At 51.7% G+C, this 57,671-nt stretch carries 51 protein-coding genes (2 of these 51 running past the window's edge); 24 read left to right on the forward strand and 27 right to left on the reverse strand.

Going from position 1 to position 57,671, the window contains the following annotated elements; genetic code table 11:
- On the reverse strand, nucleotides 1–650 hold the 5' end (the start) of the coding sequence (locus GU926_RS10350; RefSeq protein WP_160691544.1) for a hypothetical protein. Its footprint begins 955 nt before the window's first position; the window shows 650 of its 1,605 coding nt (coding positions 1–650); its start codon is at nucleotides 648–650; its stop codon lies off the left edge, out of view.
- 194 nt (nucleotides 651–844) lie between these two features.
- Between GU926_RS10350 and GU926_RS10355 the strand changes: the two genes are divergently transcribed.
- The 3 genes from GU926_RS10355 (at nucleotide 845) to GU926_RS10365 (ending at nucleotide 2,153) form a co-directional block, all read left to right on the forward strand.
- The gene (locus GU926_RS10355) at nucleotides 845–1,117 is read left to right on the forward strand and encodes a hypothetical protein (protein ID WP_160691546.1); all 273 of its coding nucleotides are present in this window, start codon (nucleotides 845–847) and stop codon (nucleotides 1,115–1,117) included.
- Between the two features lie 113 nt (nucleotides 1,118–1,230).
- On the forward strand, nucleotides 1,231–1,497 hold the full coding sequence (locus GU926_RS10360) for a hypothetical protein (RefSeq protein ID WP_160691548.1): 267 nt from the start codon (nucleotides 1,231–1,233) through the stop codon (nucleotides 1,495–1,497).
- A 170-nt stretch (nucleotides 1,498–1,667) separates the two neighbouring features.
- Nucleotides 1,668–2,153, forward strand: a complete 486-nt coding sequence (locus tag GU926_RS10365) for a very short patch repair endonuclease (protein WP_160691550.1) — start codon at nucleotides 1,668–1,670, stop codon at nucleotides 2,151–2,153.
- A 69-nt stretch (nucleotides 2,154–2,222) separates the two neighbouring features.
- Here GU926_RS10365 and GU926_RS10370 read toward each other — a convergent pair whose 3' ends face one another.
- On the reverse strand, nucleotides 2,223–2,774 hold the full coding sequence (locus tag GU926_RS10370) for a hypothetical protein (protein ID WP_160691552.1): 552 nt from the start codon (nucleotides 2,772–2,774) through the stop codon (nucleotides 2,223–2,225).
- A gap of 269 nt (nucleotides 2,775–3,043) precedes the next feature.
- On the opposite strand from GU926_RS10370, the gene GU926_RS10375 reads away from it, so the two are divergent.
- Entirely contained in the window at nucleotides 3,044–6,610 is a 3,567-nt protein-coding gene (locus GU926_RS10375) for a BamA/TamA family outer membrane protein (RefSeq protein ID WP_160691554.1), read from the forward strand.
- Between the two features lie 93 nt (nucleotides 6,611–6,703).
- On the opposite strand, the gene GU926_RS10380 is transcribed toward GU926_RS10375, so the two are convergent.
- Entirely contained in the window at nucleotides 6,704–6,964 is a 261-nt protein-coding gene (locus GU926_RS10380; protein ID WP_066506404.1) for a hypothetical protein, read from the reverse strand.
- A gap of 254 nt (nucleotides 6,965–7,218) precedes the next feature.
- On the opposite strand from GU926_RS10380, the gene GU926_RS10385 reads away from it, so the two are divergent.
- Together GU926_RS10385 and GU926_RS10390 are read left to right on the forward strand one after the other, a co-directional pair.
- The gene (locus GU926_RS10385; RefSeq protein ID WP_160691556.1) at nucleotides 7,219–7,479 is read left to right on the forward strand and encodes a hypothetical protein; all 261 of its coding nucleotides are present in this window, start codon (nucleotides 7,219–7,221) and stop codon (nucleotides 7,477–7,479) included.
- A 23-nt stretch (nucleotides 7,480–7,502) separates the two neighbouring features.
- The gene (locus GU926_RS10390) at nucleotides 7,503–8,603 is read left to right on the forward strand and encodes an MBL fold metallo-hydrolase (RefSeq protein ID WP_232058292.1); all 1,101 of its coding nucleotides are present in this window, start codon (nucleotides 7,503–7,505) and stop codon (nucleotides 8,601–8,603) included.
- A gap of 95 nt (nucleotides 8,604–8,698) precedes the next feature.
- On the opposite strand, the gene GU926_RS10395 is transcribed toward GU926_RS10390, so the two are convergent.
- The 3 genes from GU926_RS10395 to GU926_RS10405 form a co-directional block, all read right to left on the reverse strand.
- The gene (locus tag GU926_RS10395) at nucleotides 8,699–9,439 is read right to left on the reverse strand and encodes a PRC-barrel domain-containing protein (protein WP_160691558.1); all 741 of its coding nucleotides are present in this window, start codon (nucleotides 9,437–9,439) and stop codon (nucleotides 8,699–8,701) included.
- Nucleotides 9,440–9,465: 26 nt separating this feature from the next.
- On the reverse strand, nucleotides 9,466–9,654 hold the full coding sequence (locus GU926_RS10400; RefSeq protein WP_160691560.1) for a hypothetical protein: 189 nt from the start codon (nucleotides 9,652–9,654) through the stop codon (nucleotides 9,466–9,468).
- Nucleotides 9,655–9,872: 218 nt separating this feature from the next.
- Nucleotides 9,873–10,877, reverse strand: coding sequence for a hypothetical protein (locus tag GU926_RS10405; protein WP_160691562.1), 1,005 nt, complete (start codon nucleotides 10,875–10,877; stop codon nucleotides 9,873–9,875).
- A 147-nt stretch (nucleotides 10,878–11,024) separates the two neighbouring features.
- Here GU926_RS10405 and GU926_RS10410 point away from each other — a divergent pair, with 147 nt between their 5' ends.
- The 6 genes from GU926_RS10410 to GU926_RS10435 all read left to right on the forward strand — a co-directional run bounded on the left by GU926_RS10410 (nucleotide 11,025) and on the right by GU926_RS10435 (nucleotide 15,105).
- Nucleotides 11,025–11,741, forward strand: a complete 717-nt coding sequence (locus GU926_RS10410) for an SIMPL domain-containing protein (RefSeq protein WP_160691564.1) — start codon at nucleotides 11,025–11,027, stop codon at nucleotides 11,739–11,741.
- 317 nt (nucleotides 11,742–12,058) lie between these two features.
- Nucleotides 12,059–13,207 (forward strand): ribonuclease D, encoded by a 1,149-nt coding sequence (locus tag GU926_RS10415; protein WP_160691566.1) that lies wholly within the window; start codon nucleotides 12,059–12,061, stop codon nucleotides 13,205–13,207.
- Nucleotides 13,208–13,222: 15 nt separating this feature from the next.
- Nucleotides 13,223–13,414, forward strand: coding sequence for a hypothetical protein (locus tag GU926_RS10420; RefSeq protein WP_160691568.1), 192 nt, complete (start codon nucleotides 13,223–13,225; stop codon nucleotides 13,412–13,414).
- A gap of 19 nt (nucleotides 13,415–13,433) precedes the next feature.
- On the forward strand, nucleotides 13,434–13,820 hold the full coding sequence (locus GU926_RS10425) for a DUF6960 family protein (protein WP_160691570.1): 387 nt from the start codon (nucleotides 13,434–13,436) through the stop codon (nucleotides 13,818–13,820).
- 216 nt (nucleotides 13,821–14,036) lie between these two features.
- On the forward strand, nucleotides 14,037–14,276 hold the full coding sequence (locus tag GU926_RS10430; protein ID WP_160691572.1) for a hypothetical protein: 240 nt from the start codon (nucleotides 14,037–14,039) through the stop codon (nucleotides 14,274–14,276).
- A 376-nt stretch (nucleotides 14,277–14,652) separates the two neighbouring features.
- Nucleotides 14,653–15,105, forward strand: a complete 453-nt coding sequence (locus GU926_RS10435) for a hypothetical protein (protein ID WP_160691574.1) — start codon at nucleotides 14,653–14,655, stop codon at nucleotides 15,103–15,105.
- A 9-nt stretch (nucleotides 15,106–15,114) separates the two neighbouring features.
- Here GU926_RS10435 and GU926_RS10440 read toward each other — a convergent pair whose 3' ends face one another.
- On the reverse strand, nucleotides 15,115–16,347 hold the full coding sequence (locus tag GU926_RS10440; protein ID WP_160691576.1) for an NAD(P)-dependent oxidoreductase: 1,233 nt from the start codon (nucleotides 16,345–16,347) through the stop codon (nucleotides 15,115–15,117).
- A 207-nt stretch (nucleotides 16,348–16,554) separates the two neighbouring features.
- Here GU926_RS10440 and gcvP point away from each other — a divergent pair, with 207 nt between their 5' ends.
- Nucleotides 16,555–19,473: an aminomethyl-transferring glycine dehydrogenase gene (gene gcvP, locus GU926_RS10445; protein WP_160691578.1), complete on the forward strand. Its 2,919-nt coding sequence runs from the start codon at nucleotides 16,555–16,557 to the stop codon at nucleotides 19,471–19,473.
- Nucleotides 19,474–19,808: 335 nt separating this feature from the next.
- Complete coding sequence (locus GU926_RS10450) at nucleotides 19,809–20,435, forward strand: DUF4136 domain-containing protein (protein ID WP_160691580.1); 627 nt, start codon at nucleotides 19,809–19,811, stop codon at nucleotides 20,433–20,435.
- A 725-nt stretch (nucleotides 20,436–21,160) separates the two neighbouring features.
- Here GU926_RS10450 and GU926_RS18660 read toward each other — a convergent pair.
- The 9 genes from GU926_RS18660 to GU926_RS10495 all read right to left on the reverse strand — a co-directional run bounded on the left by GU926_RS18660 (nucleotide 21,161) and on the right by GU926_RS10495 (nucleotide 34,488).
- A complete protein-coding gene (locus GU926_RS18660; RefSeq protein ID WP_160691582.1) occupies nucleotides 21,161–23,161 on the reverse strand; it encodes an OmpA family protein in 2,001 nt (666 codons plus the stop codon).
- A 19-nt stretch (nucleotides 23,162–23,180) separates the two neighbouring features.
- Nucleotides 23,181–24,128: a PorP/SprF family type IX secretion system membrane protein gene (locus GU926_RS10460; protein ID WP_160691584.1), complete on the reverse strand. Its 948-nt coding sequence runs from the start codon at nucleotides 24,126–24,128 to the stop codon at nucleotides 23,181–23,183.
- Between the two features lie 34 nt (nucleotides 24,129–24,162).
- Entirely contained in the window at nucleotides 24,163–29,025 is a 4,863-nt protein-coding gene (locus GU926_RS10465; RefSeq protein WP_160691586.1) for an ice-binding family protein, read from the reverse strand.
- 477 nt (nucleotides 29,026–29,502) lie between these two features.
- The gene (gene lipA / locus GU926_RS10470; RefSeq protein ID WP_160694727.1) at nucleotides 29,503–30,387 is read right to left on the reverse strand and encodes a lipoyl synthase; all 885 of its coding nucleotides are present in this window, start codon (nucleotides 30,385–30,387) and stop codon (nucleotides 29,503–29,505) included.
- A gap of 69 nt (nucleotides 30,388–30,456) precedes the next feature.
- A complete protein-coding gene (locus tag GU926_RS10475) occupies nucleotides 30,457–31,188 on the reverse strand; it encodes a hypothetical protein (RefSeq protein ID WP_160691588.1) in 732 nt (243 codons plus the stop codon).
- 202 nt (nucleotides 31,189–31,390) lie between these two features.
- The gene (gene ytxJ / locus GU926_RS10480; protein WP_160691590.1) at nucleotides 31,391–31,729 is read right to left on the reverse strand and encodes a bacillithiol system redox-active protein YtxJ; all 339 of its coding nucleotides are present in this window, start codon (nucleotides 31,727–31,729) and stop codon (nucleotides 31,391–31,393) included.
- 34 nt (nucleotides 31,730–31,763) lie between these two features.
- The gene (locus tag GU926_RS10485; protein WP_160691592.1) at nucleotides 31,764–32,090 is read right to left on the reverse strand and encodes a hypothetical protein; all 327 of its coding nucleotides are present in this window, start codon (nucleotides 32,088–32,090) and stop codon (nucleotides 31,764–31,766) included.
- Nucleotides 32,091–32,104: 14 nt separating this feature from the next.
- Nucleotides 32,105–32,386 carry a hypothetical protein gene (locus GU926_RS10490; RefSeq protein ID WP_160691594.1) on the reverse strand — a complete coding sequence of 94 codons (282 nt, stop codon included), beginning with the start codon at nucleotides 32,384–32,386 and terminating at the stop codon, nucleotides 32,105–32,107.
- A 122-nt stretch (nucleotides 32,387–32,508) separates the two neighbouring features.
- Complete coding sequence (locus tag GU926_RS10495) at nucleotides 32,509–34,488, reverse strand: alpha-ketoacid dehydrogenase subunit alpha/beta (RefSeq protein WP_160691596.1); 1,980 nt, start codon at nucleotides 34,486–34,488, stop codon at nucleotides 32,509–32,511.
- A gap of 194 nt (nucleotides 34,489–34,682) precedes the next feature.
- Here GU926_RS10495 and GU926_RS10500 point away from each other — a divergent pair, with 194 nt between their 5' ends.
- The 5 genes from GU926_RS10500 to GU926_RS10520 all read left to right on the forward strand — a co-directional run bounded on the left by GU926_RS10500 (nucleotide 34,683) and on the right by GU926_RS10520 (nucleotide 40,767).
- Nucleotides 34,683–35,966 carry a M16 family metallopeptidase gene (locus tag GU926_RS10500; RefSeq protein WP_160691598.1) on the forward strand — a complete coding sequence of 428 codons (1,284 nt, stop codon included), beginning with the start codon at nucleotides 34,683–34,685 and terminating at the stop codon, nucleotides 35,964–35,966.
- A 185-nt stretch (nucleotides 35,967–36,151) separates the two neighbouring features.
- Nucleotides 36,152–36,706 carry a hypothetical protein gene (locus GU926_RS10505; protein ID WP_160691600.1) on the forward strand — a complete coding sequence of 185 codons (555 nt, stop codon included), beginning with the start codon at nucleotides 36,152–36,154 and terminating at the stop codon, nucleotides 36,704–36,706.
- Nucleotides 36,707–36,810: 104 nt separating this feature from the next.
- Nucleotides 36,811–37,305, forward strand: coding sequence for a 2-C-methyl-D-erythritol 2,4-cyclodiphosphate synthase (gene ispF, locus GU926_RS10510; RefSeq protein WP_160691602.1), 495 nt, complete (start codon nucleotides 36,811–36,813; stop codon nucleotides 37,303–37,305).
- 117 nt (nucleotides 37,306–37,422) lie between these two features.
- Nucleotides 37,423–39,069 (forward strand): M28 family peptidase, encoded by a 1,647-nt coding sequence (locus GU926_RS10515; protein WP_160691604.1) that lies wholly within the window; start codon nucleotides 37,423–37,425, stop codon nucleotides 39,067–39,069.
- 321 nt (nucleotides 39,070–39,390) lie between these two features.
- Nucleotides 39,391–40,767 (forward strand): LutB/LldF family L-lactate oxidation iron-sulfur protein, encoded by a 1,377-nt coding sequence (locus tag GU926_RS10520; RefSeq protein WP_160691607.1) that lies wholly within the window; start codon nucleotides 39,391–39,393, stop codon nucleotides 40,765–40,767.
- Nucleotides 40,768–40,868: 101 nt separating this feature from the next.
- Here GU926_RS10520 and GU926_RS10525 read toward each other — a convergent pair whose 3' ends face one another.
- From GU926_RS10525 to GU926_RS10540, 4 genes are all read right to left on the reverse strand, one after another.
- A complete protein-coding gene (locus GU926_RS10525; protein ID WP_160691609.1) occupies nucleotides 40,869–41,090 on the reverse strand; it encodes a hypothetical protein in 222 nt (73 codons plus the stop codon).
- 131 nt (nucleotides 41,091–41,221) lie between these two features.
- Complete coding sequence (locus GU926_RS10530) at nucleotides 41,222–42,298, reverse strand: aminotransferase class V-fold PLP-dependent enzyme (protein ID WP_160691611.1); 1,077 nt, start codon at nucleotides 42,296–42,298, stop codon at nucleotides 41,222–41,224.
- Between the two features lie 312 nt (nucleotides 42,299–42,610).
- Nucleotides 42,611–44,503: a phosphoglycerate dehydrogenase gene (gene serA, locus GU926_RS10535; RefSeq protein ID WP_160691613.1), complete on the reverse strand. Its 1,893-nt coding sequence runs from the start codon at nucleotides 44,501–44,503 to the stop codon at nucleotides 42,611–42,613.
- Nucleotides 44,504–44,659: 156 nt separating this feature from the next.
- Nucleotides 44,660–45,613: an asparagine synthetase A gene (locus tag GU926_RS10540; RefSeq protein WP_160691615.1), complete on the reverse strand. Its 954-nt coding sequence runs from the start codon at nucleotides 45,611–45,613 to the stop codon at nucleotides 44,660–44,662.
- A gap of 164 nt (nucleotides 45,614–45,777) precedes the next feature.
- On the opposite strand from GU926_RS10540, the gene GU926_RS10545 reads away from it, so the two are divergent.
- Both GU926_RS10545 and GU926_RS10550 read left to right on the forward strand, forming a co-directional pair.
- Nucleotides 45,778–46,242 carry an Lrp/AsnC ligand binding domain-containing protein gene (locus GU926_RS10545; protein WP_160691617.1) on the forward strand — a complete coding sequence of 155 codons (465 nt, stop codon included), beginning with the start codon at nucleotides 45,778–45,780 and terminating at the stop codon, nucleotides 46,240–46,242.
- A gap of 77 nt (nucleotides 46,243–46,319) precedes the next feature.
- The gene (locus tag GU926_RS10550) at nucleotides 46,320–47,213 is read left to right on the forward strand and encodes a glycerophosphodiester phosphodiesterase (RefSeq protein ID WP_160691619.1); all 894 of its coding nucleotides are present in this window, start codon (nucleotides 46,320–46,322) and stop codon (nucleotides 47,211–47,213) included.
- 501 nt (nucleotides 47,214–47,714) lie between these two features.
- Here GU926_RS10550 and GU926_RS10555 read toward each other — a convergent pair.
- Both GU926_RS10555 and GU926_RS10560 read right to left on the reverse strand, forming a co-directional pair.
- A complete protein-coding gene (locus tag GU926_RS10555; RefSeq protein WP_160691621.1) occupies nucleotides 47,715–48,857 on the reverse strand; it encodes a DUF4407 domain-containing protein in 1,143 nt (380 codons plus the stop codon).
- A 184-nt stretch (nucleotides 48,858–49,041) separates the two neighbouring features.
- Complete coding sequence (locus tag GU926_RS10560; RefSeq protein WP_160691623.1) at nucleotides 49,042–49,782, reverse strand: hypothetical protein; 741 nt, start codon at nucleotides 49,780–49,782, stop codon at nucleotides 49,042–49,044.
- A 241-nt stretch (nucleotides 49,783–50,023) separates the two neighbouring features.
- On the opposite strand from GU926_RS10560, the gene GU926_RS10565 reads away from it, so the two are divergent.
- The gene (locus tag GU926_RS10565) at nucleotides 50,024–51,220 is read left to right on the forward strand and encodes a cation:proton antiporter domain-containing protein (protein ID WP_160691625.1); all 1,197 of its coding nucleotides are present in this window, start codon (nucleotides 50,024–50,026) and stop codon (nucleotides 51,218–51,220) included.
- 570 nt (nucleotides 51,221–51,790) lie between these two features.
- On the opposite strand, the gene sdaAA is transcribed toward GU926_RS10565, so the two are convergent.
- Nucleotides 51,791–52,690, reverse strand: coding sequence for an L-serine ammonia-lyase, iron-sulfur-dependent, subunit alpha (gene sdaAA, locus GU926_RS10570; protein ID WP_160691627.1), 900 nt, complete (start codon nucleotides 52,688–52,690; stop codon nucleotides 51,791–51,793).
- Between the two features lie 212 nt (nucleotides 52,691–52,902).
- On the opposite strand from sdaAA, the gene GU926_RS10575 reads away from it, so the two are divergent.
- Both GU926_RS10575 and GU926_RS10580 read left to right on the forward strand, forming a co-directional pair.
- Nucleotides 52,903–53,460 (forward strand): Crp/Fnr family transcriptional regulator, encoded by a 558-nt coding sequence (locus GU926_RS10575; protein WP_160691629.1) that lies wholly within the window; start codon nucleotides 52,903–52,905, stop codon nucleotides 53,458–53,460.
- Nucleotides 53,461–53,518: 58 nt separating this feature from the next.
- On the forward strand, nucleotides 53,519–54,088 hold the full coding sequence (locus tag GU926_RS10580; RefSeq protein ID WP_160691631.1) for a DinB family protein: 570 nt from the start codon (nucleotides 53,519–53,521) through the stop codon (nucleotides 54,086–54,088).
- A 65-nt stretch (nucleotides 54,089–54,153) separates the two neighbouring features.
- Here GU926_RS10580 and GU926_RS10585 read toward each other — a convergent pair whose 3' ends face one another.
- The 4 genes from GU926_RS10585 to GU926_RS10600 all read right to left on the reverse strand — a co-directional run.
- On the reverse strand, nucleotides 54,154–54,663 hold the full coding sequence (locus tag GU926_RS10585; protein WP_160691633.1) for a hypothetical protein: 510 nt from the start codon (nucleotides 54,661–54,663) through the stop codon (nucleotides 54,154–54,156).
- A gap of 64 nt (nucleotides 54,664–54,727) precedes the next feature.
- Nucleotides 54,728–55,141, reverse strand: coding sequence for a VOC family protein (locus tag GU926_RS10590; RefSeq protein ID WP_160691635.1), 414 nt, complete (start codon nucleotides 55,139–55,141; stop codon nucleotides 54,728–54,730).
- A gap of 214 nt (nucleotides 55,142–55,355) precedes the next feature.
- Nucleotides 55,356–56,066, reverse strand: coding sequence for a VIT1/CCC1 transporter family protein (locus GU926_RS10595; protein WP_160691637.1), 711 nt, complete (start codon nucleotides 56,064–56,066; stop codon nucleotides 55,356–55,358).
- Nucleotides 56,067–56,326: 260 nt separating this feature from the next.
- On the reverse strand, nucleotides 56,327–57,671 hold the 3' portion of the coding sequence (locus GU926_RS10600; protein ID WP_160691639.1) for a thioredoxin-like domain-containing protein. It continues 71 nt past the right edge of the window; the window shows 1,345 of its 1,416 coding nt (coding positions 72–1,416); its start codon lies beyond the right edge, outside the window; it ends in the stop codon at nucleotides 56,327–56,329.

The following is a 57,671-nucleotide window of genomic DNA, read 5'->3' on the forward strand; positions in this document are numbered from 1 at the left end:
GTGGCTGCCCCAAATTTCTTGGTGAGAGATGCCTTGGACGTATACTTTTCCTCTATTAAAAAAAGGCGGTTGCTGAACAGCTCTGAATATTGTTTGAAACTCTTGTCTGAAGGCAGCACGAACACCAACCTGGGCGTAGGGTGAAAAATGCCGAGGGCCTCGGCCAGCGGGGCCACCACCAGCGCCGCGTACGGATTGGTGGCAGACACCTGGTCCCGCACGAAGCTGCCCACAAAGGTCTTGCGCCAGAAAGGAGACAACACGCTAATAGGGTCTTTGTCCAAGGACCGGAGGGCCCAGCGGTGGCCGGTAGAATCTGTGAGGGTGAGGCTGGTGGTCTGCATGCCGCCGCCCAGTTTCTCTATGCGCAGGCCGCCAGCCATTTCATCCATATGAAACACCTTGGCCTTTACTTGGGCCGCCCAAACAGGCCGGTAATGCTTGCCTAGAAAGAATTCGCCTATTTTACTGGTCTGGTAATGCGCGCCGGCGCTGGCAATCACGCTGTCTGGCATGGCCTGCAAATGGCGGTTTTCTCCAAAGAAATCACCAGACTGCAGCACGCTGGGTGCAGACTCGTGGGCAAAGAAGTAGCTGGCCACCCCAAAAAGTAAGATCAAGAATACTAGGGCCAGAAAAAGCTTCCTCATGGTAAACACTTCATACGTAATTGAACCGCTTTACCTTAAAAATACCTCAAAGGTTAGCAGAAGTACGGAGCGTTTTTGGCTTCTTTTTCAGAAAATAGCCTAAAAACGCTATCTTTAACCAATCGGCGCGGGCACTAACCTTGTAGCAAAATCCTGCGTTTACATTGTTCCAATCCATTTAAAAAACTGATACCATGGCAAATAGCGCTACTTACACCGGAATCACCCCTGAACTATACAACAACCTGCGCAGCAAACTGGGCGCCGCCGGCATTGAGCTGCAAGGCACCAACGGAAGAGTTTCTAAACAAGGCGTCACCGCTGACTATGCCTATGAAGAGGGAGCCCAGACGCTGCACATCAACAATGTGGGGGTGAGTTTCCCGGCCAGCATGATGTTCAGCCCAGACAAGATCATTGAGAAAATCAACGAAGCCGTGCGTTCTGCGGGTGGCCAGGTGGCATAATCTGTTTTTGCCTCATCCAAGCTGACGCGTTTGCGTATAAAAGTCCTGGCCCGCGCCCTTTCAGGTGCATAGGCCGGGACTTCTTTATTCACGCAAACTCAGAAACTACCATCATGGAACAATCAACTAACACCTCTTCTGCCTTGGTGCAGCCTAAAGACCTGGCTCGCACGGTTGAATCTATCATGCACGTGTACCAGGGCAAGCACGACGTCTTGCCAGAACTGCTTTCAGACGCTGGCAAGCTGCTCTTGAGAACCAGACAGAAAATGAGCCCGATGCAGATGATCCTGGCCGTGGCGGCTGTGGCCATTGGGGCCATTGTGCTGGTCAACTACTCTGGTCATCAGTTTGCAGACGCAGAGGAAATACACGACTAAGCGTAGGCTTCTCACAAAAACAGAAGGCCCCGTTTGCTTGAGCAAACGGGGCCTTCTGTTTTTGGCCTTTTTCCTAGAAAATAGGCCAAAAACGACAAAAGCGTCAATTTTGATGGCTAATCGGGCACTCTCTACGCGTGGCAGGGGTTTACTTCTTACCGCTCCTTATTATGCAGAAGCCCCGTAAAAAGAAAAAGAAATACCGCCTGCCCGCCACGCCTCCCTTAACGGCCCAAGAGCGTGTGAGCAAGAACATGCGGGCCAACAAAAGCAAAAATACCCAGCCTGAGGTTACCTTACGAAAAGCTTTGTGGCAAGCGGGTCTGCGCGGCTATAGACTGCACTGGAAACACGCTCCCGGCAAGCCGGACATCTGTTACCCCGGCCGCCAACTGGCCATTTACGTGCACGGCTGTTTCTGGCACCGCTGTCCGCACTGTCAGCCCGCTTTACCTAAATCCAACACCACTTTCTGGGAAGAGAAATTTGCCAAAAACCAAGCAAGAGACCAGAGGCATCGCGCTCAACTAAAAGCCGCTAACTGGCAGGTACTGGTTATCTGGGAATGCCAACTACAACAAGACTTGGCCGGCTGCCTGTTTGCGATTAAGGCCTTGCATGAAGGCGTACCAGATAGTTATTCCTGGGCAGCATAGATTAGTCTTTCCAGCAAATATGCCAAGGTCGGGTAAAACCAGTTCAATTGTAAACTATCCCACCTGACCTCATTTCCACCTAACCGGCAGTCCCAGCTTTCTAGCCGCATAACCCGCCGCTGAATTGTGCAGTAAAGGCAACACTGCATTTACCTCGTCCTCAAACTCTACGTGCAGGTCTTCATGCAGCTTGGCTAGCTTCTGTACAACTTCCTCTGCGCGCTTGGCCAGGAACTGTCCCAGCGCTTCATTGGCGCCGCTCAGTGTATGCAAGTGTTCTTTCTGATAGGTCAACGTCTCCTGTAGCAACTGCAGCAACAACCAAATTTCACCTTCCAGGTCATCCGTGATTTTTACATGATGGGCCAGCAGCGGGCAGACTTGTCTCAGGCAAATTAAAAGCTCAGAGGCGTTGTAGTAAAAGCCTTTGGTGTGGGTTTGAATGTGGGCCTGCAAGGCGGCACGCCGGGTAGCCATTGCGTCTTCGCCTTCCAGCAGCTCAAAGGCCATTTGTTCCTGTAGAATGGGGTTGCCGGAAAGCAGTTGCAAGAGCAATTTGTCTTTTCTGGAAGCGGGTAGTTCTACCACGGCTCTCCTAAGGGTTTTCTCTAGTACGGGCATAGGGTACGGTTACCGATACAGAACACGCAAAAGCCTGTAAATATTCCCTTTACCGCGCCGCATTTCCCAATTCCGTGCCTCACCTCTACCGCATCTGGCCCAGCGTTCTGTGATTATCCAACCCAAAGCCCCCCAACCTGCGTAAACACGGCAAATATGGCCGGTAAGGCCTTCAAAATTTGGGTTCGGGGCAGAGGCGTTTTTGCCAGATTTTCCAGAAAACAGCCTAAAAACGACACGCCAACCCTAGAACCAGAACCATCCTGATTATGAGAATACACTTACCCCGCTGGGTAGTCCGATTATCGATTGTCACGTGCACCCTGCTTCCAGTGAGAGGTTGGGCACAAACGCCTTCCCTGCCTTCCTCTGAGGTAACGCATACCGTGCTTCTGGCCGGCCGATGGGCTCCCAACCAGACCTCTGCTGCGCCTTTGCCACTACTACAAACGCAACTGCAACAAGCAGGCAAAAAAAGTACGCTGGTATTCATTGGCAATCCCTTTCAGCCGGCTACGCTGCCTGGTGTGGCTGCGCCAGACAGACCTGTCCTGGAAGAAAAGTTGCGCGCGCAGCTCCAGTACCTGCAGGGTTTTGAAGGCAAAGTGGTAGTAATGCCCGGCGAACATGATGCCAAGGGCAAGGTAGTGCAGGAAGTGAGAAACCAGGAGCGCTATCTGTCTCAGGTGCTGGGCAACGACAAACTAATCCTACCAGAGAACGCCTGCCCCGGCCCTACAGAACTGGCCGTCACCGATGACGTGCACCTGCTGCTATTGGACACCCAGTGGCTTATGCCCAACCGCCGCATGGATGACAAAGAGGAGATGCGGGGCTGTGAGACTGTGGGCGGCACCGCCACCATGGCTGCCGTAGATGACGTCTTGCGCAGCAATGAAGAAAAGAACCTGTTGGTGATCATGAGCGTTTCGCCGGAGATGAAGGGGCTGGAGTACAAGCTCATGCACCGGCAGTTAGCCCAGATGTACACAGAGCATGCCGGCCTCATTCACGCCGAAGGCAACTCGCCGGCGCTCCAGCACCGCACCAAGGACAGCATTCATTACGTGAGCACCGGCCTGGGCGCCTCTAACATGAAACCGGTAAAGGATACCCACCCAGCGTATGCTTCCAACACGCCCGGCTTCGCTAAAATCTTGTATCTGGCCAACGGAGAAACCTGGCTGGAGATTTGGACTGCCTCAGACGTGAACAGTGCCCAGGGACAGGTAGCCTACAGAGCCAAACTGTCACAGAAACCCACCACCAAGCAGCTGCAGGAGAAGATTCAAAACATGAACCTGAGCTTTACGGGTAAGACTGCTACGCTGCCGGCCAGCCAGGTGTACAAAGCCAGCAAGTTCAGGGAATGGCTGCTGGGCACTAACTATCGGCCCGAGTGGAGCACGCCCGTTACGTTGCCGCTTTTTGATATTGGCGCACAGAAAGGCGGATTAAAGGTGGTACAGCGCGGGGGTGGTTTCCAGACCGTTTCTTTGCGCCTGGAAGACAGCACCGGCCGCCAGTACGTGCTGCGTTCCGTAGAAAAATACCCAGATGCGGCCCTGCCGGCGGTGTTCAGAAAAACCATTGCCGCCGATGTGGTGAAGGACCAGATCTCGGCTTCACATCCGTATGGTTCTCTGGTAGTGACGCCTTTGGCAGACGCCGCGGGCGTATACCATACCAATCCGCAGTACTTCGCCATACCCAATGATCCGCGCTTTGGCCGCTACCTGAAAGGGTTTGCCAACACCATAGGCCTGTTTGAAGAACGCCCCGACGAGGACATGTCTGACGTGGCCAGCATGGGCAACGCCAAGAACGTGGTGGGTACAGACAAAGTTCTGGAGAACACCCGTGAGGACCAAAATGACCAGGTAGACCAGATGAGCCTCTTGCGGGCGCGCCTGTTTGACTTCTTCATCGCTGACTGGGACCGCCATGACGACCAGTGGCGCTGGGCCGAGTTCAAGAAAGACGGCAAAGGCAAAGTCTACAAAGCCATCCCAAGGGACCGCGACCAGGCCTTCTTCGTGAACCAGGGCGTGATTCCTAACATTGCCAGCCGGAAATGGATTCTCCCCAAGGTGCAGGGTTTTGACGAGAGCCTAAGAGACATTGAGGGCTTCAACTTCAACAACCGCAATTTTGACCGCAGTTTTCTGACAGGATTGGAGCGTGCTGACTGGATAGCCATGGCAGACAGTGTAAAGGCTTCCTTCACAGATGAGGCCATTGACAATGCCGTGCGCCAGCTGCCCGATAACATCTATAAAATCTCAGGCCAGAGATTAGCCAGCACCTTGAAAGCCCGCCGCGCTTACATTAGAAGAGACGCCGAGGACTACTATGAATTCCTGGCCAAGCAGGTAGACGTGGCCGGCACAGATGAGGCCGAGTTCTTTGAAGTACAGCGCCAGCAAGACGGTACCACCGTTGTCTCTGTGTTCAAGAAAGACTCTGCCACTACCGCCTATTCTCCCAAGGACAGAATCTACCAGCGTCGTTTTCTCCCCGCAGAAACAGACGAGGTGCGTCTGTACGGTTTGGGCGGCAATGACCATTTTGTGGTGAAAGGTCAGGGCCAGGAGGGCATTAGGGTGCGTATTATTGGCGGCAACGGCCAGGACCAGGTCATAGACAGTTCCAACGTAGAAGGCCTGCGCCGGCTCACCTACATCTATGACCAGCCAGACGGCATCACTATTCAGGCGGGCACCGAAGCCAGAAACCTCACCCGGCACCGCCCAACGCCTACCTATGACCGCCTTAGCTACAAGTATGATTATTTGGGTCCGCTGGCCTCTTTCCAGTTTAACCGAGACGATGGTTTCTTATTAGGCGGCGGAGTTCTGCTGGAGAAACAGGGCTTTCAGAAGCAGCCTTTTGCCATGCGCCACCGTCTGGTGGGCAGCTACGCGTTTGCCACCCGGTCCTTTTTGGTGGATTATGCGGGGCATTTCACACGCGTGCGCTTAGGCTTGGACTTAAAGCTGAACGTCAACTTTAAGTCGCCGGGCTTCTCAGACAACTTCTTTGGCTTCAGCAATGAGAGCGAATACAATCCAGACATTGACATTGAGTATTACCGCTACCGCTCTTCTCAGTTGTACGTGAATGCCTTGGCGGGCCGAAAGTTAGGAGAACACGCCACGTTCTTTGCCGGACCTGCCTATCAGGCGGTGAATGTTGAGCGCACGCCAGAGCGTTTCCTTTCTACGCTGACCACCTCAGACAAACGGTACACAGACTACAATGACCCTAAAGCCTATGCGGGCGCCCGACTGGAATATGAACTGGACTCTAGAGACGTGGCAGCCCTGCCGGCCAAAGGCATGCACTGGGTCATTGGCGCAGACCTCATGAAAGGAACCAAGGCCACGTCTCAGGACTTCGGGCGCATTAACTCAGAGCTGTCTTTGTACCAGACCGTGCGCATTCCTTTCAAGCTGACCTTGGCCACGCGTTTTGGCGGCGGGCATACCTTCGGGGATGATTTTGAGTTCTTCCAGGGCCAGCACTTGGACGGCTTGAACACTTTGCGTGGCTATAGAAGAACCAGGTTCACCGGTCAGACGTCTTTTTACAACAACACAGAGGCCCGTTTGCGGTTGTTCACCTTTACCACGTACCTGTTCCCGGCCACGGTGGGCGTGTTCGGGTTCCATGACGTGGGCCGCGTGTGGGTAGACGGCGAGAACTCCAAAGATTGGCACACGGGATATGGCGGTGGCGTTTGGTTTGCCCCGGTCAACCAAGTAGTCATCTCCCTGGGCTACACCGTCTCAGAGGAAGACAAACTACCTTTAATCAAAGCCGGCTTCTTCTTTTAAGCCGCTACTCCATAAAAAAAACGGAAGGGGCTGACCAATGTGGTCAGCCCCTTCCGTTTTTGGGGTATTTCCTGGAAAACAGGCTAAAAACGCCTAGTTCAGGAACACAGAGAACAACTCAAAGCGGTTAGAGGAGAAGCTCCAGTGTGAGGGGCTAGGGTGAATCTCATCGCCAGACTCATCAATGATGGTCACGGCCATGCCCTCTTCCTGGTTTAAAGGCTCTGTAAAATGCTTAACGGTGTAAATATGCCCTTCCTCAATCCATTCCTCTGGATCAAAGGCGGGCGGTGTAGCATCTATGCATTTCGCATAAACGGCCATATAGCTGGGTGGATAGATCAAATTTACCATGACGTATAAACGGTGAACAGGTGTAAAAAATTCCGGCAGGTCACTCGCCCCCTACTCTTTCTCTTGCAAAATCCTCGCCAAGTTTAGGGGCTGCCTTTTGGTTATAACAAGTCTATAATACGAACTGTTTTCCAACTTCCAAAACGCGGCGGTACAAATTATCTTATTCCGGGGCACCCTCTTTTTTTCAGGAACGTACATTTAAATCTGGCTTAGCCAGTTACGTGTACAATACTCACCTTATCCATAAAACGATGGCACAAGAAGAGAACAAAGCCCAGAACCTGAATCTGGACGATAAACTGCCCAGAGGCAACTCCTCACAGCAGGACATGAAGCAGAACAAAAACGAGGAGCCCGGCGCGGGCGCCAAAGACAACGCCAGCGCCCAGCAGGGCGGTCAGCAACCGGGCAACAGCCAGGGCGGCCAAGGCGGAAAGTCAACCGACGGCGACGCCAACTCCCGCCATGACACCCATGATGAGCAAAGTGTATTTGGCCGGCTAGACAGCTGATTTCTCACCTAAACCAGACGTCTATGCAAGATCAGATTCAGCAAGTACTACAGCAGAAACAGCAGTCTACCTTTCCGGTGGCCCCAGGCATCATGGGCATGGAGATTGTCTTTGTGAACCTCTATTTTGTGGAGAACCCAGACGGCTCCTGGGTGTTGGTAGACGCAGGCTTGTACGCCTCGGCAGACCGCATCAGAAAAGCCGCCGAAGAAAAGTTTGGCAAGTCCAACCCGCCCAAGGCCATTTTGCTCACGCACGGGCACTTTGACCACGTGGGCGCCCTGCAGACCTTGGCAGACTATTGGAACGTGCCGGTGTTCACGCACCCGCTAGAGCTGCCGTATTTGACCGGTTTGTCCAGCTACCCTCCGCCAGACTCCAGCGTGGGCGGCGGCGGCATGGCCTATATGTCGTTCATGTATCCCAAGAAACCCATTACGTTCCATGGCAGGCTGGAGACGCTTCCGCCGGATGGTTCCGTGCCGTTTGCCCCAGAATGGAAATGGCTGGAAACGCCGGGCCACTCACCAGGACACGTTTCTTTCTTCAGGGAGCGGGACCGCGTGCTATTGGTAGGCGATGCCTTTGTGACCCGTAAACCAGAGTCTGCCATGGCGGTGCTCACCCAGAAGAAAGAAGTCTGTGGACCGCCAGCGTATTTTACGCCAGACTGGGATGCCGCCCGCGCCTCTGTACAGAAATTAGCCGGCTTGCGCCCTTTGGTGGCGGCCAGCGGACACGGTTTGCCCATGCAAGGCGAGCAGCTAGAACGGGAATTGTCTGACCTGGCGCGTTTGTTTGACCAACTGGCCGTTCCTAGCCAAGGGCGCTACGTGGGCAACCCCGCCATCACAGATGAGCGGGGCGTGGTAGAACTGCCGCCAACGGTTAAGAACACCGTGCCCAAAGTGCTGGCCACCGCGGGGCTGGTTGCCTTGGCCGGCATGGCCGCGTATTCTTTGGCCAAGAACCGCCGCAACGGGCGGGTGTCCAGGCAGCGGAAACGCTGGCCGGCCCAACCACATTTCCAGCACCAACCTGGCACCAATGCAACGGTAGGCCATCTGTACCATCCCTCTGCCAGTTACCTGGACATGCCAGACGCCACCAACAACTATCCGTAATCATGTTGAGAAGCATATAAAAAGAAGAAGGCGAACCAGATGGTTCGCCTTCTTCTTTTTCGTTTTTGGGCAGTTTTCCCCAGATCAGGGCAAAACTAGTACAAGCCTAGGGCTTTCCTTTTAAGAGCCGTGAACTCGTCATGGTTGATGGTGCCTTCATCCAGCATGCGCTTGAGGCGCTCAATGGTGGCAATGTCACCGTCAATGGCGCTGTTGCCCGCCATGCCCGCTGAAGAAGGAGAACCCATGTTTGACGAAGAGCCCACATTTGAATGCCTATCATGGTTCATGTCTGCATTGGTTGAGGAGCTTCTCTGGTCTAGGTAGTCATCTTGGTGGCGGCGTGTCTGGTAGAAACGGCTGTCGTCAAAAGACTCATGCTCATAGAAGTCATCATCTGGCGGCGTAGTGTGCGAAGACGTAGTCATGAACGAGGTGGTAGGACTGGTCACCGCGTGCAGCACGCGGTATTCATAGTCTGGCGTCACCTCGCCGCCCCGGTAAAAAGGATAGCGTGACAAGCCGGCCAGTTCCAGGCCGGTTACCCGCACCTCATCGGCAGACTCGTCTAGGTGGGCCGCGCCAATGGGCACCAGGATATGGCGGTCATCAGTGTCAGGCAGCAGCAGGTTGGGGTCTACGTCTACGTCCAGGTAGCGCACTTTCATGAGGGTCTGGTCCACGATGAGGTCGTCTACTTTGCCAATGCGGCGTCCGTCTGACCCAATCACCTCCCAGCCGCGCACGTCCAGGTTGTTGTCTGCTACTTTAAAGTTGCTCAGTTTATGCAAAGGGCGCAGGCGCACTCCCTTTGAGTAGTCATTATTCGTTGCCATGTCTCTTTCTTTTCTAGGTGAGAAGATTAAACACTGCCATTGTAGTAAGGTGACAGAGGCAGCACGAAAGAGGTGGGCGCGCCGTTGTACTCAGCGGTGTTGTTCTCTTCGTTGAGGTATTTGTAGAGCGCGTAGCCAATGATTGCCAACACCAGCAGAATGATCAGCCACATCCAGCCAGAGCGCTTTTTCCGTTCAACATTAATTTCAGCCATAGTTTTATTAGTTTAGGTTAGAAAGGCCACAAGGCCACTCCCTTGAGTACGCAGGTCTGGTAGAGAGGTTTGTTCTCAAGAACTTACTGCGGCGCTTTCCTAAACCAGATGGCTTTGCGCCTAAAAAGAAATGCGGTCGTTTTTGGCCTGTTTCTGAGAAAACAAGCCAAAAACGACCGCAGACAGGGAAAGATGTCTCCCGTCAGGCCAATGCCTTCTTACTTCTGTTCTGGTATCTCTGGGAATTCTATGAACTCGCCGGCGGGCGTAAAGAGCATGCTCATGGGGGCCTCAGTGTCTTTGAGGATGTCTTGCTGGGTCACGCCCCAGCGGGCCCAGGAAAGCGCCAGCATCTTGGCATAGGCGCTGTTCTCCCAAGGGTTGAAGATCACATCCGTAATATCATCAATCAAGGAGTCCATGACCACCACTTCGTCCTGGGGTTTTACGGGGCGCGGCAGGTAATCTGGAATGACGTTGAGCAGGTAGGCACCGTAGAAGACGCGGGCACTGAACTCGGCGGCCTGGATGGGTTGTAGCTTTCTGGGCTCCACCTCGGCCCAGACGCGGCGCATGGCCCGCTTGAGCAGCTCATTGTCCAGCAGGCAGCAGACAATGAGCGCGTTGTCCAGCCGCAGACTGATCATCATGGTGGTGAGGTCGTCCCTGAACTCAAAGCGGCTGGGCTCTGCGGCGGCGTCTACCTCCACTACAAAGATGGAGCCGGGCAGAAAATCTGCAAATGTCATGGGCACTCTAATGGACTGCAGCACCCTGAAGAACGCCTGAAACTTCATGAGCATCTTGGGCTGCTCGCTCACGGCGTATTCTGGCTTGATGAGCGGGTCCTGTTCCTTGATGAGTTCATTGATGAGCGTGCCGTAGAACATCTTGCCCAGCCACTGGAACAGCAGGGCCGGGTCCAGGGCGCGCAAGCCGGCCACGCCTCTTTGGGCGGCTTCCTGCACCTGGTCCTCCAGGGGCTGCACGTACTGGGTCTGGCACCGGCGGCAGCAGGGCACCTGCAGCTCTTGAAACTGCACCACGCTCTGGTCCAGCATCTGCAAAGGGCGGTCTGTGATGCCGTATTCCTGCATGAGCCACTCTGGAAACACCTGGGCGGTCTGGTCTGGAGTGATGGTGTTGCCGCACAGAAAACAGATACGGTACCCGAACCGCATGTTCTCAAAAGGGTCATAAATGGCCAGGTGTTGCTGCTGCATAAAGCTAAGGAAATGGTAAACGCTGGGACAAAGATACAAACCAAAGCTGCGTAAATACACCACCGCGGTGGTTACTTGCGTTGTACTGGTGCAAGGAAACTTCGGCATGGTCCTTGCGTTTGCCCGTTGGTACATTATAAAAACACTATGAAAAAGCTATTTCCCCTTTTTAGCATTGTCCTTTTCCTCTTACTATCTATGCAAAGCCAAGCCCAGACCACCGCTCTTCCGCCGTTGGTGACCGTTACCGGCACCGGTGAGGTGAAGGTACAACCAGACCAGCTCACGTTCATGATTGGCGTGGAGGTGCGGGAGAAAACCCTGGATGATGCCCGGCGAGTAGCCGACCAGCGCACCTCGGCGTTGATTGCCTACCTGAAAAAGAGCGGCATTGACGAAAAACAAATCCAGACCACGTACCTGTCTCTGCAACCCATGTACACCGGTGAGTATGGCCAGAGCACGCCCCAGTTCTACATGGCCACCCGCACTATGTCTGTCACCCTTAAGAAGCTAGACAAGTTTGACGAGGTGATGGCCGGCGCCTACAAGGCAGGTGCTAACCGCGTGGACGGCATTCAGTATTCCAGCAGCCAGCTTGTCAAGTACCAGGAAGAGGCGCGCAGCAAGGCCGTGCAACAAGCCAAGCAGAAAGCAAACCAACTGGCCGGCGACCTGGGCGCCAAGGTGGGCCGGGTGTATAACATCAACGAAGGTGGCCAGGGTCCTATGCCCATCTACGGAAAAATGGCCAGCCAGCGCATGATGGCCGAGTCTATGGCCGGAGACGCCAGCGGCACTACCTTGGCCGCCGGGCAGATCATCATCACGTCCTCAGTTGAGGTAAGCTTTGTATTGGAATAACCCTTGCCAAGACTTATGCGCCACGCGTTGGGTTGAATGTGTCTTTTGAGTTGCAAAATGGCAGAATAAGAACTTTTGAAATTCTCATCTAATCGCCGTCATGATGAGGAAAACCATTTGAAAAGCTCCTTACTCTTGTAATTTTTGCTTAGCACATCAAACTTTAAACAAGCCCATAAAACGCCGGCTTCTTCTTGCTTACAACAGGGAGCCGGCGTTTTTAGTGTATTTTCCGGAAAATACGCCAAAAACGACAACGCAGACTTTCCATTCAACGTCTCAAGCAAAGTGCCAAATCTTTGGTACATTTGAACGTTATGAATCAACCTGCATTTGTCTTAGAGGGCAGACCCGTTTACGTGGTGGATACGGCAGAGGCGCTGTCTGAGGCAGCTGCCCATCTTGGCCAAAGACCAGAACTGGCCCTGGACCTAGAATTTGACCAACACCATTATACGTACGGCTTCACGCTCTGCCTTATTCAGATCTCTGACGGGCACGCCTGCTTTCTGATAGATCCTTTCTCCTTAGAAGACCTGCAACCGCTCTGGGACGTGCTGGAGAACCCGGCTATTGTCAAAATCTTCCACCACGCCAACAATGACCTCATGCTCCTGAGCATGCTGGGCTGCCAGGTGCGCAACCTGGTTGACACCGCCGTGGCCGCCAAGATTCTCAACTACGCCAAGGCGGCGTTGGGCACCCTGCTGGAAGAAGAACTGGGTCTTAACCTGGACAAGTCACAGCAGATGAGCAACTGGACGCTTCGGCCCCTTACCAAGAAACAACTGGAGTACGCCGCCCTGGACGTGCTGCACCTGCACCCGCTCAAGGAAAAGATGCTGGGCAAGGTAGCGGACCTGGGACGATTGCACTGGCTGGCAGAGGAAGACAAACTGCTGGAATCCATTACTTTCTCCACGCCCACAGACCCGCATTTGAAGATAAAGTTTCCGCAGCGGCTCACGTACCTGCAGCAGTTCATCTTAAAACCGATTTATGATTTCAGGGATGAGCTAGCGCAGAAATGGAACATTCCGGCCGGGCAGGTCATCAATACTGCTGCACTCATGGCGCTGCTCAATGACCCTAGCCAGGATCTAAACCAGTGGCTGCACCACACGCGCGGCGTTCACGGCCGATTGCAGCAAGACCGCTATGAGGCCCAGCTGCAGCGCCTGCTCAACGGCTCACTGCAGGAGGCCAAGAAACGGCAGATTCCTAACCGGTTACCATCTAACCCGTACCCGCCCCGGTTCAAGACCCCAGAGACCGAAGCCCGCAAAGACCAGCTCTGCCTGGTGCAAAAGGCCCTCATAGACGCCTATGGTGCCTATGCCACGCCGCTACTCCTGGACCAAAGCACCATCACACACTACAGCCAGACCGGTGACTTGATCATTCAGAAGAACTACGCGCGCGAGATTGTTTTGCAGACGGCCGCAGACATGGGTATTGTACTGTAAGTAGCTGCCTGCACAATGAGGACTCTGTTCAACACCTTGCTGGCCATCTTGTTTGTACTGGTGATTTTGAACGTCATGTTCTGGGGGCTGGCCTATGCCTATGGCAGCGAGGTACCTTCTGCTACAGACACTAAAACCTTGCTCACCCTACTGGTTCTGGGAACTCTCATCGCCTTGGTTTTCTTCTTAAGAAGAAGATTTAAGTAGCCCAAAAATTTAATTAGTAATGCCCAAGAAGTCTATTGAGTTTGGAGTGTATCCGTGGTTTGCGGGGTATGGCTATGCGGCCATCCATCCGGCCAACCGCCATGAGTTTGAGTCTCTGGAACCGCAGAACAAGGTGTTTGAGAAGGTAAGCGAACTGAACGGCTGGTACCTGCTGCGCTACGGCGACGAGGAGTTCAAGGTACGCCCAGACTTTTACGCGCCCATTACCCCGCTTCCCTTCACGTTTGGCGAGTTTGTGCGCCCTGCTCAGCAACCCAAGGGCATGACGGCCCAGATCACAGACATTATCTGGAACGTGTCTGAAGATGCCGCCTATTTTGGCTTGCGCATTGGCAAACAACCTCTGGACGGCCTCTACCGGCAAAGTCAGCTCATGCCTGCCTAACCTACTTAGGCAGAACCGCTACTAAAAACTGTCTCTTACGGGAACGGCCTGCCAAAAAAATACGGCATTGCTCATCTGTCGTTTTTGGGCTTTTTCCTGGGAAACAGCTCAAAAACGAAGGAATAAAAGTAAATGGTTTTCAGGAGGATAGCGCATTTTTAATCTTTATGTGTTAGCTTCACGTATACCTTTCCCAAAACCAATAAAACAGAGACTATGAAAAAAGTAACCAGAGTAGCGGCGGCGGCCTTATTGGCGCTTACCTTCGGGTTTGCCTCTTGTGATTCTAAAACTGCTGAAAAAGCAGAAGACACTGTTGAAACCGCCGGAGACGAGGCTGGCAACGCTATGGAAAATGCCGGTGACGAAGTAGACAACACGCTGGAAAGCAAAGACACCGTAACCGTACAGGATACTACTGTCAATGACGGCGTAGCTGATAAAGTAAACCAATAACCCGCTTACGGGATACCTAGTAAGAAGCCCCGGCAGAACATTCTTCTGCCGGGGCTTCTTCTTTTTAGTGCATGCTGCTAAGTCCTTTCCCTACTCTTTTCCCTGGTTTCGTTTTTCGCCAGTTTTCTGGAAAACAGCCCAAAAACGACAAAGTCCCATCCGAACTTCCAGCAAATGATATGCTTCTGCGTAAGAGTATTTATTAAAGAAGATTCTAAAGGATAAAATCTATAATATTACGCGTTCTCACTAGGTATTAATACGTTACGCGTTTTCTAGGCAAATCATAAAATTATATTATTTGATAGAATAGTGCCAATAAAAGAGTTTACTCCTACCTTTGTGCATCCCCTGCCATGATCTGAAGAAGATTTAAGTGATTGTTACCTTCTCCTCACCCGCCGCCATCATCTCACAGAACAATGCCCAGAAGGTATTGCATCTGCAGTGGAAAGGACTGGTGTCTAGTTCCGTTTTCAGGCAGACACTGGAACATGCCCTCCAATTGATTACGGCCTCCCAGACGCAGTTCTGCATTTACAACACCAAAGACCTCTGGCCCATGGCGCTGCAGGACTATGACTGGATGACAGATGAGTTCCTGCCCAGGCTGTTGGAGTCGCCGTTGCAGAAAGTGGCCGTGCTGGAGTCTATCCATGAGCTGGAGCAGTTGAGCCTGCGGCACATGGTGTACGCTTCTTACATGGCGTTCAGCTTCAAGCTAAAATATGTAGATGACCTGGCGGCGGCCCTTACGTGGTTCAGCAAGAAGAACTTCAAAGGCAGCGTGTTCACCACCCCTGAAGGCTCTTTTTCTCCCGCTCTTTAGAATTTTCCCCTACTTGTTGTCTGCCAGTGTACCCATGGCGTAATCCTGCAGGTACTGGTACCGTTCTGTGAGCGCTCCGTCCTTGGCAATGGTGGCTCTGGCCAGAATCCCTTCCGTGTCGCCGTTCGCCAAAGGTCCCATGACGTGGGCCAACAGCTGGCGTCCAAAGTCTACCGAGGCATTTCTGGGCAGTTCGCAGGGCAGGTTGTCTACCGCCATCACCGTCACGTTTTTAGTGGAAGCATACGCCGGCTCTAGCTCCGTGGTCCAGGGATTATAGTCATAGGCCGGTTCTGCTATGGTAGACGCGCGCTTGGTGCTGGGAATGGGGCCGTCCACATCGCAGCTGATGTCTGCAATGGTGTTGATCTTGAAATCTGGCTCCCGCATGTCTTCTTTGGTGAAGAGCACGGGCGCGGCCGGGTTCCAGTAGGCGCAGCTCATGAGCAGGTCCGTTACTTTGGCAAACCGCAAGAAGGTGGACTGGTAGCGCTCTGGGTGCTGGTAGAAATCCTGTGTCTCAAAGGCGGTTGCTCCTGGCTTATGGTGGTAGTCTGAAGACCGCAGCTGCACAAACACGGGCTCCGCGAATTCTTTGTTTAGATACTCCGGCACGGTCACCTGCCTGATGCCCATGCGCTGCAATACCTCAATGGCGCCTAGCGCCACGCGGCCGCCGCCCGTCACGGCAATTTTGATGTTGGGCAGAAACCGCACCTTGAAAAACTCCTCTTCCATGTCCATCATATCCAGGCACTCGTGGGCTGGTTTCAGGTCAAAGAGGTTCCATTTACGACCGTAGGTCAAAATACCGTTGTAGGCCCCCACAATGCCGGCCCAGCGCCCGAAGGCCACTTCGCGCTCTCCTTTTTCATTGGTGATGAGCTCATAGTCTATGAGGGTGATGCCTTTTTCTAAAACCGCCCGTAGTAGTTTCTGGTTATGAGGTTGTTTCTTGATGGTATGCGAAAAAAAGAAATAGGTCTTGTTGGGAATGAGCTGGTCAATGGGCACTTCTTTCACGCCAAACAGCACGTCACAGTTGCTCAGGTCTTCGCGCAGCGGTATGCCCAGGTCTGTAAACTCCTGGTCTTTAAAACACCGGTGCGGGCTGGGTTGTACTACCAGCTGCACCTTGGGGTGCTCCTGCAACACCTGCAGACACTTCTTGGGAGAAAGGGGAACACGCTTGTCTACAGGCACCTTGCCTTCTCTTAAAACGCCTAGCTTTAATCTTGTCATATGCTTTTAAGGAGGATTCTACTCCTGGTTTGAGGTGCAAATCAAAAAAGAACGTCACAAACAGGCCAAAGACGCCCAGCTGTCTCTGCAATTTAGGAGGTCTGGGTGTAAATAGTGAATATTAACCTGTACTTTTGTGTAATGAATTGAGCCTGACGGCTGTTTTCAGAGCAAAGATTCCATTTCTACTCTTAATACATACCTCACATGATATTTAAGACCAAACCTGCAGACATTTTCAAAGAACGCCACAACGGACCTGTCAAAGAACAGATACAGGAAATGTTGCAAGCCATTGGCGCAGATTCTTTGGACCAGCTCATTGATGAGACCGTGCCTGCTGCCATTAGATTAAAACAACCGTTGAACTTGCCCTCTGCCTTAACGGAGCGCGACTTCTTGCGCAAGTTCTCTAAGATTGCCAAGCAGAACAAGCTGTACAAGTCTTACATTGGCTTGGGCTATAATGACACCATTTTGCCACCGGTCATCCAGCGGAACATTCTGGAGAACCCAGGCTGGTACACCGCTTACACGCCGTACCAAGCCGAGATTGCCCAAGGTCGTCTAGAAGCCTTGATCAACTACCAGACCCTGGTGATTGAACTGACCGGCGTAGAGATTGCCAACGCGTCTTTGCTGGATGAGGCTACCGCCGCTGCTGAGGCCATGAACATGCTGTACGCGCTACGCAAAGGCTCCAGAAAGAACGCCACCCGCTTCTTTGTCTCTGAGCAGGTATTGCCGCAGACCTTGGACGTGTTGATTACGCGTGCCACGCCTTTGAACATTGAACTGATTGTAGGCGATCACCTGGACGTGAACTTGGAGGATGACACCATCTTCGGGGCGCTGGTGCAGTACCCGGCCGCCAACGGTGAGGTGTTTGACTACACAGACTTCATCTCTCAGGCGCACGCCCAAGACATGCTGGTGGCCGTGGCCGCTGACTTGATGAGCTTGACCTTATTGAAAGCCCCCGGCGAAATGGGCGCTGACGTAGTGGTAGGTTCTTCGCAGCGTTTTGGCGTACCAATGGGCTATGGCGGACCGCACGCCGGTTTCTTCGCTACCAAAGAAGAATACAAGCGCTCCATCCCGGGCCGTATCATTGGGGTTTCTGTAGACGCCTATGGTAACAAAGCCTATCGTATGGCCTTGCAGACCCGTGAGCAGCACATTAGAAGAGAGAAAGCCACGTCTAACATCTGTACTGCGCAGGTATTATTGGCCGTGATGGCTGGTATGTACGCCGTGTACCATGGACCGCGTCGCTTGAAATACATTGGTCTGAACATCCACAGCCTAGCCCAGATCTTGGAGAAAGGTCTAGAGCGTCTGGGCTTTGAGCAAATCAATGACAACTATTTTGACACTCTTCAGATTAGAGTAGAGAGCACTGAGTTGCAATCTGCCATCAAGCAAGAGTCTGAGACTTCTGAGATCAACTTCCGTTACTTCGCAGACTCTCATAATGTAGGCATCTCCTTGAATGAAAACACTGACCTAGAGGATGTAAAAGCGATTTTGGCTGTTTTCTCAAAAGTAGCCGGAAAACCAACCGCTGAGTTGGAAATGACCGAATTGCCTGAGCAAGTGGACATCCAGTGGCCAGAGTCATTGATCAGAACGTCTTCTTACCTACAGCATGAAGTGTTCAACAAGTACCACTCAGAAAGCGAGATTCTTCGCTACATGAAGTACTTAGAAAACAAAGACTTCTCTTTGACGCACGGCATGATTCCGTTGGGTTCTTGCACCATGAAACTGAACGCCACCGCTGAGATGATTCCGGTGACCTGGCCAGAGATTGGTTCTTTGCACCCATTTGCCCCAGCAGACCAAGCGAAAGGCTACGCTCAAATCTTCAAAGACCTGGAAGCATGGCTATGCGAAGTGACTGGTTTTGCTGCTGTTTCTCTGCAACCTAACTCAGGTGCCCAAGGTGAGTACGCCGGTTTGATGGTGATTAGAGCATACCATGAGGCTAGAGGTGATCATCACCGTAACATCTCCCTAATTCCTTCATCAGCCCACGGCACCAATCCAGCTTCTGCGGTAATGGCCGGCATGAAAGTGGTAATTGTGAAGTGCGATGAGCGCGGTAACATTGACGTAGCCGACCTGAAAGCCAAAGCCGAGCAGCACAAAGACGACTTGTCTTGCCTAATGGTAACCTATCCTTCTACCCACGGCGTGTATGAGGAAAGCATCTTAGAAATCTGCGAAACCATCCATAATTACGGTGGCCGTGTGTACATGGACGGTGCCAACATGAACGCTCAGGTTGGCTTGACCTCGCCGGGCAACATCGGTGCGGACGTGTGCCACTTGAACCTGCACAAAACCTTCTGTATTCCTCACGGTGGTGGTGGACCAGGCGTTGGCCCAATTGGCGTAGTTGCTGACTTGGCTCCTTACTTGCCAGGTCACGCAGTGGTAGATTTGGGTAGACCAGAAGCCATCAATGCCGTTTCTGCCGCTCCTTGGGGTAGCGCCAGCATTCTGCCAATCTCTTACGCCTACATCGCCATGATGGGTGGTGAAGGTTTGACAGAAGCTACCAAGATTGCCATCCTGAATGCCAACTACATCAAAGCCCGCTTAGAGCCGCACTACCCTGTGTTGTACGTTGGTACCAACGGCCGTTGCGCCCACGAGATGATCTTAGACTGCCGCGCCTTCAAGAAAGTAGGCGTAGAGGTAGAAGACATTGCCAAGCGTTTGATGGACTACGGTTTCCATGCGCCAACGGTATCTTTCCCAGTGGCAGGCACCTTGATGGTAGAGCCCACAGAAAGCGAAAGCAAAGCCGAGCTGGATCGTTTCTGCGAAGCCATGATTGCCATCAGAGCAGAGATCACGGAGGTAGAAGAAGGCAAAGCCGACCAGAAAGTGAACGTGTTGAAAAACGCGCCTCACCCAGCCCACATTGCCCTAGCCGAGAACTGGACCATGCCGTACTCAAGAGAGAAAGCAGTGTACCCAGTGCCATACACCAGAGTTGCCAAGTTCTGGCCAACCGTGAGCCGCGTAGACAGCGCCTACGGTGACCGTAACTTGATTTGTAGCTGCGCTCCGGTAGAAGCTTACAATGAGCAAGACCAGCCAATGACGGCGGTGTAATAACCGTTTAGTTTACCTTACTGAAAGCGCCCGTTGCCTCACCGCAACGGGCGCTTTCGTTTTTGGCCTGTTTTCTAGGAAACAGGCCAAAAACGGCTATCAAGAATCCTGTTTGCTTAAGCAAGTTTGAAATCTCAGCTCATTCTCATCCCTCCTCTTCTTTGCTAATATGGCAGGTAAATGCTACTAAAAAGGCATCGTTTTTGCTTCATATTTTAGCAAGTCTTTTCTCTTAAAAGGACTGATACGTTTCCAAAAACGTATACATAATTACCTGACTCCTTGATTGATAGAGATAGAGACATTGTTAATTCTAAACATAAATCTAACAGAAGATGAACTTACCAAACAGCATCCTAAAGACGATGGTGGGGTTGGCGATGAGCATGTTGATTGTAGGCTTTTCGGGCTGTGCTCCTTCCATCCTTGTTTCCTCTGATTATGAGAAGACCACCAACTTTGCGCAATACCGCACCTGGCGCTGGTACCAAGACCAACCTGTAGCCAAAAGTGACTCCACCCGCCGTTACAGCACGTTCCTAGACAAGCGCATTAAGAACGCAGTAGAAGCTGAGATGAATCGTAGAGGGTTCCAATTGGCTTCCGGAAGTCAACAACCAGACATGCTCTTGGCCTATGACGTGACCATTGAAAACATGCAACGCGTACGACCAGACTATGTGAGCATTCCTACCATCGGGTATGGGTATTGGTACGGTTACCGCTACGCCTATACCTACAACAGGCTCTACAACAATACTACCGTGCAAGAGTATCAGGCCGGTACCATCATCCTGGATATTGTAGACGCCAAAAGTAATGAGCTGGTTTGGCGCGGCACCGGGCAGACTACCGGCGGCGAAAAGTCTTTGACCCAGGAGAAAGTACAGGCCGTGGTTACCCAGATTCTGGCAAAATACCCGCCCAGCAGATCCAATGAAGGCGCTACCGCCAACCGTTAATTCTTAGCGCTACTTAAAAGCCTCAGTGCGCGTGCACTGAGGCTTTTTTATAAAATACATTTTTAGCCTATTTTCTGGAAAATAAGCCAAAAACGAAGAAGCTTATGAGTTTTGGAAACTCACAACTTGTAACAGCAGGCACTCAAAAGACCTCGTAGCGTCCAGAAGACCTGCGAGCGTCTGTGCCAAGAACGCTTCAAGCCGCGGATTCCCCCTGGAGGGGGGAGAAGGGGGGTATTTACATAGGCAGATGCTAAAGCTTTCCTTCCAATTTAGGATGGATTGGGGTGGTAAAACCAGAAACGCGTCAGAGACAAGGCAGTGCCATTGTCTCTACATAAACACGCATTTCGTCCCCTTGGCAGGGGGTAGGGGGATGACAACTTCAGAAGATAAATCAGCAGAAGAAGGCAATGCGTGCTGGTTTCGCGGTGCCCGCGAGGGTAGTCGGGAGACTACCGGCATCCCAAGTCACGAGTCTGGAGACTCGCGCCAGATGTTATTAGATAAAGTCCTCCTCTCCTTTGGGAGAGGGTTAAGGTGAGAGGGCAAAAGTTTCCATTTGGCAACGGCTTTACAAGCAGAATACAAACCCCCTCATCCTAACCTAGTCCCAGACTGCGCTGCCTCCGTTTTTAGCCTTATTTCTGGAAAACAGGCCAAAAACGAGCATAAAAAAGGCCACCCCAGCAGGGTGGCCTTTTACTTTTTAGAAGCAAGAATTACTATTTAATCTTAAACTCGGTGCGGCGGTTCATCTGGTGCTGTTCTTCGGTACATTCCACGCCATCGGCGCAGCCGTTGCGCAGGCGGGTCTCACCGTAGCCTTTCCAGCTAAGGCGGTTTCTAGGAATGCCTTTGCTCACCAAATACTCCACCGCCGACTGGGCTCTACGCTCAGACAGCAATTGGTTATAACCTAAGCCTTCGCGGGCATCTGTATGGGAACCTAGCTCAATCTTGATGCTTGGGTTGTCTTGCAGGATACGCACCAATTTGTCTAGCTCAAGCGCCGCATCTGGCCTGATGTTCCACTTGTCCAGGTCATAGTAGATGTTCTCCAGGGCAATGGCCACGTTGGCTTTGCTCTTGTCAAAAATCAACGTCACGCGGGTAGTGTCAGACAGGCTGGTGGTGTCAATAGAGACCGTTGCCGATTGCTTTAAGAAGCCGAACTTGTCTCCCACCAGTTCATACGTGTTGCCTTTCATGACCCCGTACTTGTATTCGCCGTTAGGATCTGAGAAAGCCTCTGTAGAGTCTGTACTGCCTTTAATGGCCAGTCTCAGACGTACGTCTGGCAATGGCTGAGTGGTGGTGCGCTTGCTTGGCAGGGCCACTCTTTCTAGGGTAGTCACCAACAACACGGCGTTGCTCAACAACTTAAAGCTGTAGATGTCATCTGTGCCGTTGTTGCTGTCGCGGTTAGAAGACAGGTAGCCCACCGGCTCATTCTTGGCATTCTGCATGAAAGCCATCCCGAAATCGTCTTTGGGAGAGTTCACTGGTGCTTTCAGGTTTTCTGGCTTGGTCCAGGAAGTACGGCTGCCCTTGCTTCTGAACACGTCCAGGCCTCCAAAGCCAGGGTGCGTGTCTGAGGCGAAGTAGAAGTTGCCCGCTCTGTCAAAAGAAGGGAACATCTCTTTGCCCACCGTGTTGATCACGTTGCCCGCATTTACCGGTTGTCCCCAGTTGCCGTCTGGCTGCAGTTCAGTGTAGTAAATATCAGTTTCGCCCTGTCCGCCGGGTTTGTCAGAGACAAAGTACAGGGTTTTGCCGTCTGGCGACAAGGCCGGGTGGCCCACGCTATACTCACTCACCTTGTTGTATGGGAACGCCTTGGGCGCAGACCAGGTAGCCGTGCCGCCACTATCACTGCGGGTGGCAGAGAAAATCTCCAGACGGTTCACGTAGTCATTGGTCATGGGCTTTTTCACCCAGCTGGTAGGGTCTACGTTCACATTCTTGTTCTTCATCTCCACCATGTGGGTACGGGTGAAGTAGATGGTAGAATTGGAGCTGTCCAACACCGCCGGGCCGTCATGGTATAGAGAGTTCAAAGACTCGCTGGCCATGGTAGGCAGCTGCCAGGTGCTGTCCTGGTTGCGCTCGGCGTAGAACATCTGCAGATACGGTCTGCCGGTCCAGCCGTAGGTGCCGGCGTCTACGTCTTTGTCATTGCTCTTAGGGCCACCACGGTCAGAGGCGAAGATGATGCCGTTCTCATATACCGTCGGGCTGAAGTCTGCATTGCCAGAGTTGATGGCCGTCTCATTGACCACCACGGCAGAGGCTGGCTCTTCCAGAAGCTTAAGAGCTGCATCTGAGGCCTGTGCCTTGGCATTGGCCATGGCTGCCTGGGCAGGCACTTTCATGGCGTAGTTCTGGTACTGGGTCTTGGCCTCAAAATACTTGCCATTGCTGCGCAGCGCCTCTGCAAAGTAGTAGATGTTGATAGGATCTGCCTCTGGCATGGCTACTACCTTGGCATACCACTCTTCGGCCTCTTTGGTGCGGCCGGTTAAGCGGTAAGAGTCTGCCAGGCGCTGGGCGCCCTGCAAGTTGGGGTCTTTTGAGGCAAAGGCTTCTTTGTACTCCTCAATGGCCAGGGTATAATCAAAGTTCTCATAATGCAGGTCTGCTTTGCGGGTAGAGTTACAGCCACCCACCACCAAACCACCTGCCAGAAGAAGAGCCAGTGATAAAGATTTGTATTTATTGATCATAGTCAATTCAGATTTTAAATTAGAAATAACGTGGCGTTACCATCTTGGTAGGCTGGTTGCGCAGGAACGTGTATCCAACAGATATTTCATGGGTGGCCAGGTCATTCAAGGTGTTGTGCAGGGTGTAGTCATAAGCATATCCCACTCTAAAACGCGGCGTGATATAGATATCCGTCATGGCTACCACGGCATCTCTGTGGTTTAACCCTTTTCCTTCAAAGTCGCTTTTGAAGATGTTGATACCCGTACGGTAAGAGGCTCCCAACCAAATGCGCTCTTTGAACAGGAAGAAGAAGTTGAAGTCCACGTTAGACGGGCCGTCAAAATTGTCTTTGAGCAGGAAGCTGGGCTTGAACTTGATGTTGTCACCTAAGTCTGCCACGTACCCTGCCGTAAAGAAATAATGGCGCTCTGGGTCATAGTTGATGTCTTCGTCAATGCCCAGCAAGTCTGTAATGGACACCCCGGCATAGAAGCGTTCTGTGTGGTAGAAAACGCCAATGTTCAAGTCTGGGCTGAAGGTGGTCTCTTTCTGATTGATCAGGGTTGGATCTCCAGAAACGTCTACGTTGTATTTGCTAGGATCCACTGCGTAGTGTGACACCCCGGCTCCCAATCCCACACTGATTACCCCGTCTGCACTCACCGGAAGCTTCACAGATGCGTCTACGGTAAAGTTCTTGCGGTTCTGGGCATGGATTTCATCACGAGTGGCGTGGAAACCAAGACCCAGGCGCTTATTCTTAGTTAAGCCGTCAATGCTGAACGTCTGCGTATTGGGTGCTCCCTCCAAACCGGCCCACTGTTGCCGGTGGAAGAGGTTAACCGTGAGCTGCTCTTTGGTACCGGTGTACGCCGGGTTGATGACCAACTGGTTAAATATGTATTGTGAGTACTGGGGACGGTGCTGGGCCCACAGGTTTCCTGTGGCCAGCATCGTCATGATCAGTATTAGAATTTTTTTCATATCTCTTTGAAATTGTTGTTAAAGTGAGCTCCGCTTAGCGAACTACCTGTACTGGACCTCTGTACACTTCATCTTTGCCATCACAGCCTCTCACGCGAAGCACATAGAAGTAAGTAGCTTCCTCCAGACCTGCCGCCTGCCAGGTGTTTTTGTAGCCACGGGTCTTGAACACCTCATTACCCCAACGGTTGTAGATGGCCAGGTCATTGTCTGGGTATTTCTCAATGTTTTTGATTACCCAGAAGTCATTGATGCCGTCTCCGTTTGGCGTGAACACGTTAGGAATCTCGATGGAGTTATCCAAAGCGCTAGGGTCTATCTCCAGCGTGCCAGTAGCAGAACCGCAGGCTCCACCGGCATTGATGGTCACAGATAGCGTGGTTCCTTTAGCAGCACCTGGTATTGGGAACAACTGCACCGAAGTACCTTTGGTAGTGGTAGTCACTGGATCATTGGCGGTCACCACTTTGGTGAAGCTAAAGCCGGCTGGTGCCGTCCAGATATACTCCTGATTGGCCACTACATTCTGGATGGAGAATAAGAAGCTGGCACACGGCGTACTGTTGTTCACAATCACTGGCGTGGCCGGCGTAGTACCTGGCGTTACCGTTAACTTAGAAGCATCACTGGTACCGCAACCGTTGGTCGCTTTCACAGTTACCTCCCCGGCAGTAGTAGACGGAATCACTTCAATCTCTGGGCCGGTCGCGTTGCCTTGAATTACCCAACCTGCTGGCACTGTCCATACATACCCGGTTGCTCCGGCCACCGGGGTCACGCTGTATCTAATGGCTACAGCAGAGCAAAGCGTTGCGCTGGAAGCAGTGATCTGTCCTGGCACGGCTGGTTTGGCACCTACGGTTATAGTAGCAGTAGAAGGCACACTGTTAGAGCAGCTGTTGTTAGGGTTTAGGGCTACAAAGGAGATATTGTACACTCCTGGCGCCACTGTTCCGGCAACTTGCAAGGTAATGGTGTTTCCACCGCCTGCTACTCTGGTAATGCCGGCTGGCAAGCCCGCCACCTCAAAGTTGGCAACACCCGCAATTGGCGTAATACTGAAGGTGGCACTGTTACCCACGCAAACGGTAGCATTTGGTACAATAGGCGCGGTTGGGCGCACACAGACCTCGGCATCGTCCTTGTCATCGTCATCATCTGGATCAGGCTGATCTCCGGCAATCACGGCCACGTTTTTCAGTCTGCCCACCATGGTGGTAGTAGCTGTGATTTTCAACTCTCTGGCTGATGCACCAGCGGCCAGGTTGCCAATAGTCCAGATACCGGTAGTGGCATTGTACTCAGCAGCAGGGGCGGCGCTTACAAACGTGAAGCCTGCTGGCAGTACGTCTGTCACTTTTACGCCCGTGGCGGCACTAGGACCAGCATTAGTGGCACGCAGGGTAAACACAACTTGCTCTCCCAGGGTCACTTCGGCTTTGTCCACTGACTTGTTGATGGCCAGGTTGGCAACTCCGGCACCAGGCGTGGTGCTTACCACCGTAATCACGGTTGAGCTGTTGTTACCTGGTACCTGGTCTGCCTCATTGCCTCTGATAGTGGCCGTGTTGACAATAGTACCAGCTGTGGTAATGGTAGCATTCACTATGAAGTTGGCCGTCTCGCCGCTGGCAAGGTTGCCCACGGTCCAAACGCCGCTGGTTCTGTCATAGGTACCTTTGCTCACAGAAGGCGTGCCTACCAGGCTCAACTGACCCAATGGCAGCACATCTACCACTAATACGCCGGTGGCGTTGCTTGGTCCGTTGTTCTTGATGGTCACTGCATAGCGCAAGGCATCTCCTACGTTGGCGCGGGTCTTGTCAACGGTTTTCACCACTTCAAGATCTGTAGCTTCGGTTGGGTTGGTCGTTCCGCCTCCTACTACTGTGATAACCGTAGAGGTGTTGCTCTCTGGACGCTCATCTACCTGCTCGCCGGTAATGGTGGCCGTGTTGATGATAGTGCCAGTGGTTTTAATGGTGGAGTTCACCGTCATGGTTTCGAACTGTCCTACTCCCAGGTTGCCAATGGTCCAGATGCCTGTAGTGGCATTAAAGGTTCCTCTTGACACCGTAATGTTGCCAATTTCTAGAGATCCTACTGGCAAGACGTCTACTATTCTCACGCCGGTGGCGCTGCTTGGCCCCAGGTTGCGAGCAGTAATGGTGTACACAAGCGCATCGCCTACGTTGGCGCGGGTCTTGTCTACCGTTTTCACTACTTGCAGGTCAGCAGACTCTGTTGGCAAGCCGGTGCCATCACCTACCACGGTTACTACGGTAGCGGTGTTGTTGGCGGGTTGCAGGTCAGGCTCGTTGCCAGAAATAGTAGCTGTGTTAACAATGGTGCCAGTGGTCTTGATAGTGGAGTTCACGGTCAAGGACACTGACTGCCCTGCGGTTAAGTTACCAATGGTCCAGACGCCGGTAGTGGCATTGTAAGTACCCTGAGAGGGCGTGATGGTGCCCACCACCGTGATCTGCGCCAATGGCAGCACATCTCTGATGATAACGCCGGTGGCGGCGTTAGGTCCGTTGTTGCGGGCCGTCACAGTATAGGTCAAGGCATCACCTACGCTGGCGCGGGTTCTGTTCACCGTTTTAAGCACTTCCAGGTCTGTGGAGGCACCAGGAGCAGGCGTGTCACCTACAATGGTAATCACAGTGGATGTATTGTTGACAGGCTGTTGGTCTGCTTCATTGCCCCGCACAATTGCAGTGTTGACAATGGTACCAGTAGCCTTAATGGTGGCGTTCACTCTAAAAGTAGCGGTCTGTCCGTTGGCCAGGGCTCCTATAGTCCAAACCCCTGTGGTCATGTTGTAAGAACCTACAGTAGTAGACGGAGTGCCTACCAGGTCTAGCTGGCTTGTTGGCAGGATGTCTACCACAAACACACCCGTAGCATTGTTAGGGCCGCTGTTACGAACGGTCACTTCATATACCAAGGCATCACCCACATTGGCGCGGGTCTTGTCTACCGTTTTCACTACCTGCAGGTCTGTGAAGACGGTGGGCACTTCTGGGCCGGCACCAACTACAGTGATAACTGTAGACGTGTTGCTTTCTGGGCGTTCATCTACCTGGTCTCCTGTAATAGTGGCCGTGTTGACGATAGTACCGTTAGTTTTGATGGTGCTGTTAACGGTAAGCTCCACTGTTTGTCCCACAGCTAAGTTCCCGATGGTCCAGACACCGGTGGTGGCGTTGTACGTGCCTTGCGACACAGACACATTTCCTACCAGATCAATCTGAGAAAGCGGCAACACATCACGTACCGTTACTCCAGTGGCGGCATTTGGTCCTGCGTTACGGGCAGTTACAGTATAGACAAGGGCATCGCCTACGTTGGCGCGAGTCTTGTTCACGGTTTTCTGAACCTGTAAGTCAGCCAGGTTACCAGGTCCGGCGCCCGGGGTTACCACGGTCACCACCGTAGAGGTATTGTTGGCCGGTGACTGGTCTGCCTGGTTGCCTCTGATAATAGCCGTGTTGACAATGGTACCAGTACCCGTGATTACGGCATTGATGGTCAAGGTCACAGACTGTCCCACAGCCAGGTTGCCAATGGTCCAGACGCCGCTGTTAATATCAAGCGAGGTACCGTTGGTAGACGATTGGCCAGTGATGTTAAGCTGGCCAGTAGGCAGCACATCTCTGATTATGACGCCGGTGGCGGCGTTAGGTCCGTTGTTGCGGGCCGTCACAGTATAGGTCAAGGCATCGCCCACGTTGGCGCGGGTCTTGTCCACGGTTTTGATCGTTTGCAAGTCGGTGACAACTCCAGGCACCACTACGGGCACTTCATCCTCATCATCGTCTTTGTCTGGGTCGGGCTCGTTGCCCACCACGCGCACTTTGTTCACCAGGTTACCAGAGGCCAAAACGCGCACTCTTAGTTTAATGGTAGCAGTCTCTCCAAAAGCTAAGTTGCCAATGGTGAAGGTGCTGGTAGTAGCATTATAGGCAAAGTTGGCGGGCACGTTGTCCCGGAAGGAAGTGTAGTCAATAAACGCCAAGGTTGACGGCAGGGTCTCAATCACCTGTACGCCGGTGGCATCATCTGGTCCCTGGTTTCTGACGGTAATAGTATAGGTAATGGTATCCCCTACGGCTACCTCAGATCTGTCTGCGGTTTTGGTGATGGCCAAGTCTGTCTCTACAATAAGCGGCAGGAAGATGGTATTGTTGTTCAACACCACATTGCCACCCAAAGACAAAAGACGCCCCTCATGGGTGGTACCGTTGCTCAGCGTGATGTTATTCTGCACCAGCACGTTGCCTTTTAAGGCAGAGGAAGTACCAATCAAACCTTGGTTACCCACCACCACGTTGCCCGTTACCCTAAAGAAGATGTTCTTGGGCTGCGCGCCGTTCTGCACAGAGATAACGGAGCCCTCATCTACAATAAGGTCACCGTTTACCTGAATCACGAACACGCTGTTGGGATTTCCCTTGCCGTCAAAGCGCAACTGGCCTTTGAGGCGGGCGTTGCCGTCAAAACGATAGACACCAGGCCCTAACACAGTACCAGCCACAGACTCTGGGGTTCTGTCAAACCCCTTGCCCAGCTGCTGCCCAGTCATGTTACTGGTGGCAGGCAGGGTGGCCAGGAAGTCATACGCCTTGCGCGCATCTGCCTGAGCAGCCGTTGGCTCTACGCCGCCTGGTCTAATCTCGCCCAGCACAATCCCGGGAGGGAAGCCCAGAATAACATTGCCCGGTGAAGTTCCCAAATCTGCATACACCAGTGTACTACCCGTGTTTACCACAGAACCACTGGCCAACACTGCAAACTCCTGTGCCGCCCCAAGTCCTGGGGCGTTTTGGGTTTGAGCATTCATGGAAGTTGAAATAGCAAACAGTGCTGCTATTAAGTGTAAAATTTTCTTCATGCGACCAACTAAACTATTATCAAAATAAACTTAACCGTATATAGTCATATTATAATATGATCTCTTACGTGTACTCTCTGCCTAATCAAAAGTTTCGAGGTATCAAAAAGATGCAAATCCCATAAAACCCCTTCCATTGATTAGAAAAACCTACTTCTTGGCACTCAACCTCTCATCCCTACCTTTCTATTGTTTTAATGAAACAAATAATTAAATTATCAATATGTTATATATTAATTCTGTAATATTCACTAACCCCGCAGTGCCCTTCCTCTTCTAAATTGCACCTACTCTCATACACGCACAAGTACATACACAAAACCACTATATGAGTTTTATGCAAAATCCAGAATCATTAAAAATGGAGAGGTTTTAGGAAAGAACAGACACAAAAGCTTTGAAAAGCACAAGTGCCCTAAACGAAAAAAGCCCCGCAAGGTTGCGGGGCTTTAGAAAAGAATTTTGTTTTAATAAATGCTATACGTGCACGTGGCGCTCTGCGTGGTAAGAAGAACGTACCAACGGGCCAGATTCTACATATTTGATGCCGCGGCGCAAACCTTCCTCTTTGTAATGCGCAAACAGGTCTGGGTGGATGAACTCGGCTACTTCTAAGTGCATCTTGGTGGGCTGCAGGTACTGGCCAAGGGTAAGGATATCCAATCCAACGGCGGCCAGGTCATCCATGGCCTGGTACACTTCTTCCTGCGTCTCTCCTAAGCCCAGCATGATGCCAGTCTTAGAACGCTTGCCATATTCCTTGATGCGGCGCAGCTGCTCAATGCTTCTCTCATACTTGGCCTGCGGGCGCACGCGGCGGTACAGGCTTTGCACCGTCTCTACGTTATGCGACACTACTTCCTGACCGGCAGAAATCATCATCTCCAAGGCCTCCCAGTTGGCTTTCACGTCTGGAATAAGGGTTTCAATGGTGGTCTCCGGCGAAAGTTTCTTAATCTGCACAATGGTCTCATGCCACACACTAGCCCCACGGTCTTTCAACTCGTCACGGTTCACAGAGGTGATCACGGCATGCTTTACGCCCATCAATTGAATGGCTTCGGCTACGCGGCGCGGCTCATCCAGGTCATACTCGTTGGGACGACCCGTGGCCACGGCACAGAAAGAGCAGGAACGGGTGCACACATTGCCCAAGATCATGAACGTGGCCGTGCCGGCTCCCCAGCACTCGCCCATGTTGGGGCAGTTGCCGCTTTCACAGATGGTATGCAGCTTATAGGTATCTACCAGCTGGCGTACTTTCGCGTATTCCTTGCCCACGGGCAGCTTTACACGAAGCCAGTCTGGCTTGCGGTTTTTTGTCTGAGCTTCTGCCGGTTGTATAACGGGCAATGCAATCAATTGATCCATGAGGCAAAGGTACTAAGCGTGGAGCGGATAGACAAAAAACAGCTTGGCCGTTGGATTTGTTCAATGGCGGCGCCCGTAATATAAAGTAAGGTACACAGATGTGAACTGGCTGCGCTGTTCGGCCTCCGGAATGATGGGAACCTTGCTGGTATAGGCCTCATGCATCACGCCTACTTCTATGCCGGTCACGCTTTCCATGTAGCGGCCGTATTCAAAGCTCACCCCCGCCTTCACATGCGCGCCCACCCTGAAATTAGGTTCTGCCAGACCCTTGAACACGCCAGAGCCGCCCAGGATGCGCCATTCTTCCTTGTGGATTTCTGGATCATAGTGCTCTGACTGTACTACCACAGGACCTGTCAGCCTCCTGTTGGCATCATACTGGCTGCGGTCATAGTCTATGTAGTAGGGCGCCAGCAGGCCAATGGACGGCCCGGCCGCCACTATCCCGTTCACCTGTACGCCAGACTCTGCGGCTTTTCTAAAGAAGGTGTATTCTCTACCGTACTCGGGCCGGATGGCAAATAAATAATTGCTCTTGCCATAGACGTAAGAGGCCCCGGTGATGGGGTTCTGCCAGCGGTCCTCTTTGGGGTGCTTTACCTCCACCACTTCAACAGCCCAGAAGTGGTACCATTCTCCGCTTAGGTGGTAGGCAGATTTGATCATGGCGCCGCCAATAAGCCCGCCATTGGAGTTGAAGTTGATGCCGTAAGTAAACTCACGGGTATAGGTCTCTTCTTCCTCTACGTTTTGGGCCAGAGCCCAGCCCACCGGAAGACAGAAACACACAAGCAGAAGGAGTAGTTGTTTGCGCACAGGCAAAGACAATGTTTAGATAAAACAAAACTGAAAAAGACGCCCGTCAAGAGCATCTTGAAACCCCAGAAACCACACCTGTTCAGGCTCCTTCCACCAGCCTTTTCTGCCGGGGCGGAGGAACTTCCGTTTTTGGCCTCTTTTCTGGAAAACGGGCCAAAAACGAAGATATTGCTTACGCTGAATGTTTCTTAACTTCCTGTAAATTAATCCCTAAGTGAGAGCCATGGTACTGTACCTTGCCGTCTTTGATCAACAACAACTGCGGCGACTCATGGCGCACGCTGAACTGTTCTGCTATCTGGTTAGAGATGGGCCGGTAGCTCAACAGATCCAGGTAGTAGGGTTTCACCTGCTCCAGGCCGCTGTCTTGCCACTGGCGCTCCAGACGACTTTTGGCCGTGGCACTAATGGAACACGTGGTGCTATGCTTGAAAATAACCACCGGCTGATTTTTTGATTCTTCTTTTATCTGCTCCAGTTGCTCTGCACTGGACAATGAATGCCATTCCATACGCTCTATCTCACTCTATTTGGGGTTCAACCTTTTATTTCTTTTGCTTCTTGCGCTTTTTGGCCGAAGCCTCTGGCTTGGCAGCAGTGCCGTCCTCCTTGATTTCCATGCGGTCACGGGCCTGTTTCTTCTTAGCCCGCTTGCGCGAACTCTGCCCTTCTTTAAACACATGGTTACTCACGTCTAAGTGAGACTCACGGTACTCAGACTCTACCTTCTGGGCTTCGCGCAGGCCCTTGCGCAGTTCCTGGCGTTGCTTGTTGCGGCTCTTGTGCTCCACTTGCGCATTCACTGACGTAGTAAAGAGCAACAAAACCCCCAGCACCAATGTAAAAAGCAATACGTGTAAAGATTGTTTCATGGGCATGGGTATTATTATTTACGGCCGGGCCCTTTGCCCAGCTTGGTCACGATCTTCTTCTTTTTCTTGGTACCCGGCAGCTTTACCTTCTTCTTCTTGAGCAAACCATCCTTGGCCCCAAACTCCATGTTGCGCCCGCCTATGTCCGTTCCCTCCTTGGCCTGGTCTTCTGGGGTAGGTTCATTTTTTTTGAACATGCTCAAAGGATTCAGGCTTTTCTTGCCAGAAACATCTGGGCAGGGAATCTTTCCAGAACTACAGCTACTCAACACAATCCCCGCCAGTAGCAGGAACATCCACAATCTGTTTTTTAGATTCATAACGGCACAATCAAAGAGTATACGTAATTCTGGGAGCACACGGATAGCCGCCCCCGTTTTTGGCCTGTTTTACAGAAAACAGGCCAAAAACGGAAAGGTTAAAAGCTAAGCAGATGCTCTACTTTCTCTCGCAGGCGCTTAATAGGCAAGAATTCCTGCTCTAACGGCGGCGCAAACGGAATAGCGGTATCTAGCCCACCCACGCGCACTACCGGTCCGTCCAACTGCTCAAAGCAGTGCTCAGAAATCCAGGCGGCAATCTCAGCGCCAATGCCACCGGTGATGGTGTCTTCATGCAAAACCAGCACCCGGCCGGTTTTGGCTACGGTTTGGCGCACGGCTTCTTTGTCCCAAGGTAACAGGGTACGCAAATCCAAGACGTCTACGCTGGCGTCTGGCATGGTGGCTAGCAACTGCTTCGCCCAATGCACGCCCATGCCGTAAGTAATGATGGACAAGTCGGTTCCTTCTTGGGCCAATCTGGCGCGACCGATTTCTACGGTGTAGTAATCATCTGGAATAGATTCTGTGAGTGAGCGGTACAGCATCTTGTGCTCAAAGTACATAACCGGATTCGGGTCTTCAATGGCCGCGTTGAGCAAGCCTTTGGCATCATACGGCGTACTTGGGTAGACAATCTTCAAGCCTGGCGTATGGAAGAACCAGGCCTCATTGCTCTGTGAGTGGAACGGACCAGCGGCGGCACCGGCACCCGTAGGCATGCGCACCACCACATCGGCGTTCTGACCCCAGCGGTAATGCGTCTTAGCCAGGTTGTTCACCACTTGGTTAAAGCCCGAGGTCACAAAGTCCGCAAACTGCATCTCTACCACCGACTTTTTCTTCTTGATGGACATTCCCAAACCTACACCTAGAATAGCACTCTCGCACAAAGGCGTGTTACGTATGCGCTCCTTCCCGAACTTCTCCACGAAGCCCTCGGTCACTTTGAAGACCCCGCCATATTCAGCGATGTCCTGACCCATTACCACCAACTCTGGATAACGCTCTAAGCTTTGCTTTAAACCATCTGAGATAGCGTCTACAAAACGTTTCTCGGTGCGGGCGCTGTCCTTGGGCGTCATTACCGTCTGAATGAACGGCGCATACATATCCGCTAGTTCTTCCTTAGGGTCAGCCACCGGCATTGGGGTGTTGAAGGCCGTTTCTAGGCCTTGCTCAATCTCAGCTCTGATTTCTTCTCTAACCGCGGCCAGTGACTTAGGCGTCAATACCTTTTCATCCAGCAGGTACTTCTCGAAGTTCTCTACCGGGTCTTTCTTCGCCCAGCGCTCAAACAGTTCCTGCGGCACGTATTTAGTCCCAGAAGCTTCCTCATGCCCACGCATCCTGAAGGTCATCGCCTCAATGAGCATTGGGCGCGGATTCTTACGGATGCTATAGGCGGCCTGGCGCACGGTGTCATAGACTTCCAGCACGTTGTTGCCGTCTATCTGCAGGGCGTCCATGCCGTAGGCCGGGCCTTTGTCAATAAAGTATTGGCATTTGAACTGCTCATTGCTGGGCGTAGACAGTCCATAGCCGTTGTTCTCAATAATAAAGATGACCGGCAAACCCCATACGGCGGCCACGTTCAAGGCCTCATGAAAGTCTCCTTCGCTGGCGCCGCCGTCCCCGCTGTACACCACGGTCACTTTCTCGCGCTTGTCCAGCAGGTCTGCCAGGGCAATACCATCGGCCACCGCTAACTGCGGCCCCAGATGCGAAATCATGCCTACAATATGGTGTTCATTGGTCCCGAAGTGGAAAGAACGGTCGCGGCCTTTGGTGAAACCGGTACGCTTGCCTTGGAACTGCGCAAACAATCTATCTAATGGAATCTGGCGGCAAGTGAACACGCCCAAATTGCGGTGCAAAGGCAGAATGTACTCATCTGGCTCCAGGGCCAAAGTAGAGCCAACCGAAATGGCCTCTTGCCCGATTCCTGAGAACCACTTGCTCACTTTTCCCTGACGAAGCAGAATCAGCATCTTCTCCTCAATCATTCTTGGTTTGAGGATGCCGCGGTACAACATCAGTAAATCATCGTCGGTATAGTCTTTTCTATTGAAATTCATGGCGGATTACAACATTCTGAACGTGTAAATTTAAGGCAATCCCAGTCACACGGAAATATTCCTGATCTTATTTTTACTTTTACTGTTTCTGGGCTCGTTTCCAGAATTAGGCCAAAAACGAAACCGGCGCATTGGCAACGCCCTTGGCACGGGTCCGTTACTACTTATTGGCTTTTGCCTAAAAGAGCATCCCTATGATTCAATTCAAAGAATTTACCTTAGATAACGGCCTTCAGTGCCTGGTGCACGAGGACCCAACCACGCCGCTGGCGGTTTTAAATGTGTTATACAACGTGGGTTCCCGGGACGAAGTGGAAACTCACACCGGGTTTGCGCACTTGTTTGAGCACCTCATGTTTAGTGGCTCTGTGAACATTCCCAGCTATGACGAGCCTCTGCAACAAGCCGGCGGCGAGAACAACGCCTTCACCAGCCCAGACATCACCAACTATTACCTGACCGTTCCCGCGCAGAACATTGAAACCGGCTTCTGGCTGGAGTCTGACCGCATGCTAGACTTGGCCTTCAGTGAGAACGGTCTGGAGGTACAGCGCAAAGTGGTGGTAGAGGAATTCAAGCAAAACTACTTAAACCAACCATACGGCGACATCTGGTTGAAATTACGGCCATTGGCTTACCAGCACCACCCATACAAATGGGCGACCATCGGCAAAGAAATCAGCCATATTGAGAATGCCGTGATGGATGACGTGCGCGCCTTCTTCAAGAAGCACTACTCTCCGGCCAATGCCATTCTGGTAGTGGCGGGCAACATCACTTTTGAGCGCGCTAAGGAGTTGACGGAAAAATGGTTCGGACCGATACCGGGCGGCGTGAAGTATGAACGCAACTTGCCCCTGGAGCCGCGCCAAACCGAGGCCCGCTTGTTAGAGATGGAAGCCGATGTGCCCTTGACCGCGCTTTACAAAGCCTACCACATGCCTGGCCGCACCAGCCCCCATTACCATGCCGCCGATTTACTCAGCGACATTCTGGGCAACGGCAATTCGTCTAGGTTGTACAATGAGTTGGTGAAAGAGCAGAAGTTATTCAACTCCATCGGGGCGTTTGTAACGGGCTCCTTGGAACCGGGCTTGCTCCTCATCCAAGGCAAGTTGAACGTGGGCGTAGACCCGCACCAGGCCAATGCCGCCGTAGAGGAGATTGTAGCGCAGGTGCGCGCCCAGCACGTAGCCGAAGACGAGTTGCAGAAAGTCAAAAACAAAGCTGAGACCTCCATTGTCTTCTCTGAGATTGAACTCCTGAACCGCGCCATGAACCTGGCCTACGGCAAACTGATGGGCAACCCCAACTACGTCAACGAAGAAGCCAGCCGTGTCCAGTCCGTCACCGCCGAAGACCTCTACCAACAAGCCCAGGAAGTACTGAGACCCGAGAACTGCTCTACCCTCATCTACAAAGCCGCTCCCAGCGCCGCCACCTTGTCAGAGTTGGAAGAAGCTATGGCAGAGGAATAAGGTTAATTCCGTTTTCGGGCTGTTTTGATGAAAACAGCCCGAAAACGGACTAGATTCATGAGTAAGTTTTTCTTTATTTTAGTTGATATATCTAGCTTTTCGGAATGAGGACTCTTTTTATTGTTTTGCTTTTACTTCTAAACATCTCTTGTCAAGAGAAGGACAAGAAGAAAGAAGCGTCTATCATGAAGAATCCTGTAAGGAAGGATGTGGGGTTACTACCTATTGGGAATAACCTAAATCTAGATTCTTCCTTTAGTTATTTGCCTTACTCTTCCAATGATCCGCAAACTATTAAGAAGAAGTTAGCCAACAGGGATAATCTGCTTGTATTCTACATTGCTGATTATTATTCTGAAAATGCGAATAACTTCACCAAGACAATATTTTACAAAAGCCAAGAAGGGGAAGTTGAAGTAGTCAAAGAAGTTGACACCTATATAGGATTAAGCAACAAAAGGGCTAGACCCTTTTTGAATTTTTCTTATGATTTTAGGAATGGAGACAAATCTTTTCGCATAGACTCACTTCCTTCTGACTACTTAGTAAAGAGAAACAGTGCTAAAGTAGATTCCATGTTTAAGGTAGCACAAACTTTAAACATGGAGCTCTGTGGAACATCGGCAAATCAAATATTAAAGAGAGGTTTTCCTAAAAGATTCACACATATACCAGAGGAAGAATTCAAGAAACTACTCAAGGAGTTCTCAAAAAAAGCTCCTAAACCTATCAAGTCTTAACTCTCCCTCTTTTGTCATCTTGAAAGGGAGAACCAAACATCTTTGACGCATCTCTGTCTTGTATCTTATATCTTGCGTCTTGTGTCCACCATCTAACTATCAACATGAGTTTTCATATAAGAACCGGCTTCGGCTACGACGTGCACCAATTACAGGAAGGACTGGACTTTTGGCTGGGCGGCATCAAAATCCCGCACACGCACGGCGCTTTGGGCCATTCAGACGCAGACGTCCTCATCCATGTGATTTGTGATGCCTTGCTGGGCGCGGCCAACCTACGGGACATTGGCTATCACTTCTCAGACAAGGACCCTAAATACAAAGGCATTGACAGCAAGATTCTTCTGCGTGAAGTGATGCTTTTGCTGAGAGAAAAAGGCTATGAAGTGGGCAACATTGACTCCACTATCTGCCTGCAAGAACCCAAAGTAAACCCGCACATCCCGGGCATGAAAACCTGCCTGGCCGAAGTGATGGGCCTACCAGAGGACTACATTTCCATCAAAGCCACCACCACGGAGCAGTTGGGGTTTGTAGGCAAGAAAGAAGGCGTAGCCGCGTATGCCACGGTGTTGATTTATAAATCAGAGAGCGTTTAAACCTTAACACCAGTTTTCAGTCTAAACTCAGAAAACAGGCCAAAAACGGCTTAAACTTGGTTTTAGCCTGTAGATTGCCTATCATTAGACACCAAAACAACAAACAAACCCCAGTACATGAAAAAGCATTTGTATACCCTGGGCATGGCCGCCGCGTTTCTTTCGGCGTGTTCTACGTCCCAGACCCCGGCTGCATCTGGCTCAGATGCGGTGAGCACGGCCGCTAAGGCGGTAGGCGCCATCGCCGCAGACCCTACCAAGTACGCCAGCACCATCACCGCGGCAGACCTAGAAAAATACCTGCGCGTATTGGCCTCAGACTCTCTGGAAGGCCGTGAGACTGGTCGTCGTGGGCAGAAAATGGCCGCCGAATACATCTCAAACTTCTACCGAGCCAATGGCTTGCCAGGACCTGTAAAATCTGGCTCCAATCCTTACTATCAAACCTTTGACCTGGAAGAAAGCTCCTGGGGCGAAGGCTACGTAACCGTGAGTGGCAAGAAATTCGCCATGGGCAAAGACTTCTTCGTGTCGGGTGCATCACCGTTCCAAGCAGAGGAAGCCGTTCAAGTAGTGTTTGCGGGTTATGGCATTGATGATCCTGCTTACTCAGACTACACCAACCTGGACGTAACGGGTAAAGTAGTAGTGGTTTTAGCCGGCGAGCCGAAGAAAGCCGATGGCACTTATATGATCAGTGGCACCGATAAAATGGGCACCTGGAGCCAGGACCCACGTACCAAAACTGCCGCTGCCACTAAAAAAGGCGCAAAAGCCGTGATGATAGTGACGGGAGCCACAGACGCAGAATTCCAGCAGATGACCGGCCGTTACGCCAACGCTTTGTCGCGTCCGTCTATTGGGTTTGGCTCTACCGCTTCCCAGCCGCGCGCTACCTTAATGATGGTGTCTCCTAGCATGGCCTCTGCCCTGTTGAACGCCAAAACTACTGACCTGACCGCTTACGGCACGAACGTGGCCAAAGCCGGCAAACCTGTGGCTGGTACGTTCAAGCCTTCTACTTCGGTAAAAATCAAAACTGAGCGCAAGCGCCAGCCGCTGCCAACAGAGAACGTGATGGCGTACCTGGAAGGCTCTGACCTGAAAGACGAACTGATCGTGATTAGCTCACACTATGACCACGAAGGCATCAAAGACGGCGTTGTGTACAACGGCGCCAATGACGATGGTTCTGGCACCGTAGCTGTTATGGAACTGGCCCAAGCCTTTGCCCAAGCCAAAAAGAACGGCCAAGGCCCGCGCCGCAGCATCCTGTTCCTGAACGTGACCGGCGAGGAGAAAGGCCTACTGGGTTCTGAGTACTACACAGACCATCCTATCTTCCCGTTGACCAGCACCGTGGCGGATTTGAACATTGACATGATCGGGCGCCACGACAAAGAGCACGAGGGCAAGCCGGACTACATCTACGTGATTGGTTCTGACAAGCTTTCTTCTGAGCTGCACGCCATCTCTGAGAACGCCAACAAGACCTACTCCAACCTGGATCTGGACTACACCTTCAACGACCCGAATGACAAGAACCGTTTCTACTACCGTTCTGACCATTACAACTTCGCGAAGCACGGCATTCCCATCGCGTTCTACTTCAATGGCGTGCATGATGACTACCACCAGCCTACGGATGATGTAGACAAAATCAACTTCCCGTCTGCCGAGAAGGTTGCCCGTTTGGTCTTCCACACCGCCTGGGACCTAGCCAACCGCACTGAGCGCATCAAAGTAGACAGCAATAAGAAATAAGCTCTGCTTATTTCTAGTCGCGAGTCGCGAGTCTTGAGTCACAAATGCAAAGTTCAGGACTCACGACTCATAACTCGCGACTCGAGACTGTTTCAATGAAAAAGGAGAGGCAAACGCCTCTCCTTTTTCATTGAAACTATATCTTCTTGCAGGATTGGTCGTTAGTTTTGTGGGCGGGTTTGATTTCAGAAAGAAAAGTAGAACTTGCACCGCCGTTTTTGGTCTGTTTCTGAGAAAATAGCCCAAAAACGAAGACAAAGACAGCTGAAAGGTAATCCGCTTGAATCTGGATTGGCCTGCACACTATAGAGGAGAACCATCTTGAGCACTAAATTAAAACAGTTTCTGCTGGACTCAGAGGCCAAAGCGTTTGACCTGGACCACCGGCAGAAGATTCGTTTCAATATTGGCAAGTACAATGCGGCCGTGCACAACGGCATGCAGGCCTATGAGCACCATGAACTGGCCCGGGAACGCGCGTCCTTCATCAAAACCCAGACCATTAACAACCTGGACAAGTACCTGGTGGAGTTTGAAAACAACTTTACCAAGCGCGGCGGCAAAGTCATCTGGGCCCAGAATGCCGAGGAGGCTTTGCGTGAGATTGGCGCCATCATGAAGCGTAAACGGGCCAAGTCGGTGGTGAAGTCAAAGTCCATGATCACTGAAGAGATTCACATGAATGAGTTTCTGGAGAAGAATGGCATTGAGACCGTAGAGACTGATTTAGGCGAGTACATTGTGCAACTAGCCGAGCAGCGTCCCTACCACATTGTGACACCCGCCATGCACATGTCCAAAAAGGACATCTCTGAGCTGTTCACTAAGAAACTGGGCATTCCCTTGACGGATGACGCCCAGGAACTGGTAGCCACCGCCCGCAAGTTGCTCCGCGACAAATACACCAGCGCCGAAGTGGGCGTAACGGGTGCTAACTTTATTTTGGCAGACATCGGTGGCATTGCCTTAACAGAGAACGAAGGTAACGCGCGTCTGTCTACCACCTTCCCGAAGACGCACATCGCCATTGTGGGCATTGAAAAGATGCTGCCGTCTGTGCATGACCTGGACTTGTTCTGGCCCTTGCTCAGCACCAGCGGCACCGGACAGAACGTGACCATCTACAACACCATCTTAACCGGCCCGCGCCAGCCCACTGAGAAAGACGGTCCCGAGGAAATGTACGTCATCCTTCTGGACAACGGCCGTACCAACCTGCTGGCCAAACCAGAACAGCGCGAGGCTTTGAATTGCATACGCTGCGGCGCCTGCTTGAACGTGTGCCCCGTGTACAAGAACATTGGTGGTCATACCTATGAAACCACGTACAGCGGCCCTATTGGCTCTGTAATCACGCCGCACCTGGCGGGCATGGAGGAGAACAAGCACCTGAGTTTTGCCAGTTCGCTGTGCGGCGCTTGTACCAGTGTGTGCCCGGTAAAAATCAACCTGCATAATTTATTGCTGCTTAACCGCAAACAAAGCGTGGACGAAGGCCTGGTGGACAAGAATGAGAAGCTGGCCTTCAAGTTCTGGGTACGCGGCATGAAGAGCCGTACCATGCTGAACTTGGCGCCGGCGTCTGTCAAGAACTTTGTTTTGCGCTATGTACAGAAAGACACCTGGAGCAAACGCCGTGAGCCTCTGGTAGCCGCGCCCAAGTCCTTCAATGAGATGTGGCGAAAGCAACGAGGATAAAAAAGAAGAGGCCCGTTACTAGAGCGGGCCTCTTCTTTTGGGGGAAGGAGAAACAAGGTCTCCCAATGGCATAAGGGGGAAATGAGTTTACTCTAAACTGCTTACCAGTTACGCTTCGGTTTGCTGGTGCCTTTCTTGGTTCTTTTCACCACCGGGTTATACTTCTTCGCTGTGGCGGCGCGGCTCAACTTGGCGGTTTTCTTCTTTTTGAAGATAGGCAGGTTCCAGTTTTTAAGATTTGTAGTAGCCTCAGCGGCGAACACCTCGGGCGCCAGGCCCACCAAGATGGAGGCAAGGACTAAAGCAAGTAAACTTTTCTTCATAGGTAGAACATGGAATTAGTGACACATGCCCTATCCTACGAATATGTTTTAGTTGAGATTCATCCAAGGAAGTACGCCAGAATAAACCGTTTTTGGCCTCTTTCCCAGAAAACAGACCGAAAACGACTTTCTTATAACAGCCTCATAGCCTTTACCAAACGGTCCATATCTGTCTCAGAAACTGCCGGGAAATTAGCGATGCGTACGTGCTGGTCCTTGAACTTCCCATACCCCGAGCCCAACACCAAACCTTGCTCTTTCAATTTAGAGATGACTTCAGAAGCGGGCCTACTTTTAACCTCCGCCACCAACACAGTAGGTGACCGATGGGCAGGCTCCTGCACAAACGGCTGAAATAATTCACTCTCTTCTAAAAAGCTATACACCATGTCGGCTTTGGCGTCTGTCTCTTTTCTAATGACGTCTATGCCTTTGGCCAGCATGTCTTCTACCACGTGCGTGAGAAGATATATGGCCAACACATTGGGCGTACACGGCGTCTGAAACTGCTGATAAAATTCGTGCAAGGAGGCAATGCTGTAATGCCCGCCCGTGTACTGCTGCCCTTGCAGGCTGGTCGCCTTAGCTAGGCACTTCTCATTCACCAGCCACACACCCAATCCCGCTGGCAAGCCGAAGCCTTTCTGCACCGAAAAGAACGCCATGTCCACCAAATTAAAATCCAGTTGCGCATACGGCGCCCCAGACACCATGTCTACAGACAGCAAGGGTTCTGGGTAACGGGCTTTCAAGGCATGAATATCAGAGACGGGCGTAGAGACCCCAGAACTGGTTTCGTTCTGGGCAATGCCTATCAATTCGGCTTGCCCAGGAATATGCACTTGCGCTATGTCAAAGCCCTGCCCGAATGGCACCTGATGCGCATCTGCCTTCCTTCCCAACCATTGCGCATGCTCCAGATATTTACCAGAGAAAGAACCGTTCACCAAATGAAAAGACGAGTTGGCCGTCAGGCTTTGCAGGCTTCGTTCCCAAATCTCCGTGGCCGACCCCGTGAAGTAAATGGCATAGCTCGCAGGCAAGTTGAATAGTTCTTTGAGCGCCGCATCTGCCCGCTTGTACAAGTCTTTGAAGCCTTGGCTCCTATGCGACTGCGACAGTGCCTGACTATCCAGTGCCTTTTGCAAGTGCTTCTCAACGGTTGGGTATAACTGGGCCGGGCCGGGCGTAAAGTATATAGAAGCCATTTTATTAATGTGCTAATTATGGAATGTGCTGGTGTGCTAATTCTATTGATTTGAGAATTGGGCAATTTGAAAATTTGAAGATGATGTTCTGCAACAATCTCCAGATTCGTTTTTAGCCTATTTTCTGGAAAACATGCCAAAAACGCTCCCATTTATTCGTTGTAAGGCTATACCCCTATTCCTGTCATCTTGGAAAGATCTAGGTGGCAAGCTAAGAAAGCACTGAATTGCTGCTTTTGCAGTTCGCTACCGAGATCCTTTCAGGATGACAACGTCAATAAATCATGTGTCTTGGATCTTGCGTCTTATGTCTTAATACAGCGTTCTTGACTTGATGGTGTCTGGAATCTGCTTGAGTTCACGGGTCATGGTGCGGTCATAACTAGTGTCCACGTCTGTGATCACATACCCGATGGTCTCGTTGGTTTTGAGGTACTGTCCTAGGATGTTGATGTTGTGCGCCGCCAGCACATTGTTGATTTTAGCCAGGATGCCGGGCACGTTTCGGTGCACGTGAATGAGGCGGTGCGCGTTTCTGAGTTCGGGTAGTTGCAGGTTAGGGAAGTTGACGCTGTTGTAAGAGCCGCCCGTGTTGATGTAGTCAATCATCTTGGAAGGCACGTACTGGGCAATGTTCTCTTGCGCCTCCTCGGTGCTGCCGCCAATGTGCGGCGTGAGCAAAGTGTTGGGCAAACCCCTCAATTCAGACTGAAACAGCTCCTCGTTGTTTTTGGGTTCATAAGGGAACACGTCCACGGCACAGCCTTTAATCTTGCCGCTTTGGATGTTAGCCGTGAGCGCCTCCAAATCCACCACGTGCCCGCGGGATAGGTTAAGAAACAGCACGCCAAGCTTCATCTTCTCGAATTCCTGCGCGCCTATCAAATGCTTGTTCTCTGTACGGCCGTCTACGTGCAAGGTCACAATGTCTGAGATGGCCAGCAACTCTGACAGCGAGTAACAGACCTTGGCGTTGCCCAGTGCCAGCTTGTCCACAATATCATAAAAGTACACCTCCATTCCCAAAGACTCGGCCAGCACAGAAAGTTGGGAACCTATACTTCCGTAGCCGATGATGCCCAGTTTCTTGCCGCGTATCTCCCGCGCTCCCGCCGCCGACTTGTCCCAAATGCCTTGGTGAAGCTTGTTGCTCTTCTCGACAATGCCGCGGGACAGTAAGAGAATCTCGCCCAAGGCCAGCTCCACTACGCTTCGGGTGTTGCTGTAAGGTGCATTGAAGACAATGATGCCGCGCTCGGTGCAGGTGGCCAGATCAATCTGATTGGTACCAATGCAGAACGCGCCAATGGCCATGAGCCGACTGGCATTCTCCAGCACTTTGGCCGTCACCTGCGTCTTGGACCTGATGCAGAGGATGGACACGTTGTGGATGCGTTCGCAGAGCTCGTCTTCTTCTAGGGCGCCGCTCACCACTTCTACTTGATAGCCTTCGTTTTTAAACAGTTGAATGGCTTTGTCATGGATGCCTTCCAGCACCAAGACCTTGATGCGGTTCTTGGGATAGGATAGCGCGCTGGGCAGGTTGTTCACGTACAGGAACTCGTCCAGGCTGGGCGTCACGTGGTCGGCTTTGTCCATGACGCTTTCGCGCTCCACATTCTCGGTGAAGGCATAGAATTTGTCGGCAATGCCAGCGCCTTTTATTTCATAGTCGGTGTAGCCGTCACCGATGACGTAGATTTCGCCGGGCAGGTTGAGGGATTGAATCTGCTTGCCTTTGCCCTGGTTCTGCGTCAGGACATTGTCGCGGTCAAAACCGGTAATATTGCCGTCTGCATCATAGGTAAAACTGTTGGCAAACACATTCTCGGGCTTCACGCCTAACTCCTGCACAATGGGCACAATAAACTCCTTGAAGCCGTTGGAGATGATGTAAATATCATCCCTGAACCTGTCAAAAAACGCCTTGTTGTGCTTGAAGGATTCTGACACCTGGCCATGGAGCTGTCTTATCAATTCTGCCAGATGCGAACGGTTGGCTTTCAATAAGGCCAGGCGGCGTTCCAGAGACTCGGTCAACGGAATCTCACCTTCCATGCCCAGGTCCGTAAGGCGCTGGATTTCTCTTAGCGTTTGCTGGCGTTGCTCTGGGTCTGGGATGCAGATGGTACACAGTACATCCAAAGCTTCTACTTTGGTGAAGGTGCTGTCAAAATCTATGATGAAGTGCTTTTGGGTGGGCATGAGGGAAGGTGGTTGGCAATAAACTTATACTACGGTTCTACCACGCTGGCCAGCTACATCTGCTGCGTATTTTCTGAGGTAAAAAATTGGAGGCGTTTTTGGCTTGTTTTCTGGAAAATAAGCTAAAAACGCCTCCATGGTTGAATAAGGCAAAATTTAGAAAAGCGCGGGTTGGCCTGGTCTACGGGAGAAAGGCGTTACGTCATTGATATCAGGTACGCGGCAGATGTAGCGGGCCATGCGCTCCACGCCAAACCCGGCACCGGCGGTTACCGGCAGGCCGTCCTTGGCTACCTCCAGGTAGTTTTTGAACACCTCCTGGTTGGTGCCCGTTTCTTCCATGCGTTTTAGAATCTGGTGGTACTCATGCTCCCGCTCGGCGCCAGACAATCCTTCCCCGAAACCCTCTGGCCAGATGAGGTCATAGTTCAGGAAAGTGCCCGGCTTGTTCAAGTCTTCCTTGTCATAAAACTCGCGGCGGTGGTTCAAGAGCCAGAACGGCGTCAATGATTCTTTGGACTTGATCAGTTCATAATCAGTTCCGTACTGGGCTTCTAGTTCCTCGGTTCTATAGACTTTGAATTTGCCAAACACCGGCAATAGATCCGGTCTGTATTTAGCCACAATCTGCGGCAATTGCGCATTGATGGCGCAGAAGATATACTCCACCAGATCTTCCATGAACTGCCGCACATAGGCTCCGTCTTTGTCTTTGAACTCGAAGTCAATCTGCGTGAACTCAAACAAATGCCGGCCGGTAAAGGCGCGGTCCGCAAACTCCAGGCGTACGTTAGGTGACACAATGTAAATGGCCTCCAGTTCCTCATTCAACAGGGCCAGCTGCTTGTGAAAAATCATGGATTTGGTGAGGCTCCAGCGGCTTCCGGCGTAGGCAATGGAGGCGTCTACCACGCTATGGTTTAACGGATCTGTGATGGGTGAGAGCATGAGCGGCATGACCTGTACCAAGCCGCGGTTGAACATAAACGTATGCGTTGCCCGTATGATAGCCTGCTGCACTTTGAGAACGTCTACCATGTCGGTGCGTTTTACCTGTTGGAGCGTTGCTTGCAGGGATACCTCTGGGTCTGTAATAAGATCTGTAGGCATGAATAAAATTTTATGAATGTGTTAACAAATTTTCACTTTACTTATCACAAACATACCAAACACAACTTTTCTTTGATAATTTTACAAGGATAAAATTTATACTTTAGTACATCAGTAAAAAATGATTATTTTTGTTGTTGATTTGGTAAAAAGAGCTCTACACCATGCCGCAAGTTTCTGAAATTGATAATCTTGATCGGAGGATTTTATCCATGCTGATGCAAGATGCCACGCGGGCTTATACAGATATAGCCAAAGAATTACAGGTGTCTGGAGGTACGGTGCACGTGCGCATGAAAAAACTGGAGGAACTGGGCGTTATCAAAGGCTCTCATCTGGTCATTCATCCCAATGCCGTGGGCTTTGACATTTGCGCGTTCATTGGCATTTACCTGGAGAAGGGTTCTGTCTACCAGCAGGCCGTGGAGCAGATGCGCCAGGTACCCGAAATAGTAGAAATGCACTACACCACCGGCCAGTGGAGCATGTTTGCCAAGATCATCTGCCGTGACACCCTGCACCTGCGCGAAGTCCTGAATGAAAAGATCCAGATCATCAGCGGAGTGGAGCGCACCGAGACCATCATATCTTTAGAGGAAAGCATTACCCGGCAGGTAGACATCCTGTAACCGTTTCCGTTCTATTTCCGGCTTTTGCGAAAAACCTTCTTCCTGCGCTATCTTTCAAAGCAATAGTTACGTTACCCATGGCGGGCCTTGCCTCTACGACTGAAAGATTCACCTGTTTCCTGAAAATTTCTCTCTGGCTGCTGTTGCCCGCGCTGGTGGGTGTGGTTGTTTCCTGCACCTCCTCAGACCCTAACGCCAAGGTAAGCCTCATGCAAAAGAACGGCCGTAAAATCTCTGTCATTGCCCACCGCGGCGCCTCGTACCTGGCCCCCGAAAACACCTTAGCGGCGGTGAAGAAAGCGCTGGAAACCTCCGCTGATTTCATTGAGATTGATGTGCACCTGAGCAAAGACGGTCAGGTGGTGGTGATCCATGATGCCACTGTGGACCGTACCACCAACGGCACCGGCCAGGTGGCCCAACTCACCCTAGAAGAACTCAAAGAACTAGACGCGGGCAGCAAGACAGACACTGCCTTCGCCGGTGAACGCATCCCTACGCTGGCCCAGGTACTCAAGACGGTGAAAGGCAAGAAGAAGCTTCTCATTGAGCTTAAAAAAGGAGAACAGGACTATTACGAAGGCTTGGAACAGAAAACCCTGGATGTGCTTAAAGCGCACAACGCCACCGACTGGTGCGTGCTACAGTCCTTCTACGACCCTATTCTGGAGCGCATCTGGCAAATGGATTTCATGATTCCCACGCACAAGCTCATGATGGGCAAAATTCCGTTTCTGCCTATTTTCTTTGACCACGAGTTCAAGTTCGGCAGCCTGGACCGGTACCACGAAGCCGCCGCCATCAACATTCACCGCCATTTTGCATCTAAGTCTTTTATCACATCTCTGCACAATCAAGGCTTCAAGACCTTCGTATGGACCGAGGATGACCCCAAAAACATCCAACAGCTCTTCCAAAACGGAGCAGACGGCGTCATCACCAACCGCCCCGAGTTGATAGAAAAACCTTAGTTTTAGTCCTGAGTCTTGAGTTGCGAGTCCTGAGTCAAGGTGACTTTGGCCATTGTCGTTTTTGGGCTGTTTTCTGGAAAAGAGGCTGAAAGCCCCACCCCAACGGAGAGGGGCTTCTTCCTGTATCTGGCGCGAGTCTCCAGACTCGTGACTTGGGATGCCGGGTAGTCTCCTGACTACCCTCGCGGGTACCGCGAAATTGCACGATTGCTTCTCTTGCTGACGTTCTCAGCACAGATTGTCATCCCCTACCCCACTTCAAAGGGGGACGGAACGCGTGTTGATCGTAGAGACCAGGCACCGCCTTGTCTCTCATGCATTGCTTTCTTCTGCTTATGCAAACACCCCTCTGCGCTTCCCTCAAGGGGAGAATCTACGGCCTAACCGATTTTAGCCTGTTTTCTGGAAATCAGGCTAAAAACGAAATCCAATAAACAAAAAAGCCGCTCCCTGTAAGAGCGGCTTTTTCTTCAAAGCATGGGCTTTTCCACAGCAAGGCGGTTACACCAAATCCATATAAGCATCCGTCTCGCGGCGTATTTTCTCTTTGCCGGTTTTTAAGCGAGCCTGCGTGTTGGTGCGGGCTAGTTCCAGGTCTACGTCGGCGTCTGCTTTCACCATCTCGCGGCGGTTGTAGCTGTAATGTTCCATGCGGGCCTCTTTGCCGGCGTCTTCAATGGCTTTGCGGGTGTCATATTCGCGGCGGCGGCTTTCCAGTTTCTCCAGGCTGTCCAGTTCTACGGTAGATTCTACATCGCGCAGCAAATCATCATAAGGCCCACGCTTGGAGATGAGTTTGGAGAAGATGGGCGCCGTTTCTAAGCAGATAAATAATAGCGTGATGAAGAGGCTGGGCAGCAGCGGCAATTTCTCCATGGCCTCAATGCGCGCCATTAGGCCGCCGTAATCATCAAAGCGTTCTTTGCCTTGGGCAATGCTCTTGTCGCGTTGGGCGGTGAGGGTGTCAATACGTTTCTGGCGTTCGGCAATGAGTTGGTTGGTCTGCTCCTGCAGTTGCTTTAGTTCCAGGTCAATCTTGTCGTGCTGGGCTTTCTTTTCGGTGTAGATGGGGCCGCGGCCAATCTTCTTGGTACCGCCGGTGCCATCGCTTTCAGCGCTCATCTGGGTGTAGAGCGTGTCGCGCTGGGCAGACTTGGTGGCGATTTCGGTTTTGAGGCGGTCAATGTCCTTGCGCACAGAGTCGGTCTCGGTGAATTGCTTGTTTACCAGCTTTTGGTGCTCCAGGGCCAGCTCGGCCTTTTTTTCCATGAGCACGCTGTCAATTTCCTTCTGGAAGATGCGCAGCTCCAACGGTTTGGAAATGACAATAGCCAAGACCAAGGCAAGCAAGATACGCGGCAGCACCTGCAGAAACTCGCGGCCAAACTTACCTTCTTTTCTAAGCGTGGAGACAATGAAGCGGTCCAGGTTGAAGATGACAGCGCCCCACAAGAAACCAAACGCCACGGCAAACGGAACAGAGTCAAAAACGGTGTAGAGGGCGTAGCCCCCGGAGAGTGCGGCCAGGATGCCGGTGAACAGAACGGTGGCGCCAATACCGCCAAATTTAATGTGTTCAGATTTGGGGCACTGTGCCAGAATGTGATCATCGGCGCCGGCACACCACCAAAAAAAGTTTCTCATAACAGGCAGAGATGCAGCAGCATCTGTCTTAAAATTAGTGTCTGGGTAACGCTAGAAAAGCGCAAATTGTATAGCGGTGGATAAAAAGTGCGCAAACATACAGAAACCGCCCCAGCTTTCCCGTTTTTTAACGAAAACCGAGGCGGTAACTAGCAGTAAATGAGAAGGATTGTAGGCAGAAAAATTACTCTCCCGCGCCAAGCTTGTCATACAGCAGCAGAGAACTGCAGGCGCTGGCCAGTACCATCTGCAGGTCTGGGCTCAGGCCTTGTTTCAGCCAGACTTTGCCCGAGTTGGAGATTTGCACGGTGGCTAGAATCTCGCCGTTGACAGAGAACTCGTAGCCCAGGTTATCACCAGATGGAATAGACATTCCCTTCCATTTATAGATAGGCTGTATCTCAATGCTCTGCTGGCCGTTAGCCAGACTACCCTGAAACTGCACGCGCTGCAGGTAACTACCAGGATCTGCCAGGGACAGCTGCCACACGCCGCTCTCCGGCGACTTGAACTGCGCCTGCAAAAACTCGGTCTCCTCTTTTAGTGACGCGGGCGCTCCTTCTACCTCCACCGAAGCCGATTTATACAGGGCGGCCGCCAGTACAAAACTGGTTTTCTGCTGCACGGTGTCTTGCACCGCAAAAGAGTACCGCTGGTAAGCCTCAGACAGTTTCAGCCAGAAGGCATCCTGGGGATTAGCCCTGCTGGTCCAGCCCCGCTGGATTTCCTGCAACTGGTACGGCCCAAACCTAAACCCTTTCTCCTTGCCCAGAAGGTTCATGCGCAGGACCTTGCGGCCTTCTACGGGCAGTTCTGTGGCTTTTTCTTTAAAACTCTGGCTCACCTGCATTTCGGGCACAGAACAGGCAGTCAGCGCGGCTGCCAACAAAAAGACACTTACTAAGGAAAACTTTCTTGATGACATGCGTTGGGTAGTTTTAGGGTAATTCTATGAAAACTGGCAAAAAACGATTCTGGGGTTTGAACGTGCTCAACGGAAGCACCTTAGGTTCTACTAATCCTGACCAGAGCCGTACTCTCTCATAGACCGGCGGCGGCGTAGTTTCCCCTATGCAAGCGCGGGTTTTAGTTGAAACTGAAAGGCATTTCGTATCTTATCCGTTCTTTTTGGGCGCCCGCCGGCGCTTTCACGTAACATTGACTGCATGATTATAGATGCCTATACTTTTCTGATTATCCTGAGCAGCCTGGTGGTGGTCTCGTATCTGTTTGATATTCTGTCTAAACGCACCAAGATTCCTTCTGTGGTGATGCTGCTGACCACGGGCATTGTGTTGCAGCTGGTCAGCACGTATTTTGGCGTAACCACGCCGCCGCTGCGCAACATCTTAGAACTCTTTGGCATCATTGGCCTTATCCTGATTGTGCTGGAAGGCGCCCTGGACCTGGAATTGTCCCGGGAGAAGCTTCCGCTTATTCAGAAATCATTGATCACGGCCACACTCACCCTGCTCATTACGGCGGCGCTCATTGCGCTTTTTGTGCATTACTGGCTGGGGGTAGATTACAAGGTGGCACTAATCAATGCCATTCCGCTGGCGGTGATCAGTAGTGCTATTGCCATCCCCAGCGTATCTAACCTTACGCCAGAAAAGCGCGAATTCATTGTCTATGAGGCCACGTTCTCAGACATCATTGGTATTATGGTGTTCAACTTTGCGGTGCAGAATGAGCAGATCAGCTTCGGGTCTTTTGTGGGCTTGGGCGTGGACATTTTCACCATTCTGGCCATTTCTATTCTTTGCTGCCTGGTGCTGCTCTTCTTCCTGGACAAGATCAAGACGCACATCAAGTTCTTCCTCATCATTGCGCTATTGATTCTGCTGTACGCTGTGGGTAAGAAGATGCACTTGTCTTCGCTGCTCATGGTGCTGGTCTTTGGCCTGATGCTCAACAACGCCGCGCTGTTCGTGAAAGGCAAGATGGCCAAGTACCTGCACGTGGGCAATCTGGGCGAAGAATTAAAGCAGTTGAAACAGATCAACGGCGAGAGTGCCTTTGTGATAAGGACGTTCTTTTTCCTGCTGTTCGGGTTTTCCATTCAACTGGAGGAACTCTACGAGCTGGATGTCTGGGTGCTGGGCTTTACCATTTTCTCCATCACGCTGCTGGTGCGTTTTCTGTATTTGCAGTACGTGGCCCGTACGCCGCTCATCCCAGAACTGTTCATTGCCCCCAGGGGCCTCATCACCATCCTGCTCTTCTACAGCATTCCGGCGCAGTATTCTATACCAGGCCTGGGCGAAGGCGTCTTGTTCTTCGTGGTCATCTTGACGAGTCTCTTGATGATGCTGGGCTTGCTGCTGACCAAACGCGGGGTGGAGGATATTCCCAATTATTAATTTTATTCGTCACGAGTTCTGAGGCCTTAGTCAAATATCCTTGGCTAAATGCAGATTCTCCCCTTGAGGATTGGCCAAACGGGAGTTTGAGGCAGCGAGCGTAGCTCAAAAGAGGGGTGTCTACACAGGCAGGTCATACTTCTGCCTCTCAACTTCCTCCTTACCAGTCTTTCTTCTTTTACTTTCTGCCCGCGTTTGTCACTTTTCTCCTTGATGCTCAACCTAACCAAAAGAATCAAGAAGAGAAGAAACTCGCTGAACGCTCGGACAGGCCGGGGGATCAAAGAGGCGCACCGTGAGAAGTGATTCGTTTCATGGTGGGCTTACGCCGTTGCCAGTTGCCCGGCCATTACTTTCTCCCTCGTGAAAAGAGACTTAAACTGACCAGTCTCTTTGCCCGAGGTCAAGGGCTGGCGGATTGATGGAAGAGGAGTTGCAATGCGTTTATGCGCTGGCGCGGGAAGAAATAAAAAGAGCGTTTTTGGTCTGTTTTCAAGAAAACTGACCAAAAACGCTCTTTGCAAAAAATGTTTGACTCGCGACTCTAGACTCAAGACTCGCGACTAAACGCTAGTCTTCGTCTGGCAGGATTTCTACGTCTTGCACCAGCACCATATTCTCTATTTCTCTGCCTTTGGGCGTGTTGGCGAGGCCACCGAGAGCGGTTTCTTTGTATTTGGTTTCCATGCTTTGACCTACCTCACCCAGGGCCATCACGCACTGGTCCACCGGAATAACCGGGTTGACGCCGGCAATGGCAATCTGGGCGCTGGAGAAGGCAATGGCGGCGGCGCTGGCGTTGCGCACTACGCAGGGCACTTCTACCAGACCAGCCACCGGATCACAAATCAAGCCCAGCATGCATTGAATGGTCACGGCCACGGCGGCAAAAACCTGGTCTACGTTGCCGCCCAGGCAATACACAATGGCACCCGCGCCCATGGCGGCGGCACTACCGGTCTCGGCTTGGCAACCGCCCACGGCGCCAGCCAGAGAGGCGTTGGTTTCAATGATGAGGGCAATGCCAGCGGCTATTAAAAGGCCTTCGTGGATTTTACGGTCGTCTAGTTTGTGCAGGTCCTGGATGGTGGTTAAGATGCCCGGCAAGATGCCAGAGGCACCGGCTGTTGGGGCGGCTACCACGCGGCCCATGCAGGAGTTCACTTCCTTGGCACCCAAGGCCCGGCTAATCAGCATTTGGAACTCAGGCGACAGCACGGTCACAGGAGCTTTGGCCACTTTCTTTGCGCCGTTGTTGATCATGCCCGAGCGGGAGGTCATGTCATCTGTGAGGCCGGTGTGCACGGCGTCGCGCATGACGTCATAGGCGCGGGCCAGCCCGTCCCAGATGACTTCTTCAGAGCGGCCTTTCTGCTCTATCTCATAGGTGAGGACGGCCTGCCAGAGCGGTTCGCCGGTTTCTGCGCAATGTTTGCCCCAGCTCGCGAAATCGTTAAATAGTAATGCCATAGTTGTAAGACACAAGAATCAGGAGAAAGAACGCCAGATGCACCTGCATTCTGCCCTAAGGGCTTGCGCATCTGTGTTCAGCTTTTAAATTTACGGAAAGAAACACAGATTCTACCGTTCTCCCCGCTATAGTAGAAGCCATTTAGCACCGGCAATAGTTCCGGGGGCGTTTTTGGCCTGTTTTCTGGAAATTAGCCCAAAAACGCCTTTCTATGCTGGCCTCCCTTTTACGCCAAGTGCCTTATTTTTCTGAAGACGATGTGGCCGTCTTCGTGCCGCTCTGGAAAAAGCAGGTGCAGGTGAAGCGCCATGATTTTCTTATACGCGAAGGCCAGGTGGAGCAGCATCTGTATTTTGTGTTGAGCGGCGCATTCAGGCTGTATTACCCCACGCCCGAAGAGGACATCTGCGTGGGCTTTGCGTACGCCAATACGCTCATCACCGCCTTCCCGTCTTTGGTCACGCAGATGCCGTCTACGTACTGCATACAGGCTTTGAAAAAGAGCGAGTTGCTGGCGATTTCAAGGACGGATTTTTATGCTTTGCAGGAGGAACGTCCCGTGTTTGGAAAATTCTGGCGGCATGAACTGGAGAAAGCTTTAGTGGGCAAGATGGAACGCGAGATTGACTTGCAGCTCCTTGACCCGCAACAGCGCCTGGACCGCCTCTTGGCCCGAAGTCCGCACATCTTCCAACTGGTGCCCTTAAAGTACATTGCCTCCTACCTGCGCATGACGCCAGAGACCCTGAGCCGCATCCGGAGATATTGATTTGCATCAAGGATTCCAACTTATAGGCCCTCTACCTTTGGTAAAAAAAGATACTGCCATGGAAACCCACACCTTCATCACCCAATTACAGGACCGCGTCCAGCACGTAAAAGCCACCGTGCAATCTGAGTTTCTGCCTCTAGATGCTGCCGCGCTCAACTTCAAGCCCCAGCCTGCCAGTTGGAGCATCTTAGAATGCCTGGAACACCTAAACCGCTACAGCCGCTTTTACCTGCCCGCGTTTGAGAAGGCTATTGCCCAAGTACCGGCCGCCGGTTCTGATGAAGTGGTGAAGTATTCTTGGTTTGGGAAGAAGTCTTTGGAGATGGTGAATCCAGCTAGCGCCAAAAAGCACAAGACATTGCAACGCATGAACCCGCACAACAGCCAACTCAGCAAAGCAGTACTGGACGAATTTCTGCAACACCAAGACAGGCTTCTGCAATTGCTTTCTAGAGCGGCCACTGTAGATTTGAACAAGAAAGCTTTGCCGGTGGAGTTCTTTCCTTTGTTGAAATTGCGCCTAGGCGAGGCGCTGGAGTTTGTGGTTCTGCATGAGCAGCGCCATCTGCAACAGGCCCTGCGCGTGAAGGCAAGTGCTAGTCAACCTTTGAGTTTGGTGGTGTAAGGTGAGAAGCGTTTTTGGCTTGTTTTCTGGAAAAGAGGCTAAAAACGCTGAATACATTTTTATAGCTACTGCTTTTCATACATGACGTACTCACATTGGTCAGGGTCGTTTGTGTATTTGAACAACACCAGCTTCCCGTCTTTTTTATATAGCCTTATTTGGCCGTCTCCTTTCCCGTTAAGCTGTCCGCCGGCTTGGTATAGCACAGAAATATCTTGCGTTCCTGAAACTGAATCGAGAGATAACTCCAGCTTGCCAGTGTCAGAGACTATCCTATTTCTACTCTCACCTACAACCAAGCCGGACGTATTGACCAGTATAAACTTCTTGTCTTGGGTTAACTCTATATGGCCGTAGTCTTGCCTCTCTGGACCATTAGTTTTAAAACGATTAACAGTGCCATTATCTGGCATGTAGATGCCTGCTAAGGCTTCGGCAGAGGGGGCAACAGGCACCTGCTCCACCTCGTCATAAAACCCACACGGCCGGCGGCACGCCATGCAAACAAACATTAGAACCAGGGAGACACAAATTCTATTCATGAGGTAAGTGGCTACTTTCAGGAATGGGCGCATTGAAGTTTTAGTCACTTTTCTGCGTTAGTGGTTAGCCCGTCAGTTGGACTTGCTTTGGACATGGTTACTCTTCCTGCAATAGCATCCAGGAGGTGCCAAACTTGTCGCGCAGCATGGCAAACCTGTTAGCAAAGAAGGTCTTTTCCATCTTCATGAAGACTTCTCCACCATCCTTAGAGAGCAGGTCATAAATTTGTTCTGCTTGCTCAGGCGTATCCAGCTTAAGGGTGAGGTAGGCGCTGCGCATGGGCTCTGCCCCTACAACATCTGCGCCCCTGACAGTAGTGCCGCCTATTTCCATGATGGCATGAAGAATGGGTTTCTTCCAGTCTTTCGGGAAGTGGGGTGGCACTTGCTGGTGCGCCAGCATCAGGTTTATTTTTCCGCCCAGATGCTCCTCATAAAACCTGAAAGCTTCTTCGCAATGCCCTGGGTAATTGATATAAATGTCTAGTTTCATGGAAGGGTCCTTATCCATACTTCTATTGCACTTCTGCTTATATACTGAATGATTCAATACCTTCTATTGGTGATTCCCCTTTTTAATCTAGCCTGATTTCACCGTCTCCAATTCCGGCTAACTGGCCACCAGCAGAATAGAGCACCCGAAGCTGACCGGTCTGCAAGGACACTGCGTCAACAATACACTCACCTACCGGGGTGTGCGTACGTTCCGTTATGCGCTGTTCAGTTTAAAGATTGACGCCAAACACATACCCTACTGCTGCTGTCAGGACCATGGCCACCGTTCCCCAGAAAGTAACCCGCAGGATTGCCTTTGCCACGCTAGAGCCTCCCGTTTTGGCGGCTACCACTCCTAACACTGACAAAAACAGAATGGACAGGCCGTAGAGGTAATACTCCATCTGGTGGATGGGTAAAAAAAACGCTCCCAGCAGCGGCATGGTGCCCCCGCCAAGAAATGCTCCACCAGAAGCCAGGGCCGCTTGGATTGGTTTTGCCTGGTTCATGTCATTTATTCCCAATTCATCCCTAACGTGTGCCCCCAGGGCGTCAACGGCCGTGAGTTCTTTGGCCACCTGCAAGGCAGTTTCTTTTTGAAGGCCCCTTTTCTCATAAATCTCCGCTAGTCGCTGCAACTCTACTTCTGGCATTTCTTGTAGCTCCACCTTCTCCCTGGCAATGTCAGAGTTTTCTACGTCTGTCTGTGAGCTTACAGAGACGTATTCACCGGCGGCCATAGACAGTGCGCCGGCTACCAAGCCAGCCACCGTTGCCAAGACAATGGGTTCTCTGGTGGTGCTGGCGGTGGCAATGCCTATGGCAAGGCTGGCAATGGAGATGATGCCGTCATTGGCACCCAATACCGCCGCCCTTAACCAGTTGCTTCTGTGGATGTAATGGTTAGCCAGGTAATTGTCTTGATTGGGTATTGCAGCCATTTTCTGAGTACGTTACCTATAAAGTGTAGGAAGAAGCTTGCTAACTACCCAATAGCAAATTGGCTGCAGGAGAGGCGCTTTTCTCTGGGATATTCGTTGTGTGTGTGTGTGTGTGTACTGATTTTACAGATTATGCTCTTCCTTGGATTGAAAAGGATATATCGCTAAATGTACAGTTTCATAAACGGATTATACAAAAAATATGTTTTTGGCCTACTTTCCAGAAAACGGGCCAAAAACGGATCAGCAGGAAGTATCGGTTATCCTTTTACTTCTACTACTTCCTTCGCCCCAGTCTCCAGGTTTACTCTCAAAAGTTGGTGGGCGTTGGTATTGGTGACCCAGAGAGAACCTTGGTGCACCAAGACGTCATTGGGTTCTTGGAGTCCGTTCAGTAGGGTATGGATCTGTTGTTTCTCAAGGTCTAATACTTTGATTTTACCGTTGTAGGTGTCGGCTAAGTAGAGAAGGCCATTGTGGTAGGTGAGGCCCATGCAGTGTTGGAGGTAGGCTTCGTCAAAATAACCGTCCTCATCGCCAAACTCAAAGAGGCCGCGGCCAATCAAGGTGGTGACGCTGGCTTTGTCCAGGTCTAAGGCCCGCACGGCGCTGGCTTCTGGGTCTGCTATGTAAAGGGTGCGGTCATGCAAGGTAAGGCCGCTAGGCTGGTTGAAGGCGGCTTCGCGCAGGGAACCGTCTGCCAGGGCCTCGCGACCGGTGCCAGCGAAACGCAGAAGCTGGTTTGTCCCTAGATCCAGACGCAGAATCTGGTGATTGCCGGCGCTGGCAATGTAGAGTTGGTTATTGTCTAGGAGTAAATCCCAAGGGCTATTTGGCAATACAGTAGCGCCCAGTTGGTCATCAAAGAAGTAATAACTCAGCTCTCCGGTGCCAGCCAGAGTGGTTACTTCCTGCGTTTCTAGGTTAACGGCTCTAATGGCGTTGTTTTTGGCGTCTGCCACGTACAGCGTTTGGCCGTGCAAAGCCAAGCCGTGCGGTTCATTGAAGGTGACTTGCGCGTAGGGACCATTTGTAAATCCGGCTTGGCCAGCGCCAATGATTTCCAGTATCTGCCCGGTGGTAGAAAGTTTAAGAATGCGGTGATGGCCACTGTCTGACAAGTATAGGTTGCCTTCTGGGTCTGCGATGAGCTTAGAGGGAAACTTAAGCACTTGGGCTTCGGCCTGCTCTGGGGTAAACAGGAACGGTTCGCGGTTGATTTGGTCCCCGAAGTCCTTGATCAGTTGGTCTAGGTGCGGTTTGATGATGTCATAGATGCCCTCGCCCGCCTTCTGGCCAATCACCTTGCCATTTGGGTCTATGAGTACTACGGTGGGCCAGGCGTTGACGGCGTAGTGTTTCCAGACCTCAAAGTCTGCGTCATTGACCACCGGGTGCGTAATGCCAAACTTCAAAATGGCCTGCTTGATGGCCTCGTGGCTTTTCTCGGCGGTGAACTTAGCCGAATGCACGCCTATGATGACCAGTTCATTGGGGTATTCTCTTTCCAGACGGTGCAAGTCTGGCATGAGGTGCTGACAGTTGATGCACCCGTAGGTCCAGAAATCCAACAGCACAATCTTTCCCCTGAAATCTTTGAGAGTG

It is taken from the genome of Nibribacter ruber (assembly GCF_009913235.1).
Lineage (GTDB): Bacteria > Bacteroidota > Bacteroidia > Cytophagales > Hymenobacteraceae > Nibribacter > Nibribacter ruber.

Coding starts and splice junctions, on each gene's coding strand:
- GU926_RS10355 (WP_160691546.1), top strand. CDS start 845: ATGGCAAATAGCGCTACTTACACCGGAATCACCCCTGAACTATACAAC.
- GU926_RS10360 (WP_160691548.1), top strand. CDS start 1,231: ATGGAACAATCAACTAACACCTCTTCTGCCTTGGTGCAGCCTAAAGAC.
- GU926_RS10365 (WP_160691550.1), top strand. CDS start 1,668: ATGCAGAAGCCCCGTAAAAAGAAAAAGAAATACCGCCTGCCCGCCACG.
- GU926_RS10370 (WP_160691552.1), bottom strand. CDS start 2,774: ATGCCCGTACTAGAGAAAACCCTTAGGAGAGCCGTGGTAGAACTACCC.
- GU926_RS10375 (WP_160691554.1), top strand. CDS start 3,044: ATGAGAATACACTTACCCCGCTGGGTAGTCCGATTATCGATTGTCACG.
- GU926_RS10380 (WP_066506404.1), bottom strand. CDS start 6,964: ATGGTAAATTTGATCTATCCACCCAGCTATATGGCCGTTTATGCGAAA.
- GU926_RS10385 (WP_160691556.1), top strand. CDS start 7,219: ATGGCACAAGAAGAGAACAAAGCCCAGAACCTGAATCTGGACGATAAA.
- GU926_RS10390 (WP_232058292.1), top strand. CDS start 7,503: ATGCAAGATCAGATTCAGCAAGTACTACAGCAGAAACAGCAGTCTACC.
- GU926_RS10395 (WP_160691558.1), bottom strand. CDS start 9,439: ATGGCAACGAATAATGACTACTCAAAGGGAGTGCGCCTGCGCCCTTTG.
- GU926_RS10400 (WP_160691560.1), bottom strand. CDS start 9,654: ATGGCTGAAATTAATGTTGAACGGAAAAAGCGCTCTGGCTGGATGTGG.
- GU926_RS10405 (WP_160691562.1), bottom strand. CDS start 10,877: ATGCAGCAGCAACACCTGGCCATTTATGACCCTTTTGAGAACATGCGG.
- GU926_RS10410 (WP_160691564.1), top strand. CDS start 11,025: ATGAAAAAGCTATTTCCCCTTTTTAGCATTGTCCTTTTCCTCTTACTA.
- GU926_RS10415 (WP_160691566.1), top strand. CDS start 12,059: ATGAATCAACCTGCATTTGTCTTAGAGGGCAGACCCGTTTACGTGGTG.
- GU926_RS10420 (WP_160691568.1), top strand. CDS start 13,223: ATGAGGACTCTGTTCAACACCTTGCTGGCCATCTTGTTTGTACTGGTG.
- GU926_RS10425 (WP_160691570.1), top strand. CDS start 13,434: ATGCCCAAGAAGTCTATTGAGTTTGGAGTGTATCCGTGGTTTGCGGGG.
- GU926_RS10430 (WP_160691572.1), top strand. CDS start 14,037: ATGAAAAAAGTAACCAGAGTAGCGGCGGCGGCCTTATTGGCGCTTACC.
- GU926_RS10440 (WP_160691576.1), bottom strand. CDS start 16,347: ATGACAAGATTAAAGCTAGGCGTTTTAAGAGAAGGCAAGGTGCCTGTA.
- gcvP (WP_160691578.1), top strand. CDS start 16,555: ATGATATTTAAGACCAAACCTGCAGACATTTTCAAAGAACGCCACAAC.
- GU926_RS10450 (WP_160691580.1), top strand. CDS start 19,809: ATGAACTTACCAAACAGCATCCTAAAGACGATGGTGGGGTTGGCGATG.
- GU926_RS18660 (WP_160691582.1), bottom strand. CDS start 23,161: ATGATCAATAAATACAAATCTTTATCACTGGCTCTTCTTCTGGCAGGT.
- GU926_RS10460 (WP_160691584.1), bottom strand. CDS start 24,128: ATGAAAAAAATTCTAATACTGATCATGACGATGCTGGCCACAGGAAAC.
- GU926_RS10465 (WP_160691586.1), bottom strand. CDS start 29,025: ATGAAGAAAATTTTACACTTAATAGCAGCACTGTTTGCTATTTCAACT.
- ytxJ (WP_160691590.1), bottom strand. CDS start 31,729: ATGGAATGGCATTCATTGTCCAGTGCAGAGCAACTGGAGCAGATAAAA.
- GU926_RS10485 (WP_160691592.1), bottom strand. CDS start 32,090: ATGAAACAATCTTTACACGTATTGCTTTTTACATTGGTGCTGGGGGTT.
- GU926_RS10490 (WP_160691594.1), bottom strand. CDS start 32,386: ATGTTCCTGCTACTGGCGGGGATTGTGTTGAGTAGCTGTAGTTCTGGA.
- GU926_RS10495 (WP_160691596.1), bottom strand. CDS start 34,488: ATGAATTTCAATAGAAAAGACTATACCGACGATGATTTACTGATGTTG.
- GU926_RS10500 (WP_160691598.1), top strand. CDS start 34,683: ATGATTCAATTCAAAGAATTTACCTTAGATAACGGCCTTCAGTGCCTG.
- GU926_RS10505 (WP_160691600.1), top strand. CDS start 36,152: ATGAAGAATCCTGTAAGGAAGGATGTGGGGTTACTACCTATTGGGAAT.
- ispF (WP_160691602.1), top strand. CDS start 36,811: ATGAGTTTTCATATAAGAACCGGCTTCGGCTACGACGTGCACCAATTA.
- GU926_RS10515 (WP_160691604.1), top strand. CDS start 37,423: ATGAAAAAGCATTTGTATACCCTGGGCATGGCCGCCGCGTTTCTTTCG.
- GU926_RS10525 (WP_160691609.1), bottom strand. CDS start 41,090: ATGAAGAAAAGTTTACTTGCTTTAGTCCTTGCCTCCATCTTGGTGGGC.
- GU926_RS10530 (WP_160691611.1), bottom strand. CDS start 42,298: ATGGCTTCTATATACTTTACGCCCGGCCCGGCCCAGTTATACCCAACC.
- serA (WP_160691613.1), bottom strand. CDS start 44,503: ATGCCCACCCAAAAGCACTTCATCATAGATTTTGACAGCACCTTCACC.
- GU926_RS10540 (WP_160691615.1), bottom strand. CDS start 45,613: ATGCCTACAGATCTTATTACAGACCCAGAGGTATCCCTGCAAGCAACG.
- GU926_RS10545 (WP_160691617.1), top strand. CDS start 45,778: ATGCCGCAAGTTTCTGAAATTGATAATCTTGATCGGAGGATTTTATCC.
- GU926_RS10550 (WP_160691619.1), top strand. CDS start 46,320: ATGGCGGGCCTTGCCTCTACGACTGAAAGATTCACCTGTTTCCTGAAA.
- GU926_RS10555 (WP_160691621.1), bottom strand. CDS start 48,857: ATGAGAAACTTTTTTTGGTGGTGTGCCGGCGCCGATGATCACATTCTG.
- GU926_RS10560 (WP_160691623.1), bottom strand. CDS start 49,782: ATGTCATCAAGAAAGTTTTCCTTAGTAAGTGTCTTTTTGTTGGCAGCC.
- GU926_RS10565 (WP_160691625.1), top strand. CDS start 50,024: ATGATTATAGATGCCTATACTTTTCTGATTATCCTGAGCAGCCTGGTG.
- sdaAA (WP_160691627.1), bottom strand. CDS start 52,690: ATGGCATTACTATTTAACGATTTCGCGAGCTGGGGCAAACATTGCGCA.
- GU926_RS10575 (WP_160691629.1), top strand. CDS start 52,903: ATGCTGGCCTCCCTTTTACGCCAAGTGCCTTATTTTTCTGAAGACGAT.
- GU926_RS10580 (WP_160691631.1), top strand. CDS start 53,519: ATGGAAACCCACACCTTCATCACCCAATTACAGGACCGCGTCCAGCAC.
- GU926_RS10585 (WP_160691633.1), bottom strand. CDS start 54,663: ATGCGCCCATTCCTGAAAGTAGCCACTTACCTCATGAATAGAATTTGT.
- GU926_RS10590 (WP_160691635.1), bottom strand. CDS start 55,141: ATGGATAAGGACCCTTCCATGAAACTAGACATTTATATCAATTACCCA.
- GU926_RS10595 (WP_160691637.1), bottom strand. CDS start 56,066: ATGGCTGCAATACCCAATCAAGACAATTACCTGGCTAACCATTACATC.